This is a genomic window from Plantactinospora sp. DSM 117369, from assembly GCF_053764795.1.
In genome coordinates, this window is record NZ_CM132446.1 from 5,717,855 (window position 1) to 5,775,525 (window position 57,671).

General features: G+C 69.8%; 39 protein-coding genes and 3 pseudogenes (2 of these 42 running past the window's edge). 18 read left to right on the forward strand and 24 right to left on the reverse strand.

Annotated features, from left to right (window positions below; all coding sequences use genetic code 11):
• The 3 genes and pseudogenes from ACSMXO_RS25025 to ACSMXO_RS25035 form a co-directional block, all read right to left on the reverse strand.
• Positions 1 to 542: the 5' portion of a helix-turn-helix transcriptional regulator gene (locus tag ACSMXO_RS25025; protein WP_455414004.1), read on the reverse strand. Its footprint begins 2,335 nt before the window's first position; 542 of the gene's 2,877 nt are visible here — the first part of the coding sequence; it begins with the start codon at positions 540 to 542; the stop codon falls past the left edge of the window.
• A 220-nt stretch (positions 543 to 762) separates the two neighbouring features.
• Positions 763 to 888 (reverse strand): hypothetical protein, encoded by a 126-nt coding sequence (locus ACSMXO_RS25030; RefSeq protein ID WP_455419455.1) that lies wholly within the window; start codon positions 886 to 888, stop codon positions 763 to 765.
• Positions 889 to 1,306: 418 nt separating this feature from the next.
• Positions 1,307 to 1,501, reverse strand: a pseudogene (locus tag ACSMXO_RS25035) (recombinase family protein); the annotation flags it as partial.
• 29 nt (positions 1,502 to 1,530) lie between these two features.
• Between ACSMXO_RS25035 and ACSMXO_RS25040 the strand changes: the two are divergent.
• Both ACSMXO_RS25040 and ACSMXO_RS25045 read left to right on the forward strand, forming a co-directional pair.
• Positions 1,531 to 1,815, forward strand: a pseudogene (locus ACSMXO_RS25040) (hypothetical protein); the annotation flags it as partial.
• A gap of 1,138 nt (positions 1,816 to 2,953) precedes the next feature.
• Complete coding sequence (locus ACSMXO_RS25045; RefSeq protein WP_455414005.1) at positions 2,954 to 3,214, forward strand: transposase; 261 nt, start codon at positions 2,954 to 2,956, stop codon at positions 3,212 to 3,214.
• Here ACSMXO_RS25045 and ACSMXO_RS25050 read toward each other — a convergent pair.
• The 4 genes from ACSMXO_RS25050 to ACSMXO_RS25065 form a co-directional block, all read right to left on the reverse strand.
• Complete coding sequence (locus ACSMXO_RS25050; protein WP_455414006.1) at positions 3,168 to 3,677, reverse strand: hypothetical protein; 510 nt, start codon at positions 3,675 to 3,677, stop codon at positions 3,168 to 3,170. The genes ACSMXO_RS25045 and ACSMXO_RS25050 overlap by 47 nt on opposite strands.
• Complete coding sequence (locus ACSMXO_RS25055) at positions 3,661 to 4,029, reverse strand: hypothetical protein (protein ID WP_455414007.1); 369 nt, start codon at positions 4,027 to 4,029, stop codon at positions 3,661 to 3,663. Before ACSMXO_RS25055 ends, ACSMXO_RS25050 begins: the two co-directional genes overlap by 17 nt.
• Positions 4,010 to 7,216, reverse strand: a complete 3,207-nt coding sequence (locus tag ACSMXO_RS25060) for an RHS repeat-associated core domain-containing protein (RefSeq protein ID WP_455414008.1) — start codon at positions 7,214 to 7,216, stop codon at positions 4,010 to 4,012. Before ACSMXO_RS25060 ends, ACSMXO_RS25055 begins: the two co-directional genes overlap by 20 nt.
• A gap of 525 nt (positions 7,217 to 7,741) precedes the next feature.
• Positions 7,742 to 8,380, reverse strand: a complete 639-nt coding sequence (locus ACSMXO_RS25065; RefSeq protein ID WP_455414009.1) for a hypothetical protein — start codon at positions 8,378 to 8,380, stop codon at positions 7,742 to 7,744.
• Positions 8,381 to 9,213: 833 nt separating this feature from the next.
• On the opposite strand from ACSMXO_RS25065, the gene ACSMXO_RS25070 reads away from it, so the two are divergent.
• The 5 genes from ACSMXO_RS25070 (at position 9,214) to ACSMXO_RS25090 (ending at position 12,361) form a co-directional block, all read left to right on the forward strand.
• Positions 9,214 to 9,705 (forward strand): Chromate resistance protein ChrB, encoded by a 492-nt coding sequence (locus ACSMXO_RS25070; RefSeq protein ID WP_455414010.1) that lies wholly within the window; start codon positions 9,214 to 9,216, stop codon positions 9,703 to 9,705.
• A complete protein-coding gene (locus tag ACSMXO_RS25075) occupies positions 9,702 to 10,133 on the forward strand; it encodes a chromate resistance protein ChrB domain-containing protein (protein ID WP_455414011.1) in 432 nt (143 codons plus the stop codon). Before ACSMXO_RS25070 ends, ACSMXO_RS25075 begins: the two co-directional genes overlap by 4 nt.
• Positions 10,134 to 10,240: 107 nt before the next feature.
• Positions 10,241 to 11,620, forward strand: coding sequence for a chromate efflux transporter (gene chrA / locus ACSMXO_RS25080; RefSeq protein WP_455414012.1), 1,380 nt, complete (start codon positions 10,241 to 10,243; stop codon positions 11,618 to 11,620).
• A 248-nt stretch (positions 11,621 to 11,868) separates the two neighbouring features.
• Complete coding sequence (locus tag ACSMXO_RS25085) at positions 11,869 to 12,075, forward strand: hypothetical protein (RefSeq protein WP_455414013.1); 207 nt, start codon at positions 11,869 to 11,871, stop codon at positions 12,073 to 12,075.
• Position 12,076: 1 nt separating this feature from the next.
• The gene (locus tag ACSMXO_RS25090) at positions 12,077 to 12,361 is read left to right on the forward strand and encodes a hypothetical protein (RefSeq protein WP_455414014.1); all 285 of its coding nucleotides are present in this window, start codon (positions 12,077 to 12,079) and stop codon (positions 12,359 to 12,361) included.
• A gap of 126 nt (positions 12,362 to 12,487) precedes the next feature.
• On the opposite strand, the gene ACSMXO_RS25095 is transcribed toward ACSMXO_RS25090, so the two are convergent.
• The 13 genes from ACSMXO_RS25095 to ACSMXO_RS25155 form a co-directional block, all read right to left on the reverse strand.
• A complete protein-coding gene (locus ACSMXO_RS25095; protein WP_455414015.1) occupies positions 12,488 to 13,201 on the reverse strand; it encodes a DUF2625 family protein in 714 nt (237 codons plus the stop codon).
• Between the two features lie 772 nt (positions 13,202 to 13,973).
• Entirely contained in the window at positions 13,974 to 14,102 is a 129-nt protein-coding gene (locus ACSMXO_RS25100; RefSeq protein ID WP_455414016.1) for a hypothetical protein, read from the reverse strand.
• Positions 14,103 to 14,245: 143 nt separating this feature from the next.
• Complete coding sequence (locus ACSMXO_RS25105) at positions 14,246 to 15,502, reverse strand: cytochrome P450 (RefSeq protein WP_455414017.1); 1,257 nt, start codon at positions 15,500 to 15,502, stop codon at positions 14,246 to 14,248.
• Positions 15,499 to 17,580, reverse strand: coding sequence for a beta-ketoacyl synthase N-terminal-like domain-containing protein (locus tag ACSMXO_RS25110; protein ID WP_455414018.1), 2,082 nt, complete (start codon positions 17,578 to 17,580; stop codon positions 15,499 to 15,501). The genes ACSMXO_RS25105 and ACSMXO_RS25110 overlap by 4 nt, the downstream gene beginning before the upstream one ends.
• Positions 17,577 to 20,972, reverse strand: a complete 3,396-nt coding sequence (locus ACSMXO_RS25115; RefSeq protein WP_455414019.1) for a non-ribosomal peptide synthetase — start codon at positions 20,970 to 20,972, stop codon at positions 17,577 to 17,579. Before ACSMXO_RS25115 ends, ACSMXO_RS25110 begins: the two co-directional genes overlap by 4 nt.
• Positions 20,959 to 24,930, reverse strand: a complete 3,972-nt coding sequence (locus ACSMXO_RS25120) for an amino acid adenylation domain-containing protein (RefSeq protein ID WP_455414020.1) — start codon at positions 24,928 to 24,930, stop codon at positions 20,959 to 20,961. The genes ACSMXO_RS25115 and ACSMXO_RS25120 overlap by 14 nt, the downstream gene beginning before the upstream one ends.
• Complete coding sequence (locus tag ACSMXO_RS25125) at positions 24,927 to 29,690, reverse strand: amino acid adenylation domain-containing protein (RefSeq protein ID WP_455414021.1); 4,764 nt, start codon at positions 29,688 to 29,690, stop codon at positions 24,927 to 24,929. The genes ACSMXO_RS25120 and ACSMXO_RS25125 overlap by 4 nt, the downstream gene beginning before the upstream one ends.
• 37 nt (positions 29,691 to 29,727) lie before the next feature.
• Positions 29,728 to 30,786, reverse strand: a complete 1,059-nt coding sequence (locus tag ACSMXO_RS25130) for a MupA/Atu3671 family FMN-dependent luciferase-like monooxygenase (protein ID WP_346262215.1) — start codon at positions 30,784 to 30,786, stop codon at positions 29,728 to 29,730.
• Positions 30,787 to 30,795: 9 nt separating this feature from the next.
• Positions 30,796 to 34,371, reverse strand: coding sequence for an amino acid adenylation domain-containing protein (locus tag ACSMXO_RS25135; protein ID WP_455414022.1), 3,576 nt, complete (start codon positions 34,369 to 34,371; stop codon positions 30,796 to 30,798).
• Between the two features lie 69 nt (positions 34,372 to 34,440).
• The gene (locus tag ACSMXO_RS25140) at positions 34,441 to 35,769 is read right to left on the reverse strand and encodes an MFS transporter (RefSeq protein WP_346262213.1); all 1,329 of its coding nucleotides are present in this window, start codon (positions 35,767 to 35,769) and stop codon (positions 34,441 to 34,443) included.
• A gap of 178 nt (positions 35,770 to 35,947) precedes the next feature.
• Complete coding sequence (locus ACSMXO_RS25145) at positions 35,948 to 37,237, reverse strand: glycoside hydrolase domain-containing protein (protein WP_455414023.1); 1,290 nt, start codon at positions 37,235 to 37,237, stop codon at positions 35,948 to 35,950.
• Between the two features lie 1,143 nt (positions 37,238 to 38,380).
• Positions 38,381 to 39,919, reverse strand: a complete 1,539-nt coding sequence (locus ACSMXO_RS25150) for a pectate lyase family protein (RefSeq protein ID WP_455414024.1) — start codon at positions 39,917 to 39,919, stop codon at positions 38,381 to 38,383.
• A 101-nt stretch (positions 39,920 to 40,020) separates the two neighbouring features.
• Positions 40,021 to 40,188, reverse strand: a complete 168-nt coding sequence (locus ACSMXO_RS25155; RefSeq protein ID WP_455414025.1) for a hypothetical protein — start codon at positions 40,186 to 40,188, stop codon at positions 40,021 to 40,023.
• A gap of 602 nt (positions 40,189 to 40,790) precedes the next feature.
• Between ACSMXO_RS25155 and ACSMXO_RS25160 the strand changes: the two genes are divergently transcribed.
• From ACSMXO_RS25160 to ACSMXO_RS25200, 9 genes and pseudogenes are all read left to right on the forward strand, one after another.
• Entirely contained in the window at positions 40,791 to 42,095 is a 1,305-nt protein-coding gene (locus tag ACSMXO_RS25160; RefSeq protein ID WP_455414026.1) for an ABC transporter substrate-binding protein, read from the forward strand.
• 31 nt (positions 42,096 to 42,126) lie between these two features.
• Positions 42,127 to 43,080 carry a carbohydrate ABC transporter permease gene (locus ACSMXO_RS25165; protein WP_455414027.1) on the forward strand — a complete coding sequence of 318 codons (954 nt, stop codon included), beginning with the start codon at positions 42,127 to 42,129 and terminating at the stop codon, positions 43,078 to 43,080.
• 9 nt (positions 43,081 to 43,089) lie between these two features.
• Positions 43,090 to 43,992, forward strand: a complete 903-nt coding sequence (locus tag ACSMXO_RS25170) for a carbohydrate ABC transporter permease (protein WP_455414028.1) — start codon at positions 43,090 to 43,092, stop codon at positions 43,990 to 43,992.
• A 29-nt stretch (positions 43,993 to 44,021) separates the two neighbouring features.
• The gene (locus ACSMXO_RS25175) at positions 44,022 to 45,419 is read left to right on the forward strand and encodes a Gfo/Idh/MocA family protein (RefSeq protein ID WP_346262206.1); all 1,398 of its coding nucleotides are present in this window, start codon (positions 44,022 to 44,024) and stop codon (positions 45,417 to 45,419) included.
• Entirely contained in the window at positions 45,416 to 47,047 is a 1,632-nt protein-coding gene (locus ACSMXO_RS25180; RefSeq protein ID WP_455414029.1) for a glycoside hydrolase family 43 protein, read from the forward strand. Before ACSMXO_RS25175 ends, ACSMXO_RS25180 begins: the two co-directional genes overlap by 4 nt.
• 84 nt (positions 47,048 to 47,131) lie before the next feature.
• Complete coding sequence (locus tag ACSMXO_RS25185) at positions 47,132 to 47,977, forward strand: DUF6807 domain-containing protein (RefSeq protein WP_455419307.1); 846 nt, start codon at positions 47,132 to 47,134, stop codon at positions 47,975 to 47,977.
• A gap of 116 nt (positions 47,978 to 48,093) precedes the next feature.
• Complete coding sequence (locus ACSMXO_RS25190) at positions 48,094 to 48,990, forward strand: DUF6807 domain-containing protein (RefSeq protein ID WP_346262203.1); 897 nt, start codon at positions 48,094 to 48,096, stop codon at positions 48,988 to 48,990.
• Positions 48,987 to 50,225: an ROK family transcriptional regulator gene (locus ACSMXO_RS25195; RefSeq protein ID WP_346262202.1), complete on the forward strand. Its 1,239-nt coding sequence runs from the start codon at positions 48,987 to 48,989 to the stop codon at positions 50,223 to 50,225. Before ACSMXO_RS25190 ends, ACSMXO_RS25195 begins: the two co-directional genes overlap by 4 nt.
• A 270-nt stretch (positions 50,226 to 50,495) precedes the next feature.
• Positions 50,496 to 50,990, forward strand: a pseudogene (locus tag ACSMXO_RS25200) (IS256 family transposase).
• Between the two features lie 50 nt (positions 50,991 to 51,040).
• Here ACSMXO_RS25200 and ACSMXO_RS25205 read toward each other — a convergent pair.
• Genes ACSMXO_RS25205 through ACSMXO_RS25215 form a run of 3 tightly spaced genes read right to left on the reverse strand, consistent with a single transcriptional unit; the run spans position 51,041 to position 52,962 of the window.
• Entirely contained in the window at positions 51,041 to 51,556 is a 516-nt protein-coding gene (locus ACSMXO_RS25205) for a hypothetical protein (protein WP_455414030.1), read from the reverse strand.
• A gap of 15 nt (positions 51,557 to 51,571) precedes the next feature.
• Complete coding sequence (locus ACSMXO_RS25210) at positions 51,572 to 52,507, reverse strand: hypothetical protein (protein ID WP_455414031.1); 936 nt, start codon at positions 52,505 to 52,507, stop codon at positions 51,572 to 51,574.
• Positions 52,508 to 52,518: 11 nt separating this feature from the next.
• A complete protein-coding gene (locus ACSMXO_RS25215) occupies positions 52,519 to 52,962 on the reverse strand; it encodes a hypothetical protein (RefSeq protein ID WP_455414032.1) in 444 nt (147 codons plus the stop codon).
• Positions 52,963 to 53,225: 263 nt separating this feature from the next.
• On the opposite strand from ACSMXO_RS25215, the gene ACSMXO_RS25220 reads away from it, so the two are divergent.
• Together ACSMXO_RS25220 and ACSMXO_RS25225 are read left to right on the forward strand one after the other, a co-directional pair.
• Positions 53,226 to 56,306 (forward strand): AfsR/SARP family transcriptional regulator, encoded by a 3,081-nt coding sequence (locus tag ACSMXO_RS25220; RefSeq protein ID WP_455414033.1) that lies wholly within the window; start codon positions 53,226 to 53,228, stop codon positions 56,304 to 56,306.
• Between the two features lie 484 nt (positions 56,307 to 56,790).
• Positions 56,791 to 57,195, forward strand: a complete 405-nt coding sequence (locus ACSMXO_RS25225) for a phage holin family protein (protein ID WP_455414034.1) — start codon at positions 56,791 to 56,793, stop codon at positions 57,193 to 57,195.
• A 24-nt stretch (positions 57,196 to 57,219) separates the two neighbouring features.
• Here the strand turns inward: ACSMXO_RS25225 and ACSMXO_RS25230 are convergent, their stop codons facing one another.
• On the reverse strand, positions 57,220 to 57,671 hold the end of the coding sequence (locus ACSMXO_RS25230) for a cytochrome c-type biogenesis protein CcmH (RefSeq protein ID WP_455414035.1). 481 nt of this gene lie beyond the right edge of the window; only the last 452 of its 933 coding nucleotides appear in the window; the start codon falls outside the window, past its right edge — the gene reads right to left on this strand; its stop codon occupies positions 57,220 to 57,222.

The following is a 57,671-nucleotide window of genomic DNA, read 5'->3' on the forward strand; positions in this document are numbered from 1 at the left end:
ACGTCCTGACGGGCCGGCACCGGACGGGTGGCGCTGACCAGCAGGAGCGGAAGTTCCTCGGCGGCGAGGGCGAGCCGGTGCCACAGCATCAACGACGCCTCGTCCGCCCATTGCAGATCGTCGAGGACCAGCACGGTGGGCGTGTCGGTGGCGAGCTCGTCGACCAGTGACACGAGCGCCTCGGTAGCGGCGTAGGCGACGTCGTCCGCGGCGAACAGCCCTGGTCGGCGGTCTTGCAGGAACTCGGCGATCCGCGCTCGGCGGGGATCCGGCGAGCGCGGTCGCACCTGGAGGCAGTCCAGCATCACCCGCAGTGGAAAGCGGTGCGACAACTGGTCTGCGGTGCCCCACAACAGCTCGCCGGGCCGAAGCCCGGCGCCGGTGAGTCCGGCGGCCACCAGGGTGGACTTGCCGATGCCGGCCTCGCCCTCCACCCAGAGCACCGATCCCCGGCCCTGACGGGTGGCCTCGACGGCCGTGTGCAGTGCCGCCAGTTCCTTCTCCCGGCCGGCCCAGACGGTCGGCAGCTCAACCGGGAACATGACGGCGACACACGTCCGGAATGGAAGCAGGGGCGACAACCACGGGCATATGCTAGCCGACGATCCCCGGGCACATCCACCAACAGCCATTGATGTCCAATGATGTAACACACAATTATTCGGAGTCGTTCCGTGCTAAAGAATCCGGAGCGGCGCCGGGCACCGCTCGGCGAGCGGCGCGTCATGAAACCGATCTTGCTCGTCTACGGGATGCTCGGCGTCACCGCGGCAGGAGGGTCGCGGTGCCCTCCACCACCGCGTTGCCGGTAACCGTGCCGCCGTTGACCCAGGCCAGGTCCTCGATCCGGCGTTGCCGCTGACGGTTCCGCCGTAGCAGCGTCATCATCACCATCCGCCTCCCGAACCGACAAGGGCGCCCTATCCGCCATACACGGCGATCCCGCGCAACCCACTCGGACGCGCGCATCGCAGGGAAAGGTCTGGCAGCCGATGGCCTTGGGCCGGCATTTTACGTTACTCCGCGTGCACATATTGCATCCGGCATCGCTACGGACCGAAATATGATCTCCGAATCGGCGGGACCCGCATGTGAGGTTGCTGTAACGATTCGGACACATTAATCCCCACGACAGCCGTTCATGTTCCGAGCGGCTCGGGTGGGGATCGTTTCTTCTGGCGTGGAATTTGTACCGCCGACGGCTGCCGATCGAGGGTGACGGTGTCGGCGTCGCAGGTGATGGTGATCTGGTTTGCCCGCAGGTACGCAGCGGTAGCTCGCGCGTCGTCGCGGACTTTCGTTGTAGGGCAACTTGCCGACCGGTGTAGCGGGGGTTGGCCAGGATCGCCCCAACGGTAGTAAGCATCCAGCCTTGGCCGCTGCGGTGCGGGTTACGTACCGGATCGGCGCCCGACGGGCACGGCACGCCGATGTCGTTGAGTTCGCGGGCGATGCTGGCCACGCTGCGGCCGTTAAGCCGCTGTTCGAAGATCCACCGCACGTGGTTGATGCTGGTCGACGAGGGTCTGGCTCGCCACTGACCTGTTCGGGTTCGACGACACCGACCGGTACACGACTGTAATCGAGATGCTGAAGGTGCTGCGCACCCCGCACCTGGGGCAGAAACTCGACGCTGATTGGTTCACCTCACAGATCCGCTCGGCGCTGCCACCGGTTGCGACGAGCGAGGTGACCGAACTCGCCCACGGCTGGCAAGAGCTCGAACATCTGGCCCGCGATCGGGACTCGGCCGAGGAGGCCCGCAAAGCAATCGCCGTCTACCTCACACAGGCATGGCGATCGTGGGCCGACGCCGCCCCGACCACGATCCTGCGCATGGGGACCCCGGGTATCTCCCTCGGGATGAGTACCTGCTCCACGCCTCGGGCCAGCTGGGCGATCGTCCTACGGCGGCCAGAGGTTGTTCCCTTGACCTCGATCACTACGACCTGTGAAAGCTGGTCTTCCTCCTGGCAATACCAGAAGTAGTCGGGCTTGTGCGCCCTCAGCCCGCTCATCGCGGTTGCCAGGACTGGATCGTAGGAGACAGCGTCGGCATCGACGACGGACGCCGGCTGTTTGAGGATCAGCTGTTCCACCACATCCGTTGCAAGCGCGATGCCGAAATGCTCGGAAGCATGGTTCGCTGGTGGTACCGCACCTGATCGGTCAGCTTGGACAGTCGGAGACCGGGCCGGTGGTCGGAGAACGTCCAGAGGTACCGAAGAATTGCCCACCGGCTCGCGGTCCGCAGGGCAGTCAGCCCAGCTGCGCCAGCGGCTCCGGCAGTACCGAGACCAGGCAAGGCGCTCGTCGTCTTTCCGAGACCAAGCAAGATCTCAAGAGGGCGCACACCCTGCCGCCTCCGCAGCGAATCCAGCTCTGGCACGGGTCGGACGTCAGCCTCGATCCCGTCGTGGGCGAGTCGCTTCTGTACCGAGACCACAAGGTCCCACGTGGACTGGATGGCGTACTCGCCCGGCTCAACAAGCGTCTCTGGTAGCGCGCGCATGGTCCCCTCGAAAGGCCCAGTCGGATACGCAAGGATCGCACATTGCCACCGGGATGACAGTCCCCCTTGGTAGCCGCCCCTGCTAACTGTGTCGCGCAACGACCGGAATCGGCAGGTCCCGTGCCCGTGCCCGCGTGAGCGCACGTACGAGCGCCTGCTGTCTGCGGGCCCCGCGACCACCTGCCGGCCTTCCAGATGGAGCCATGACTGCCGGCGCGGCCGTTGCGCTCCGGAATGCGATCGTGACTGGCAACGGCGTCGTCGGCCCGTCGTGTCTCGCCCACCTGTGGCGGGCCCGAAGGTAGCTGCGGGCGCTAGCCAGCGCTGTGCGTAGTCGCGTGGTTGCCGTCAAGTGGGTAGAGGTCGGTCAGTCAGAGGGTGTATGACATCGATGTCGGACGGCGTGTCCGTCGGGGTGGCGTGGCTGAGTCGGTGATCAGGGTGTGGAACGGACCCCTCGGCACCCCCTCGGAGCTGACCGACGAGCAGTGGGACATCATCGAGCCGATGTTGCCGCTGCCCCAGTGGCTCGGCCAGCCGGAGAAGAATCCCAGGCGGGCGATCGTGGACGTGATCTTGTACGTGCTGCGCACCGGTTGCTCCTGGCGGCAACTGCCGGTCGACTTCCCGCCCTGGTCGACCGTGTACTGGCACTTCAACCGATCAGATCTTCGGACGAGATCCGCAACCCAGCCACTATAGCCAACCACCTCAGAGCTTCGAACGGGATTGGATAATCGTCGTGCTCAAGATAGACGGTCAGGCAATCATTATCAAAAGCAACATCACCGATGCGCCAAAACTCATTCCCGGACGAGAACCAATGGAGCCATTCCGACGCCATCCAGCCAGACTCCCGCTCGAACGCCAACCGGTCAGGGGCGGCTCGCCACCTAGCGAGCCATTGCTCAGCCTCCTCGTCAGTCAGCTCGGGTGCGAACGCATCGGTCAGCCAACTCGGAAGGCCAGGAAGAACAATCTGCCAATCAGAATCAGCGTGGCTTTTGAGCATTAGAAGGAGGTTCGCGGTCTCGCGGGTGCGCCCAGATTCACTGGACCCAGGAACCAGTTTGACACTACTCCTCATCAGATACTCCTTCCATCCGAAAACAGCCCAGTGGGTTGAAAGTCCCGCACCACAATCCAGCTTATCCGATTCTTCCACTATTAGGCACAATATAGTCAAGCATTAGCTTAATATTATCAGGCTTCAAGCCATATTGATCCGCAAGAGGAGTTCCGTCCCTTCTCCTGTTATCGACCGCAATTGGGCGCGTCGGAAATCTCCTCGACATTCTCTCCGGCACTGCATCCGCCCGCAGGTACTCAAGAAACTCACGCTTGACCTTGAAACTCTTAATCACCGTATCGGGGTGCGCTGCCAAATGCATGTCTCTGAACTCCTCAGCCCTCGCCCGGTCGCCGAAGTTTAGAAACAGCGACTTTGCGTTAACTCCGCGAATCAGAACTGAATCATCTTCATGAATTCTGACACGCTCATTTCCAGCACCTTCCACCCGATACACCGTGACGGTATCGGGGTCGCAGTCGTCGGCGATGCCATTGTTGTTGTGTACGAGGACCGGCTCGTCGCCGGCGATCACATAGTACGTGTGGATGTCGGCGACGGTGAGGTCGCGCATCACCTCGGAGCCGGTGAAGTTGCGGACCGCGGTGACGTATTGGATCTGCCCGTCGGGGGCCTACCAGGGTGGATTCGCCGACGACCAGCTCGGCCGCGTCGATCCAGGCACCGGTGGTGACGTCCCAGAACGGATGGTGTGCGGTGGTCTTCAGGACCGAGGTGGTCGGTCCGCGGGTGCTGCGTTCGCCGTTGCCCTCGTTGATCGGCTTTCTGCCCGCCGCGGTGTCGTCGGCGGGTCGATCGGAGACCGTGACGTCGGTCAGTTCCCGGTCACGGTTGGCGTGCAGCACCGTGACCTCACGGGCACCGTCCTTGCCGGTCTGTGGGTCCGTGGCACGAACCTCGTCACCGATCGCCACCTCGGAGATCCGCCGGGTAGTGCCATCAGCCATCAGCACCAACGTGTCCGGGTCGAAGCTGTGCTTCTTCTGGCAGGACGACAGGTCCGCCGGGTCTTGCCCCGCCTCCGCCGACGAAGGGCCGCTGTCCTGCTCCTCAGCGCGCCGGTTCTCCTTCTTCGGCTCCTTGTTCGTCGGTGCCGGCTTCTGCGGCTTGGCCTGCTTGGTCGGCGCCGTCTCCTTCTTCGGCTCAGCCTTCGGCTTCTGCGGCTTCGCCTGCGCCGACGGCTTCGGCTTCCGCTCGACCTTCGGCTTCGGCTTCGGCTTCTTCTTCGCGGCCGGCTTCTTTTTCTTCTTCGGTGGCTTCGGCTTCTTCGGCACCTTCTTCATCACGTCGTTCAACAGCTTGCGGCCCGCGTTGATCGCATCCGAAGCGCGGCGCATCGCGCTCTGCGCACCGTCGACGATCCGCTTCCACGCCCGATAGCCATCAAAAGCCCTCTCCGCGGCGCGGAAAAGGGATCGGCCCAGCTTGATCGCCTTGATCGGGCCGAGCGCGTTCGACGCCAGATCCGCGCAGTCCCACAGGCTGCCCCCGAGACAACCCTGCAACGCGGTGTAACCGATGATGTCCAGCAGCGTGCCGATACCGACCTGCAACAGGATGTCCAGCAACGACGTCTGGCTCTCCCGCTCGGCCCGCTGGAACTCGGCCTCCTGGGCGGCGATCTGCGCACCCGCGGCCTGCATGTCCCGATCCCGCTGCTCCATCGCGTCGTTGTAGACATCCATCGCGGCCTGGAACTTGCGAACCGCACAGGCGTAGTCGTACTCACCGCACTTACCATCGACGGCGTTACCCGTGATGTCGGTGTTCGACAGCGGATCGCCTTCGGCATACGCGAACCGGTTGGCCGAACCGGAGGTCGGGGTCGGGCTGTTGTTCGCGGTGTCCCGGGTGTCGAACGCAGCGGTCTCCGGGTCGTACCACCGCGACCACATGTTGACCTTGCCGGCGGTCTGATCTGTCCATTCCTGCTGGTAGCCGAGCTTGCCGACCATGCCACCGGCCGCGAGGACCTTGCCCCACGGGTCGTAGGACACCGAGCCCGCCAGCATGGCGCCGGTATCGGTGAACTCACCCACCACATCGGTGTGGGCATCGGTCCACGCGTGCCGCTTCGTGCTCCCCGAGGCAACCGCGACCAGGCTACCGGCCACGTCACGGACGTAGACGGTGCTGCCGTCGGCAGCCACGTCGTTACCAAGACCGGTATAGCTCACCCCGGTCTGTAGCATCCGCCCCAAACCGTCGTAGCTGTAACTCGTCGTCCCCCCGGTCTTCGTGCCTTGCACCTTGACCTGATTGAACGCGTCGGTCTCGGTGATGACCGTCTGCCCGCCGCTGGTAGTCGACAGTAGGGTTCCGCGGGGCGTGTACTGATACGTCGTACCTGAGGAGTCGGACACCAGCTGGTTGCGTTGGTCGTAGGTGAACGTCGTGGTTCCGGCCTGTACGCGGTTGCCGGACTTGTCGTAGGCGTACACCACCGGGGTGGTGCCGTTGTCCCACAGGGTCAGGCGGTTGGCGAGGTCGTACTCGTAGGTGTTGGTCGACGCCCCGTTGAAACCGGTGGTCGTCTTCTTCGTCAGGCTGTCGTTGAGATTCCACTCGTAGTCAATCTTGGCGACCGTGGCGCCGGCCGCATTCCTCAGCTCGTCCGAGGTCAGCTGCTGGAGATCGTTGTAGCCGAAAGTCCGGACGCTACCGGGATAGTTGATCTTCTCGACCCGCGACATGGTGTCGTAGCTGTAGGTCATGTTCACGCCCGCGGCCGCGTTCTCGACCTTCTGTGCACGGCCCGCCGTGTCGTAGCTGTACGACGTCGTGCCGGCGGCGTCGGTCCGCGAGGTCAGCGCACCGTCGCCGTTGTAGGTGTACGACGAGTTACCCGAGACACCGGTGATCGAGGTGACCAGACCCCGATCGTCGTAGGCGATCTGGTTCGTCCCGGCGGAACCGGCGAACGACTCCATCCGGCCGGCCTTGTCATAGGTGTAGGTCTTGTCCGTGGTCACGGCCTGCGCGCCGGTGCCGGAACTCTTGCGCAACCGCCCCATCGAGTCGTACTCGGAGGTGACCGTCACCCCGCCCGGCGAGTCCACCCGCGTCAGACGGCCGCCCTTGTCATACGTCATGGTGAAGGTGCGGTCGGCCGTGTTCGGCGTCGATGTCGTGGCCGGTTCGATCTGTGACTCGGGCAGACCCCAGGTGTTGTAGGTGGTGATGAACTTGTTGCCCCGGCCGTCGGTGAACCGGGTCTGCCGGCCGGTCAGGTCGTAACCGAACTCCGTCGTGATCGTCTGCGACGGGCCGACCGACTCGCGCTGCGTGACCAACCGGTCGAGAGCGTCGTAGCCGAACGTCTTCGTGGCCTTACGGGCATCGGTGAACGCCACCAGGTTGCCGGAGACGTCGAACCGCTGCGACTCGTTGCGCAGCAACACCCCGGCCGCCGAGTAGTCCGTCGCGCTGAATTGCTGACCGGCGAGGTTGTAGGCGGCCGTGGAGTAGGTGCCGTCCGGCGCGGTCGTCCGGACCACCCGGCCTGCACCGTCATAGGTCATCTTCGTGACCTGGCCCGCCCCGTCGGTGATCCGGGTGGGTTCACCGGCACTGTTGTACTCGGCTTTGGTCACGACCTTGTCCGGCGAGATCACGGAGGTCGGCCAAGGACTACGGCAGGATCAGCCCGGGCGGCCTTCCACAGCCACGCCTCCTCAGAAGAGCACGAGTTGATCGTCACGGGCTTCGAGGTCGACGATCCTGATCGGTGATCCCGATTGAGTCTGGGAAATTCCGCTCCGGGGGCGATGAGAGTACATGCAGTTTAGGGAATTCCGGGCGCGTGAGCCGGCGTACTGGGCCCTCGGTGGGCGTTCTGGCGGAGCCGAGCAAACAACCGGTACCTGTGGTGCTCGGGCTGTGAAGGGGCGGTTGTGGAGATAGTCGTCGACCGCAGACCGATAGCCGTAGCTGGGCACTACCAATTTGCCCACAGAGATCGGGGACTGCCGTGGGAGTCGTTGACCGCTGCGTGGCTTGTGGAAGTGTCGGTCAGAAACCAGAAGGCGGCACGGATGTCCGAACCGTGGGCGACCCGGAACTGGAAGCTGCCCAGCCCACCGGGCGGCGGGCAACATCTCCGACACCCGGCGAGCGCGTGACCGAGGATCCTTGCGGCCCTACAGCGGACCGACGCGCCAGCCCTCCAGATCTGTGGGTGCGTTGATGTGATACGTACGCACGCCGAGATCCTCGCAGGTGTATATCCGGGATGGCGGGTACCCGATTTGGATCGTCCTGCGGCCCCAGGTCTGCGCCTCGAAGGTCACGTCATACGCCTGCACCCCGTAGTCCCCCCGGATCCCGGAGCGCGGCGGCACGGTAGCGGTCACCGACACCCCGACCGCCGTCGTCCGCGACCACTGGACGTTCGAGCCGACCGTCAGCTCCAGCTTCTCGAGCAGCGACGCCTTCATGCTCGCGCTGACCGAGACGCTGAACGTCTGCGACTGCTGTGAGGTGAACGTGACGCTCGCCGGGGTGTCCAGGTTGTTCACCGCGATCCTGGTGTCGCTGACATTGAAGGTAGGCGTCGAATTGAACGAGAGATAGTCGTAACTCTCCCAGGCGGGCCGCTCCGGGGACGAAGGAACCCATTCCCAGTCCCGGGCGCCGAGTTCGATACAGAGCCCCGGGGAGGCGGCGGCCGGGGCGGCGTCCACCAGGACGACCAGCCCCGCCGAGGCCGCCACCGTGAGCGTCGACAGTACGGCCGACCGCCACCACTTCCGCCCAGGCGCGTACGTTCGAATCACCACCGCGTACCCCTTCTCGAACAGCCGGCGAAGTCAGGGCATTGAAGCTAACAGGCGGGTGGGCGCCGGCGAAAGCAGTCGATATGGCGGCCCGGACAGGGCGTGGATCCACGATCCGAGGTCAACCGTCCACCCCTGCCGAGCATTCAGTCCGGATCCACTCCTGCCGAGGATTTCGGCAATGCCGGCGCATGCCACGAACGGTCCGGACGTGTGCGAACGGACCGGCCCGCGAGCCGTCCTTGAGGTTCCACCCCGGGACCGGACACCGGGGTTTCAAGCCGCGAGGGCGGTGGGTGGACGGTAGCAGGCACGGGCTTCGTAGAACTCGTCCGCTCGGGGCGGCGATCAGGTCGCCCGTTTCGCGGTCAGGCAGACGTTGCTGCCGGTCGGCCGCTGCGACGTTGGCGCGTATACGAGCGCCTATGGAGCCGAGGTGACGGGTACCTGCCTTACCGCCGCTGTGCCTGGTCGACAGCGCGAGGAACCTTGGGTTGTTCCGCCACCGGTGTGACCAGGAACATTGGGCGCGAACAGAAGCAGGTGCGGGGCAAGCACCGCAGTCACGCAACCTCGCCATGATCACCAGACCGGGGATGACCATCCCGACAGCGGGGCCAGGTGGTGCGTCGGTTACGGCGTCGACCGGTGTCGCATTCGCACGACTGGGTGGACATGGTCAGCTCGGCGCTGGAGTCGTTGCGTTAGGGCCGGCCAGCGTTGTGGATTTCGCTGGATGCAACAGGGTGACCGCCGCATGCACGCCGACCACTGGACCACTCGATGCAACCATGGTTACAGTAATCTCGGTTGCTTCCTGGAGGGTGGTGGTTGTGGTGTCGGTGCCGGGTGAGTGGGTGCTGTTGGCCTACCGGGTGCCGCGCGAGCCGTCCACGCCGCGGATCGCGATCTGGCGCCGGCTCAAGCAGCTCGGCGTGGCGCAGATCGGTGACGGCCTGGTCGGGTTACCGGCCGACGCGCGGACGCGGGAACAGTTGGAGTGGGTCGCCGACGACGTGGTCGCGGCCAGCGGGACGGCGAGTGTGTGGCTGGCCCGGCCGGCATCGGCCGCGGCGGAGCGGGAGCTGGCGGCGCAGATGGCGACGGCCCGGGCGGTCGAGTACGCGAAGATCGCCGCCGAGGCGGACGCCTCGGCGCAGCTGACCGCTCCGGCACGGGCCGCCGCCGTACGTCGGCTGCGTGCAGAGCTGCGGCGTGTTCGCCGTCGGGACTTCTTTCCGCCCCCTGAGCGCGAGGTCGCCCAGCAGGCGCTCGCCACCCTGGCGAGCGAGCCCGTCACTGATCCGGTGCGTGGGGGTGCCTCGTGAGGTGGGCGACCCGGGCCGGGGTGCACATCGACCGGGCCGCCTGCGGGTGGCTGATCCGCCGGCACGTCGACCCGGACGCCGAGTTCGTCTTCGTCGCCGATCCCGCCGAGGTGCCGTCCGACGCGACGCCGTTCGACATGCGCGGGGTGGACCTGTCGCACCACGGGTCGGACTGCACGTTCGAGACGATCCTGCGCCGCTACGAGCTGGCTGATCCGGTGCTGTGGCGGGTCGCGGAGATCGTGCACGAGGCCGACATCGACGACGGGCGGTACGACGCGCCGGAGGCGGCCGGCCTGGACGTCGCACTGCGTGGCCTGTCCATGGTCTGTGACGACGCCCGGGTGCTGGAGCTGACCGGGCCGTTGTTCGACGGCCTGTACGAGTACCACCGCCGCGCCCTGCTGCTGGGGCGCACCCCCGCATAACCTGCCGCACTCTAGGTACCGCGCGCGGCCCACCCGGTCGTGCGCGTACTGAGCCCTGCCCTGCTTGTCGTATTCGACCAGCCGATCCGATTAGTGGAGGTCTCGCCGTGACGACTACCGAGCCCCCGGCCACCCGTGACGTCGTGCCCTTCGGCCAGGCCGTGAAGGCGTGGTTCGCGATCTCACTGCAGACGTTCGGCGGGCCGGCCGGGCAGATAGCCGTGATGCAGCGGCACCTGGTCGATGAGCGCCGCTGGATCGGCCAGCGGCGTTTCCTGCACGCGCTCAACTACTGCATGCTCCTACCCGGACCAGAAGCCCAGCAGCTCGCGATCTACGTCGGCTGGCTGCTCAACGGCATCCGGGGCGGTCTGGTCGCCGGGACCCTGTTCGTACTCCCCGGGCTGGTCGCACTGCTGGCCCTGTCGGCGATCTATGTCGGCTACGGCGACACCCGCACCGTGACCGCCGTGTTCGCCGGCCTCGCGCCGGCCGTGGTCGCGATCGTCGCCCAGGCGGTGTGGCGGGTCGGCAGCCGCGCCCTCACCAACAAGCTGCTGATCGGGTTCGCGATCGCCGCGTTCGTCGCCCTCGCCGCGTTCAGCGTGCCGTTCCCGGTCGTCATTGCCGTCGCCGCCCTGGCTGGCTGGGCCGTACACCGCTGGCGCCCTCACCTCCTCACCACCGGCGGGCACAGCGGCAACGGCAACGATGGACCGGCGCCGTTGATCCCGGACAACGCCCTGCACCACGACAGCCCGTCCGCACGGCGGGCCACCACGATCCTCGCCGTCGGACTCGTCGCCTGGTTCGCCCCGATCGCGCTGGTCGCCGCGACCACCGGCGTCGGCAGCGTCTACACCCAGCAGGGCCTGTTCTTCTCCGGCACCGCGGTGGTCACCTTCGGCGGCGCCTACGCCGTCCTCGCCTACGTCGCCCAACGGGCTGTCGAGGATTACGGCTGGCTCTCCGCCGGCGACATGGTCCGCGGCCTGGCCCTGGCCGAGAGCACCCCCGGCCCGCTGATCATGGTGGTGCAGTTCGTCGCGTTCCTCGGCGCCTACCACCACCCCGGCAGCCTCGACCCCTGGGTCGCCGGGATCGTCGGCTCCCTGCTCACCACCTGGGTCACCTTCGTACCCTGCTTCCTGTTCATCCTCCTCGGCGCCCCCTACGTCGAACGCCTACGCACCAACCACAGCCTCTCCGCCGCGCTCACCGGCATCACCGCCGCCGTCGTCGGCGTCATCGCCAACCTCGGCCTCTACTTCACCGTCCACACCCTGTTCGCCACGAGCCGCCTCGTCACCGGCGGTCCGCTACGCCTGGAACTGCCCGAACCCGCAGCCGTCCGGTGGGTGCCTCTAGCCATCGCCGTCATCGCTGGCGTGCTCATCTTCCGGTTCAGGTGGTCCGTCCTGCGGGTCCTCGGCCTCAGCGCCGTACTCGGACTCGGCGCCGGGTTGGCGGGCCTGCCGGTCGCCTGACCCGATCCGGTATGAGGCGCAGTGGCACCACAAAGTCAACGTGCACCGACAACCGTCGTAGGACGGGTTTCGGGCGCTGAGACCCTCGCGGCAACGCCCGCGCGGGGCAGCTGACCCGCGCCTGACCGCCGGCGAAGCCGACTACAGGGCCGCTCGGCGGAGGGCTACGCGGGCATACGGGCCCGGTCACCGATCTGTACAGCCACGCAGGTTGTCCGCCGCTGGCGGCGCTTCCCGGGATCTGTCCGGTGAAGCGGGCACTGGCGATCACGCTCGGCATCCTCACCGCAATCGGCGGTTTCGTCGACATCGGTGACATCGTCTCCACCTCCGAGGCCGGGCCACGATTCGGCCTGGCACACGTCTGGGTCCTGGTCGTCGGCGTGATCGGCATCTGCGTCTACGCCGAGATGGCCGCGGTCCCGCTGCTGGTCATGACCGGAATGGGAGGTTGAGATGGCTGTCCTGATCGGGTTCGACCTACTGGACCGGCAGATCGTCGACCGGGACGGCATCCCGATCGGCAAGTTCGATGACGTCGAGTTAACCGCGGGTGCGGACGATCGGCTGTGCGTCACCGCGCTGCTCACCGGCCAGCAGGCGCTCGGCGCCCGGTTCGGCGGCGTACTCGGCCGGTGGATCGGCATGATGCTGTCACCCGTACTGATGGCGCTGTCCCCACTCGCCCGCCTGGGGCAGGCCCTTCCAGCGCCAGATACGAATCCCCATCACATGCACTGACTTACCACCGTCGGTGCGCGCCACCACCAGCCGGAGTCGTCACGGTCCGTGGGCGGCCTCCGGCGTCGGGAACTGCCGAGGTGCATGCGTCGCCGAGGATCTCTGCGAGAGTGCTGGCAGCAGCCTTCATCCGACACGGATATCCATCGTTCCGGTGTCTGGTTCTGCAGCAAACCGCGCCGCGAACTCATCCTGCAGCGAGAACAGTTCGGCCATCGGTGCCGGTCCGCGAGTGGTTCCGGCGAGATCCTGGTGCGCTTCTCGGGACCACAGGAACGGGTAGACCGTGATGCCGTGCGACAGAGGCAACGTGCGAGTCTCGTCCTGCCAGCCCGGCCACCGCAGCGACTCGTAGAACTCGGCGGTTCCGCCCTGCGCGATCCATGACAGCCAGGAACCGTGACCGGCGTCGAGGGACTCCCACCGCAACGTGTCCGGGCCGAAGTAGCAAACGTCGCCAGCGCCTCCGGGGCGACCGGACGCTGCCGGATCGGGTCCGTTGACCTCGAACCGTCCACCGAGCACGTCGTAGCCGACCAGCAACGCCGCAGGCGGCTGCTCGTCTCCGGGAAGGCCGTTAGCCTCCGCCAGCGAGGGCAGACCAGAGTCACCACCGCCCCCGAGTATCCGCAGCCAGCCGTCGTCGACCAGCAGACCACCGGTGTGCAACGACAACGCGCCCATTCGCGACCGTGTGGTGACCTGCAAGCGGTACAGACTCTCCCGGCCGGCGTCTGAAGAGATCGGCAGGATGGTGATCCGCTTGTTGGACAATAGTTCCGTCTCGAGCGCCCGCCACGCCGGATCGGAGAACGCCGCAAGCTCCTCTGGGGTGCGCATCCGATCATCATGCCCGCCCGTTTGCGCCCCCAAAATACATCCCGCTTCCCTGATCGAGCGGTCTGGCCCACCAGCTGAGCCGGCGCAATCACATGCCGCGATGCGCGCGGCGACTCGGCCACCAAACAGTCACCCTCAGTGATGGCTGATCCCGGCTCGCCCGGACAGCGATAGTCGTTGAAGTCGATGGCCGGATGGACGGCACGGTCCCGTACTGCCGGGATAAATCGTTCAGCATCGTTATGGACCTGGGTACGTTCGGGCGTACCCGGTTGGGCACGTTGGCTCGTACGCCGACAGCGTGGGGCGGGCTCCCCACGCCCGTGGGGGTGGTCCGGCCGACTGGGACCCGGACGAGGTGTTGGTGTTGTGCTCCCCACGCCCGTGGGGGAGGACGGCGCAAATGAAACGGTTCATTAGATTCACGCCCGACGATACGAGAGGCGGCAGTCATCGGTCAAGTGCCTGCAACGGAACGGCAGGTGGTCCTCCCGTCGTTCCGGTGACAGCCGGCTGCGCACAGCTAGGCGAGAAACGTTGCCCGCAACCGCACCAGCGAACTAAATGACAGAAGGCATCCGGTATGGATGGTTGCAAGTGCGACCGTCGAACTTGGGAAGCGGCAGAGCGCGGAGAGCCGCTCCACGCAGTGGCGAGCCGTCGGTGTGACGCCACTGTGCGCGAGATGCTGAATCGCGTCCACGTCAGTCGTTGCCTGCGGACCATCTGCGTCGCCCCGGCGTCGTGGATGTCCACCTTGGTCAGGCGGCCACTACTGGCCCGCGATGGGGCGGGCGACCTCCCTGAGGCCCTGGTAGGCGTGCATGTCATCGACGTCATCGGCGGTGGATGACCGCAGCAGCAGCCGATCGGTGGCAATGGGCAGGGACAGTGCCTTCATGCGCGACTCTTGGTTCGGCAACGACCGGACCACAGTACCGAACCGAGCCGGTGACCGATCGTAATGGACTCTCTCCGTACTTGCCGGTGGAGGCGCCATCGTCCACTGCCCCGGTCGCCGGGACAGCTGAGTCGACGGTGCCGTCATCGGCGCGCCGTCAGGGCCACCGGAAGGGTGCTCAGCCCGCTGACGAAGTTCGACGGCAGCCGAGCGACCTGGCCGGTCAGCTCGATGGTCCGCACGGTCGTACGCAGTTCGGCGAGGAGGGCGCGGATCTCCGCCCGGGCCAGTTGGGCCCCGATGCAGAAGTGTGGACCGTAGCCGAAGGTGAGGTGCCGGTTCGGCCGGCGGGCGAGGTCGAAGGTGTCCGGGTCGGCGAAGACCTCCTCGTCGCGGTTGGCGGAGACGGTCCAGAGCGTCAGCACGTCGCCGGCGGCCAGGGCGCGACCGTTGAGTTCGGTGTCGCTGGTCACCGTGCGGGCGACGTGTGCGGCGGGGGTGGTCCAACGCAGGATCTCCTCGGTGCCGCTCTCCAGCAGGGCGGGATCGGCGACCAGGCGTACCCACTGGTCGGAGTGTGTGGCCAGCGCCAGCAGGCCGCCGGCGAGGGCGAGCCGGGCCGTCTCGTCGCCACCGATGACCAGGTTGTAGCAGTTCAGCAGCACCTCCTCCTCGGTCAGTGGGCGGCCGTCGACGCTGCTGTTGACCAGCAGGCTGATGATGTCGTCGCCGGGTACGGCGCGACGTTGCGCGGCCAGCCGGGTGTAGTACAACAGGATCTCGCTCTGCGCCATCCTGGCCTCGATGCCGGTCTGCTCGGCGTGTTCGCCGAGCATCGCGGCGCCGGTCAACTCCAGTATCCGGGCACGGTCGGCTGCCGGGACACCGAGCAGTTCGCAGATCGCCCGGAGCGGCACCTGCGCGGCCACCTCGACGACGAAGTCACCGCCGCCCCGCTCGAGCAGCCCACCGAGCAGGTCGCGGGTGGCGACGGTGATGGACTGGGTCACGGCGCCCAGCGAGCGCGCGCCGAACCCGCCGAGCAGCAGGCTACGCAGACCGCTGTGGAAGCGGCCGTCGCTGACCACGAGCATCTTGCCCGCGCCCGGGTCGTGACCGCGCAGCACCGTACCGAGCATGTTGCCGCGCAGCGAGGTGAAGGTACCGCTGTCCCGGACCACCCGTAGCACGTCGGCGTGCCGGGTGACCACCCAGAAGCCCCTGCCGGCGCCGAGCGCGGTGGTCGGGTGCCAGCGCACCGGGTCGTACCGGCGCAGCCACCGCCAGACCTCGGTCAGGTCACGCGTGGCGTGCAGGTACGGGTCCAGCAGGTCGATGCCGTCGACCGGGGTGCTGTCGTCGGTCGGGGTGGAGTCGACCGGGTGATCGGCGGCGGTCAATCCCGCGACTCCATCTCGTCAAGTAGGGCGGCGAGCATGGCGTCTTCGGCGCCGTCCCCGATCGCGCTGAGCCGGGCGGCGAGCTCGCGGAGGCTGAGCGGCTCCAGGAAGAGTTCCATCGGGGCCTCGATGCCGAAGTCGTCGCCGAGCCGGCTGACCAGGTGCACGGCGGTCAACGAGTCACCACCGGCGGCGAAGTACGACTGGTCGAGGTCGTCCGGACCGCTCAGCCCGAGCACGCTGACGAGCAACTCGGCGACGGCCGCCTCGGACACCCGCCGATCCCGGCTGTCCGGCCCCTCGTCCACCCGCTGTGGACCCGCGGGTGCGGACGACGGCGCGGAAGCCGGCACCGGTGCCGGCGCGGTGAGGGTCAGCGCACCGAAGCCCTCCCCCGCGAAGGGGTACGTCGGCAGGTGCACCCGCCGTGCGCCAGCGGCCGGCGCCGGCCACTCGACGGCCTCGCCCCGCACCCATGACTCACCGAGAGCGCGCAGCTCCCCGGCCTCGGCGACCTCCCCGAGCACCGCGCCCTCGAGCTGCCGCCCGTCGGCCAGCGCCGCCAACGCGCTCGCCGCCTCCGCCGTACTGCCGGCCACCACCTGGGCCCGGACGGCGAGCGAGGCCCGACCGGTACGCAGGGTATGTGCCACGTCGGCCAGGGCCGGCGGATCGGGCGTACCCAGCACGGCGGCCAACTCGCGCGCCACGGTGCGGAGCTGCTCGGGCGTACGGGCGGATATCGGGAGCAGTTCGAGACGCTCGGGCGGGGCCGGGCGGACGGGTTCGGGCGGCTCGCCCAGCACCACGTGGACGTTGGTGCCGCCGATGCCCAGCCCGGTCACGCCGGCCAGGCGCTGGTCGCCGTCCGGCCGGTCCCACGGGGTCAGCCGGGTGACCAGCCGGTACGAGGGCACGCGGTCCAGATCCGGATGCGGGCGCAGGACGTTGACCGTCGGCACCATGGTCCGGCGGCTCAGCATCAGCACCACCTTGATCAGGCTCGCCACCCCGGCGGCCGCGTCGAGATGGCCGAGGTTCGACTTGACCGAGCCGATGCCGCACGGTTCGGTGGGTGGCTGGCCGAGGGCACCGGCCACCGCGGCGAGCTCGATCCGGTCGCCCAGCTCGGTGCCGGTGCCGTGCATCTCCAGGTACTGCGCGGCGGCGGGATCCAGCCCGGCCGCCGCCCATGCCTCGACGATCGCCCTGGTCTGCGAACCGACGCTGGGCGCGGTGAAGCCCACCTTCGCCGAACCGTCATTGGTGACCGCCGTACCGAGGACGACGGCGTGGATCGGGTCCGCGTCGGCGAGCGCGTCCGCCAACCGGCGCAGTACGAGCACTCCGACGCCGTTGCCGCTGACCGTGCCGGCCGCCTTCTCGTCAAAGGGCCGGCACCGCCCGTCCGGCGCGAAGATGCCGCCGTCGCGGTACAGGTAGCCGCGCTTGTGCACCGAGTCGACCGCCACCCCGCCCGCGAGGGCGGTGTCGCACTCGCCGAGCAGCAACGCCTGCGCGGCCAGGTGCACCGCGGTCAGCGAGGTCGAACAGGCCGTCTGCACGGTCAGGCTGGGACCCTCCAGCCCGAGCCGGTACGACACCCAGGGCGCCAGGAACTCCCGATCCGTCAGGATCCGGAGCTGCATCGGGCCCAGCTCGGCGGCGAGCCGGCGGTCGGTGTTGGCGGCGAGCATGTGTTCGGTGGGGCTGCCGCCGACGTACACGCCGGTCCGGTCGGGGACGTTCCGGGGGTCGTAACCGGCGTCCTCCAGCGCGCTCCAGGCCGTCTCCAGGAGCAGCCGGTGCTGAGGGTCCAGCGCGGCCGCCTCGGTGCGGTTGAAGCCGAACAGCTCCGCCTCGAAGCGATCCGCCCCGGCCAGGTATCCCTTTGCGGGCACGTAACCCGGATGGCTCAGCTCGTCCCGGTCGACCCCTGCGGCGAGCAGTTCCTCGGCATCGAAGGTGGCGATCGAGCAGGCGCCGGTACGCAGGTTCTCCCAGTACTCGCCGAGGTCGCGAGCGCCGGGGAAGCGTCCACTCATCCCCACGATCGCCACGGCGGGCGCGTCGGTCATGCCAGGCCGCCTTTCTCTGAGTCGTTGCCGGGGCGGACCCGCGCGGTCCGAGCCGCGAGCCGGGCCCGCCGGTCCTGGCCACGGCGCCTCGACGCGTCGCGGTCGGCGCCCGGCGGGGCGGAACCGGCGGCACCGTCCAGGCGTACCGCGAGGGTGGCGATGGTCGGATACCGGAACAGGTCGACCATGGTCAGCTCGCCATCGCGGTCGGCGTCGTCCCGGTCAGCGTCGTGCCCGCGCAGCCCGGTCAGCACCGCCAGCAGCCGGAGGGAGTTGCCGCCCAGCTCGAAAAAGTTGTCGTGCACGCCGATCCGGTCCAGTTCGAGGACGCGGGACCAGATCGCCGCCAGCCGGCGCTCGGTGCCGGTGGTCGGCGCGACGTACTCGTGCCCCAGCTCTGGTCGGCCGGCCGGCGGGGCGGGCAACCGGGCCCGGTCCACCTTTCCGGTCCGGCCGATCGGCAACTGGTCCAGGTGTACGACACTCTCCGGCACCATGTAGCGGGGCAGCCGCTCGGCGAGCCAGCCGCGGAGCTGGCCGCCGCCCGGCGCCGGGTCGCCGGCACCGACCACGTAAGCGACCAGTCGCCGCCGGTCGCCGTCACCATGCACCGTGGCCGCCGCCACCGCGACCTGCGGATGGCTGGCCAGCACCGTCTCGACCTCACCCAGTTCGACCCGGAAGCCACGGATCTTCACCTGGGTGTCCGACCGGCCCAGGTAGCCGAGCACTCCCTCGGAGTCGTAGCGGCCGAGATCCCCGGTCCGGTACATCCGCGAGCCGGGTGGGCCGAACGGATCGGCGACGAAACGCTCGGCGGTGAGTCCCGGCTGGTTGGCGTAACCCCGGGCGAGATTGGCACCGGCCAGGTAGATCTCGCCGACCACGCCGACCGGCACCGGCCGCAGCCGCCCGTCGAGCAGGTACGCGCGCCCGTTGGCCACCGGCCGACCGATCACCACCGGCTCGCCGGGCCGCAACTCGGCGGTGCTGGCGTAGACGGTCGCCTCGCTCGGCCCGTACGCGTCGACCAGCCGGCGGCCCGGCGCCCACCACCGTTCGACGAGTTCGGCCGGGCACGCCTCGCCGCCGATGGCGAGTGTCCGCAGCTCGGGCAACGCACCGGGTGGGCGGGGCAGGGACATCGCGGCCGACGGCGGCAGGAAGGCGTACGTGATCCGGGAGTCGCGCAGGCGCCGGTACAGGGCGTCGCCCAGCCGCTCGTGCCCGCCCGCGATGTGCAGCTCGGCACCGGCGACCCAGGCGAAGAAGAGATCCGAGACGGCGACATCGAAGCTGAACGCGACGTACTGGAGGACCCGGTCCGCTCCGGTGACCGGGAACTGCGGGCGTACCGCGGTGGCCAGGTTGGTGAGCGCCCGGTGCGGCACGGCCACCCCCTTCGGCGTACCGGTCGAGCCGGACGTGTAGAGGAGGTACGCGGTGTTGTCCGGCCCGGGGGTCCGCGCGCTCCGGCGGCCGGTACGCTCCGGTCGGGCCGCCCCGTCGGTCACCACCACGTCCGGCGGTCCACCGGTCACCCCGGCATCCGTGACCGCGCCGACCTGCGGCACGCCCGGGGCCGCCTCGGTCACCGCCATCGCCGGCACGCCCAGGTCCCCGGACCGCTCGGCGGTCCCGGCGGCCTGACGCGCCGCTCCGGTCGGCTCCGACGCCACCAGGACGACTCGGGCACCGGCACCGGCGAGCATCTGCCGGAGCCGGGCCGGCGGCTGCTCCGGGTCGAGCGGGATGTACGCGCCGCCGGCCCGCAGCACGGCGAGCGCCGCCAAGGCCATCTCGGCGGACCGGGGCAGGCACACCCCGACCGGTACCTCGGGCCCCACCCCGGCCGCCACCAACCGGGCCGCCAACCGATCGGCCCGGTCGAGCAGCTCGCGGTAGCTGAGCACCGTGTCGCCGCAGACCAGCGCGGTCGCCTCGGGACGCTCGGCGGCGCGCTCGGCCACCAGGTCGGCGACCAGCCGGTCCGGCGCCGGCGCCGCGGTCCGGTTCCACTCGTGCAGGACCCGGTGCCGCTGCTCGGCATCGAGCAGCTCGACGTCGGCGATCGAGGTGCCCGCCCGGTCGAGCAGGCCGTCCAGCAGCACCTGGAAGCCGCGTGCCCAGTGCCGGACGGTGGCCGGGGTGAACAGGTCGGTGCGGTAGATGAGCTGCCCGACGAGGTCGGCGCCCCAGCGCTCCACGTACATCAGTAGATCGAACTTCGCCACGTCGAGCGGGAGTTCGACGCGTTCGACCCGGGCCCCCGGCAGATCCAGCTCCAGCGCGGTCTCGTCGTCGTAGGCGAACACCACCTGGACGACCGGGTCGTGGCTGGACTGGCGCTCCGGGGCCACCGCGTCGACCACCGCGCTGAACGGCGCGTCCTGGTACGCCCGGGCCGTATCCAGCCGGTCGCGGACCCGGTCGACCAGTTCGGTGAAGACCGGTTCGCCGGACAGGTCGACGCGCAGCGCCAGGGTGTTGGTCAGCATCCCGACCATGCCCTGCACCTCGGGATGGTCGCGGCCGGCGACCGGGACGCCGACGACCAGGTCGGACTGGCCGGATATCCGGTTCAGGAATGCGGTGAAGGCGGCGAACAGCACCGCGAACGAGGTGGTACCCCGGTGCCGGGCGAGCGCCGCCAGCCGCTCCCGGGTCTGGACCGGCAGGACGAACCGGTGTACGCCGCCGGCCGCGCTCTGCACAGCGGGGCGGGGCCGGTCGGCGGGCAGCCCGAGCACGGTGGGCGCGTCCCGCAGCAGGTCCCGCCAGTGGGCCACGGCGGCGGCGTACTCCCCTTCGGCGAGGCGATCCCGCTGCCAGGCGGCGTAGTCGGGGAACTGGATCGGCAGCGGCTCGACGACGGCGGGCCGCCGATCAACGTCGGCGCGGTAGTGGTCGGCCAGTTCGTGCAGCATGACCTGCACCGACCAGCCGTCGCAGACCAGATGGTGGACGGTCAGCAGGATCCGGTGGCTGCCGTCCAGGACGGCGTACACGCGGCAGCGCAGCAGCGGGCCCCGATCGAGATCGAACGGGCGCGCCGCCTCGGCCCGCATCGCCGCGTCGACCTCGGCCACCGGCACGTCCCGGTCGATCCGTACCTCGGCCGTCGCCTCGGCAGCCACCACCTGACGATGTTCGCCGCCGACGGTCCGGAACACGGTACGCAGCGACTCGTGCCGGCGTACCAGCGCGTCGAGGGCGCGGGTGAACGCGTCGACGTCGAACGGGCCGCGTACCGCGAAGGCGGTCGGTACGTGGTACTGCGCGCTACCGGCGTGCATCCGCTCCAGCACCAGCAGGCCGGCCTGCCCGGGCGACACCGGGAACTCGTACTCCACCGGTTCGGCGACCGGGGCGCTCTGCTCAGCGGGCGACATCGTCGGCACTCCCGAGACGGGCGGCATGGTCGGCACTCCGGAGACGGACAGGATTGTCGGCGCTGGTGAGGAACGGGTCGATGGCGGCGACGATCTCGGCGATCGGTCCCGGCTTCAGCACGTCGCGATGGGCGCAGCCGAGTTCGTGCACGCGTACCCGCCCGGCCGTCCGGCGCCAGGCGGCGGCCTTCGCCTCCGAGGTCAACCCGCCGGTGTCGGCGGTAGCTGAGAAGAGCAGCACCTCGCCGTCGTACCGGGACGGCCGGTAGTCGCGGGTCAGCCGCAGGTGCAGGGCACCCACGTCGACCATGGCGGCGAGCTGCTCGTCGGTCGAGCCGCGCAACGGGCCCTCGGCGGCGCGTACTGCCGGGAAGACCTCGGCCCGGTCCAGCCGGCCCACCTCGGCAACCAGCCCCGGTGGCCCGGACTCCAGCAGGATGCGCAGCATCTCCTTCTCCACCACCGCTTCGCCGAGCGGCGGGAGCGGCTCGTCGAACACGGCGCTGGCCGGCACGGCGTCCACCACGGCCACCAGCCCGACCGGTTGACCGGCCGCGCGCAGCCGGGCGGCCAGCTCGTACGCCAGCAGCCCGCCAAACGAGCGCCCCAGCAGCAGGTACGGCCCCTCCGGCTGCACCGCCCGGATCCGTGGCAGGTACTCGTCCGCCATCTCCCCCACGCTCGCCGGTGGCGGGGTGTGCCCGCCGAGCACCGTCGACTGGAGGGCGTGCACCGGGCGCACCGGCGCCAGCACCGGCAGCAGCGCCGTGTACGACCAGCCGAGGCCCATCCCCGGATGCAGGCAGAACAGCGGCGTACGGTCGCCGTCGGCGCGGAGGGTGAGCATCGGCGCCAGCCCGAGGTTGCGGGGGACGGCGTCCAGCCGGGCGGCGAGCGCGGCCGGGGTCGGCGCGTCGAACAGCGCGCTGATCGGGAGGCGGGTGCCGAGCGCGCTCTCGATCGCCGCGACCAGCCGCATCGCCAGCAGGGAGTGGCCGCCGGCCTCGAAGAAGTTGTCGTCCGGCCCGACCGCCGGCACGCCCAGCACCGTGCCGAACAACTCGCACAGGCTCGCCTCGCGGTGCGACGACGGAGTTCCCGCACCTGGTTGTCCGACGTGCACCGTCGGTGCCGGCAGGGCGGCCCGGTCCACCTTGCCGTGCCGGGTCACCGGCACCCGGTCGATCCGCTGGTAGCCGGTCGGCAGCAGGTGTCCGGGCAGCCGTTGCGCCGCGTGCCGGCGTACCGCCGCGAGGTCGCCGTCCGGTCCCAGCACCAGGTACGCGACGAGTTGCCGGCCCCCGTCCGGCCCGGGTTGGGCGGCGGCGACCGCGCGGTGCACGCCGGGGCAGGATTCCAGCACCGCCTCGACCTCACCCGGCTCGATCCGGAAGCCCCGGATCTTCACCTGGTCGTCGGCCCGACCGACGAACTCCAGCTCCCCGTCGACGGTCCAGCGCACCAGGTCGCCGGTGCGGTACATCCGGGCGCCCGGCTCCGGCGAGTACGGCGCGGCGACGAACCGCTCGGCGGTCCGGGCCGGCCCCAGGTAACCGCGCGCCAGGCCGGTACCGGACAGGTACAGCTCGCCGACGGTGCCGACCGGTACCGGGCGCAGCCGGGCGTCCAGCACGTACGCCCGGGTGTTGTCGAGCGGACGGCCGATCGGGACCGGGCCGGTGCAGCGGCGGATCGGGTGCCGGGTGGCGAAGGTGGTGGTCTCGGTCGGGCCGTAGCCGTTCACCAGCCGGAGGTCCGGGCAGGCCCGCCGCACCCGGCGTACCGCGTCGGGGTCGACGACGTCGCCGCCGGTCCACACCTCGCGGAGACCGGCGAGCACGTCCGGGGCGAGCTGCGCCACGGTGCGGAACAGCTCGGCGGTAAGCCAGAGCGCGGTGATCCTGCCGTCGGCCAGCATCCGCCCGAGGGTGTCCGGCTCGACCGGTCCGGGCGGCGCGACCACCACGGTGCCGCCGGTCAGCAGCGGCACCCACGTCTCGTACGTGGCCGCGTCGAAGGTGTCCGGGCTGTGCAGCAGTACCCGCGCGTGCGCGCCACCGGCGAAGCACCGGTCGGCGGCCAGCTCCAGCAGGTTGCGGTGGGTCGCGACCACTCCCTTGGGGACACCGGTCGAGCCGGAGGTAAACATCACGTACGCGGCCGAGTCGGGGTGCGGCACGCTGGGTCCGCCCCGGCCAACCGGGCCGGCGCCCGATCCGGCGGCATCCGCCCCGGCGCCGTCCGGGGTGACCACCCGGATGCCGTCCGGGAGCCAGTCCGGCGCCCGGTCGGCCAGTAGGGTCCGCACCCCGGCGTCGGCCAGCAGCCGGACCAGCCTGGACGCGGGCTGCCCGGGGTCGAACGGGACGTAGTGGCCGCCGGCCATCAGCACCGCGAGCTGGCCGACCACCAGCTCCGCCGACCGGGCCAGCAACAACCCGACCGGTGACTCTGGGCCGACGCCCGCGCCGGCCAGCCGGCCGGCCAGCGCGTCGGCCCTGTCGGCCAGCTCGCGATAGCTCAGGATGCCGGCGTCCGACTCGACCGCCGCCGCGTCGGGGGTACGCGCCACCTGGGCCGCGAACCGCTCCGGCACGCTGCGACCGGACGACGGGCGCGCGGTGTCGTTCCAGGTGACCAGCAGGCGGTGCCGCTCCGCCGCCGGCAGCACGTCGACCTGCTCGATGGCGGTGCCCGGGTCACCGGCCAGCACCTCCAGGGCCCGGACCAACCGCCGTACGACCAGTTCCGCCTCGGCATCGGCGAAGCAGTCAGCGCGGTAGTCGAGCCGCAACGACACCCGCTCGCCGACCAGCAACGCCACCGTCAGCGGGTAGTGGGTGGCGTCCCGCACCTCGACCAGCCGCGGCCCGCCGTCGGAGGACGGGTCGTCCGCACCGCGCGGGAAGTTCTCGAAGGCCAGCACCGTGTCGAAGAGTTCACTCATCCCGGACAGTCGCTGCACCTGCGCCAGCGGTACGTGGTGGTACGGGATCAGCCGGAACTGCTCGTCCTGGAGGCGGGCCAGCAGCTCGCCGACCTGCTGCCCCGGGCTCAGCCGGACCCGGACCGGCACGCTGTTGATCAGCAGCCCCACCATGGTCTCCACTCCGGCCAGGTCCGGTGGCCGGCCGGACACCACCGCGCCGAAGACCACGTCGTCGGTGCCGGTCATCCGGGCGAGCACCGCCGCCCAGGCGGCCTGGGCCAGCGTGTTGACGGTCAGCCCGGCCGCGCGGGCCGGCTGCCGTACCGCCGCGTTCAGGTCGGCGGGCAGCTCGAACTCGATCGTCTCGGGCGGGACCGCGGTGCGGGGCACCGGACCACGGGCGACCAGGGTCGGCTGCCGGATCCCGGCCAGCGCCGCCCGCCAGGCCACGGTCGCCGCCTCGCCGTCGTGGCCGCGCAGCCAGGCCAGGAAGTCCCGGAACCGCGGGGCGGGCGGCAGCTCGGCACCTCGGCCCGCGTACAGCTCGGCGAGTTCCCGGATGACGATCGGCATCGACCAGCCGTCGAGCAGGATGTGGTGCAGCGTCAGGATCAGGTCGGTCCGGTGCGCGCCGAACCGGACCAGGGTGCCGCGCAGCAGCGGCGGTCGGGTCACGTCGAACCGCCGGGCGCGGTCCGTCGCCAGGAGCCGGCGCAGCTCCGCCTCCGCCTCGGCCGGTCCGTGCTCCGACAGGTCGGCCTCGGTCCACGGCAGCGTCACCTGGCGCGGTATCACCTGCACCGGCCGGGCCAGGCCCTGGTGCCGGAAGCACGCCCGCAGGTTCGGGTGCCGGACGAGCAGACCCGTCACCGCGGCCCGCAGCCGCTCCGGGTCCACCGGACCGTCGATCCGGAACCGGGACTGCACCAGGTAGACGTCCGGCCCCGAACCGTGCACCAGCGCGTGGTAGAGCAGGCCCTGCTGACCCGGTGCCAGCGGCAGTACGTCGGCGATACCACCGCCGCTCACCACGACCCACCCCCACCCGGCCCGTCCAGGTCGGCAGCCAGCGCGTCGAGCTGCTCCTGGCTCAGGTCCACCAGTGGAAAGTCGGAGCTGGTCGCGCCGCCGGCCCCCTCGGTCGCGGCATGCTCGGCGAGGACCCGCAGCGCCGCCCGCCAGTGCTCGGCCAGCTCGCGCACCTCCGACTCGGCGAGCACGCCGGTGGCGTACGACCAGGTGGCGACGAGCTGCGGGCCATCCGTACCCACCCGGGTCACCGCGTCCAGCTCCAGGGCATGGGTCAGCGGTACGGCATCCGCACAGACCACGCCGAGCAGCTCGGCGCCGCCGATGGCCGACTCGAACCGGCCGAGGTAGTTGAATCCCACGTCCGGCTGGGGCAGCGCGGTCAGCGTGGCGGCGGTCTCCGGGTTGAGGTAGCGCAGCAGTCCGTACCCCAGCCCCTCGGCCGGTACGGCCCGCAACTGCTCCTTCACCTGTTTCAGCGCCTTGCCGGTGTCGGCCCCGCCCCGCCAGTACGCCTCGGCGGCCGCCTCCCCGGCATCCAGTCGGACCGGGAACCGGCTGGTGAACCAGCCCACCGTGCCGGCGAGGTCGACCCCGTCCACCCGCGCGTCCCGACCGTGCACCTCCCGGTCGACGAGCAGGCCGGTGCCCCGACCACGCCACCGGACGACGGCGGCGAGCAGCGCGGTCAGCAGGACGTCGTCGGGACCGCACCGGAAGGCCGTCGGGACCTGGCCGAGCACCGGTTCGGTCTCGACCGCGGACAGGGTAACCGGCACCGTCGCCCGCCGGCCCGCACCGCCGCGTCCCGGCGCGAGCCGGGCCTCCGGTCCGGAGAGCACGCCCTTCCACCGGGGAAGCTCGTCCACCACCTGGCCGGCCCGATCGTGCAGCAGCTCGGCCCAGCGCCGCAGCGACGTACCCGAGGGCCGACCGGCGGGCGCGGTGCCCGGTGCCGACCCCGCCGGCACCGCTGCCGGGGCTGCCGGTCGCGCCACCGCTGCCGGAGCCGATCCGGCGGGCGACGCGGTCGCGGCGGTGCTCGGGTCCGCGCGCAACAGCTCGGTCAGTTCCTGGCGCAGGATGTGCAGGGACACCGCGTCGACCGCCAGGTGGTGCACGGTCAACAGCAGTCGCCCGGCCCGCTCCGGCCCGCCGTCGAACCAGGCCGCCGCCAGCAGGTGGCCCGCATCCGGCGCCAGCCGGACCCGGGCCGCGGTCTCGCGGATCGCCGTGTCCCGGTCGGCGTCGGTCATGGCGACGGCGTCCACCCGGACCGCCCCGCCGCTGACCTGCGCCGAGCCCGGCGGCGACACCTCCACCTCCCAGTCGTCGGGAGCGTGCCGCAGCAGTCGCAGCCGCAGGGCGTCGTGCCGGTCGGTCAGCGCCCGCAGTGCCGCGTCGACGCGATCGAGGTCCAGCGCCGCCGGGACCGGAAAGTGCACCGAGAGGGCGAACGCGGCATCGTCGGTGGCGTGCTCGCGCCACCAGTGCATGATCGGGGTGAGTGGGAACCGTCCGGTTCCAGACCGCTCCGGCCCGGCGGTCGGGGCGGTCGCGGTGCGGGCGAGCAGCGCCAGCGCGGCCGGCGTCCGGGCGGCGAAGACCTCGCGGAGGGTGACTTCCAGCCCGGCGGCACGCGCCCGGCCGGCCAGCAGGATCGCCATGATGCTGTCCCCGCCGAGCTCGAAGAAGCCGTCGTCCACGCCGACCTCCGGCACGCCCAGCACCTCGGCGAAGAGTGCGCAGAGCAACTCCTCGCGGGCGCTGCCCGGCCGGCGCGACGGGGGCCGTGGCCCGGCGACCGGGGCGGGCAGCGCGGCCCGGTCGAGCTTGCCGTTCACGGTGACGGGCAGGGCGTCCAGCGGCACGAGCGCGCTCGGCACCATCTGTACGGGCAGTTGGGCGAGCGCGTACGCCAGCACCGCGTCCACCCGAAGCTCGGCTCCGGCGCGCGGCACCAGGTACCCGACCAACCGCCGGTCTTCCGGGGTGTCCTCGCGGAGCACCACGACGGCCTGAGCCACCGCCTCGTGCCCGGCCAGTACCGCCTCGATCTCCGCCGGTTCGATCCGGAGCCCGCGCAGCTTCACCTGCTCGTCGGTCCGGCCGAGGAAGTCCAACTGCCCGTCCGCGCGCCACCGCACCAGGTCACCGGTGCGGTACATCCGCGCGCCGCGCCGGCTCGCGAACGGGTCGGCGACGAACCGTTCGGCGGTCTCCCCCGGCCGCCCCAGGTACCCGCGGGCGACACCCGCACCACCGAGGTACAGCTCGCCGGGCACGCCCACCGGCACCGGGTGCAGCCGGGCGTCCAGCACGTACACCCGGGTGTTCACGATCGGGCGGCCGATCGGCGGGGCGCCGGTACCGGCCGACAGCGGCTCGCTGATCGTCGCCGCGACGGTGCTCTCGGTCGGCCCGTACGCGTTGCGGAACCGGCGGTCTGGGCTCGCCCACGCGGTGACCAGGTCGGGCGGGCAGACGTCCGCCCCGACGCAGAGCGTACGCAGCCACGGGTAGTCGCCGGGCGGCACGCTCGCCAGGACGGCCGGTGGGAGCAGCGCGCAGGTGACCCGGCGCTCGTTCAGGACCGCGCCGAGCGCCGCCCCGGCCAGCGGACCCGGGGGCGGGATCACCAGGGTGCCGCCGGAGCCGAAGGCCATGCACAGCTCGGCGACCGAGATGTCGAAGCCCGGCGAGCTGAGCTGGAGAATCCGGCTGTCGGCGGTCAGCGCGAACCGGCGTACCAACGCCTCGGCCAGGCTGGCGATGCCGGCGTGGCTGACGACGACGCCCTTCGGCCGGCCGGTCGAGCCGGAGGTGTAGACCAGGTAGCCGGCCTGACCCGGAACAACCGGGTCGGCCACGGCGGTGGCGGCCGGATCGTCGCCGGTCGTCGCCGGGGCCAGCACCAGCCGGGGTACGCCGGTGTCGGGCAGCGCCGATGCCGAATCGGCGTCGGTGACCACGAGCACCGGTCCGGCGTCGTCGAACAGGAACCGAATCCGGTCGGCCGGGTGGTCCAGGTCGACCGGCAGGTACACGCCGCCAGCCCGCTGGACCGCGACCACGGCGACGACCATCGCGACGGTACGCCCCAACGCCAGCGCCACCACCCGCTCCGCGCCGACGCCGTGCTCCCGGAGCCGGCCGGCCAGCCGATCGGCCCGGTCGAGCAGTGCGGCGTAGCTCAGCGACAGCTCGTCCGACTCGACGGCGACCGCGTCCGGCGTGTCGGCGGCCCGGCGGGCGACCAGGTCGGCGATGGACGCGGCGGGTACGTCGACCGAGGTGTCGTTCGCCGTCACCAGCAGCCGCCGCCGGTCCGGCCCGGCAAGCAGGGCGATGGTGTCGACCGGTGCGTCCGGCTCGGCCAGCAGCCCGGTCAGCAGGACGGGGAAGCACCCGGCCCACCACCGGACCAGCTCGGCCGGGTAGACGTCGGTACGGACCTCCAGGGTGCCGGCGATGCCGTCCTCGGTGTCCCGGGTGATCCCGACGATGTCGTGTTCGCCACCGGTGTGCACGCGCTCCGGATCGGCGATCTCCCGCAGCGCGCGGACGCTCTCCTGCCGGGGCAGGTGCATGAACACCCACTGGAACAGCGGGGATCGGCCATGCGTCCGCTCCGCCTCGACCGCACTCACGATCCGGCCCACCGGTACGTCGGCGTTCGCCAGCAGCCGGGGAAACTCGGTGGTGAACCGGCCGAGCAGGTCGGCGAAGCTCTCCGTGGGCCCGATCCGCCACCGGGTGGGCACCGCGTTCATCACGTACCCGATGACCCGGTCCAGTCCCTTGGCCGACCGGTTGGCCGTCGGCGTGCCGAGGACGAAGTCCGGCCGCCCGGCCAGCCGGTACGCCAGCACCGCGAACGCCGTCATCAGCACGGCGTACGCGGTGGCGCCACGCTCCCGGGCGAACGCGCGCAGCGCCGCCTCGGTCTCGGCGTCGACGTGGAACGGGACCTGCCCGATCCCGGATCCGCTCCCCGGTACGGCGGCCGCGGTGTTGCCGACGGTCAGCGGCCCGGGCAGCTCGGCCAGGTAGTCACGCCAGAATCCGAGCTGCGCGTCGAAGACCCCGGACGCGTCCAGCTCCCGCTGCCAGGCGGCGAAATCGGCGTACTGGATTTCCGGCCGGCCCCGCCGCGGCGCGCTCCCCGCCCGCACCGCCCGGTACGCCTCGACGAACTCGCCGTGCAGGATGTCGAACGACCACCAGTCGGTGGCGATGTGGTGCAGGGCCAGCACCAACGAGGTGCGGGTGTCGTCGACGGTGATGAACTGTCCCCGGATCAGCCGGTCCCGGCCCAGGTCGAAGGGGCGGCGGCTGAACGCCGCCAGCGCCTCGCGCAGGGTCGTCGCGCTGCCGCTCAGGTCGAGCCGCTCCAGGCTGAACCGGCCGGCGGGAAGGATGTCGAGTCGCAGCTCGCCGACGCTGCCCGCGATCTTCGCCCGGAGGATGTCGTGCTGCTCCTGGACGATCGTCAGTGCCCGCTCCAGGTCGGCCACGTCCACCGGGTGGTCGAAGTGGTAGGCGCAGCACAGGTTCAGCGCGGGCGTGCCCGGATAGAGCGACTCGTAGACCCAGAGATCCTCCTGGGCCAGACTGAGCCGTACCGGGCCGGCGGTGTCCCGCGGTGGCACGATGGCCGGGATCTCCCCGAGCCGGCCCGCCTCGACGAGCCGACGCAGCAGCTTGATCCGCTGCTCGCCGGGCAGCGCCGCGAACCGGCCGGCCGTCGAACTGCTCATTCCGGCACCCCGGCACCGAACCCGATGCTTCGCTCGGTCATTGGTCCATCAGCTCCTTGCGCAGGTCGGCCAGTCGGTGCAGGCCGGCGAGGATCGCCGCGCGGTCGAGGCCGAAGTCGACGAAGCAGGCGACCTCGTCACAGCCGAGATCACGCAGGTCGAGCAGGGACCGACGGCAGGTCTCCGGCGAACCGAGCAGGCTCCCCCAGCTCAGGTAGCGCTGTCGGGCGAATTCGACCAGCGAGTCGGTCTGCTGCGCGGTGAGTGCGGCGGCGCGGCCGTCACCCGCCCGGTTCGCAGCGGTCTGCGCCACGTACGACCGGAGATAGGCCCGGAGCGGCCCGCTCACCCGGCGCATCGCCTCGGCGTCGTCCACCCCGACGTACGTGTGCGCCATCAGTGTGACGGTGCCCCGGTCGGTGCTGCCCGGCTGTACGGGCGCGGCCTGGTACGCCTCCCGGTAGCGCCGGATCTTCTCCGCCAACTCCTCCCTGGTCTGCCCGATGGTGGCGCCGAGGACGTTGGTACGCAGCCGACCCGCCGCCAGCCAGGTCTCCGGACTGCCCGAGGTGGTCATCCACAGTGGAAACCGGGGCGACACCGGCCGAGGCTGGGGTCGGACGGCCACCGGTCGGCCGGTGCCGTCGGGGAATTCGACCGCCTCGCCAGCCCAGAGGCGGCGCAGCAGCGGGATGTCAGCCAGGGCCCGCTGTCGCCGGTCGTGGTAGTGGTCGGGAGCCAGAACGAAGTCGGTGGAGTGCCAGCCGGTGGCCACGGAGACGCCGATCCGGCCCCGGGAGAGGTTGTCGACCACCGCCCAGTCCTCCACCACCCGGAGCGGGTGGTGCAGCGGGAGCACGACGCTCCCGGCCCGCACCTCGACCCGTTCGGTGGCGACGGCGATGGCCGCCGCCAGCACCGGTGGACTGGAGAACACCTGCCCGACCTGCTGGAAATGCCGTTCGGGCGTCCACACGGCGGTGAACCCGAGCGCGTCGGCGGCCCGGGCGATGGCCAGGATGTCGTCGTACTTGGCGACGTGGCTGGTGTCGCCGTCGGAGTCGTCGGCGCCGAAGAACATCACGCTGAGCTGCATGGGATCGGCTCACTCCTCACCAGCGGTGGGACCCGCGGGGCGGGCTCGCGGAATCCGGGGCAGGCGCGGGATCCCCGGTTCGGCCCGGGTCGACGCCTCGGCGAGGGCTCGGGCCAGCTCGGCGACGGTCGGCGCGGCGAAGACGGTGGCCGCGGTCGCCGGCAGCCGTTCCACCGTGGAGATCCGCGCGGCAACCCGTACCGCCCGCAGGGAGTTCCCGCCGAGGGTGAAGAAGTTGTCGTGTACGCCGACCCGCCGTACGCCCAGCGCGTCGGCCCAGATCTCGGCCAACCGCCGTTCCAGCCCGGTACGCGGAGCGACGTGACCGCCGGATCCGGGCGCCGGTCGGGGCGGCGTCACCGGTTCGGCTGTCCGGTTTGGCGGCTCCACCAGGGCGTCGAGGGCGGCGAGCCGGGTCTCGGGGGCGTCGGCCATCGCGTCGAGCACCCGTACCAGGGCGTCCACCAGCCACTGGATGGTGGACGCTTCGAACACGTCCGCCTGGTATTCGACGGTCACCGCGATCCCGGCCGGAACACCGCCCGGACCGTAGTCGTCGGTCACGTCCACCAGCAGTTCGAACCGGGCCGCGCCGGTGCGTACCACGTGCACGCTCGTCTCGACGCCGGGCAGCGAGAGGTCCGCCCGGGCGTTGTTCTGCAAGGCCAGCACGACATCGACCAGTGGATGCCGGCCGGGCGACCGGACCGGGTTGAGTTCCGCCACCACCTGCTCGAACGGCACGTCCTGGTGGGCGAAGGCCGCCACGTCGGCGTCCCGGACCCGGGCCAGCAACTCGTCCACCGTCGGGTCGCCGGAGAGGTCCGTACGCAGCACCAACATGTTCACGAAAAAGCCCACGACGTCGTTCGGGGCGACAGCGGTGCGGCCGGCGATCGGAGCGCCGACGGCGATGTCGTCGCCCGCGCCCGCGCGCCGGAGCACCACGGCGAGCGCCGCGTGCAGCACCATGAAGAGCGTGCCCCGGTGCCGCCGGGCCAGTTCGACGAGGCGGGCGTGTCGGGCCGCGTCCACGTCTCGGACGGCGGTCTCCGCCCGGGGCCCGGGTGCGGCGGGACGGTCCGGCCGCCGGGGCAGGGCCAGTCCGCCCGGCAGGTCGGCCAGCACCGACGTCCAGTAGTGGAGCTGCCGGCCGGCGACGCTGTCCGGGTCGGCCGGGTCGCCGAGCCGCTCGCGCTGGTCGAGTGCGACGTCGGCGTACCGGCCGGGGTTGGTCGGCGGCTCGGGTGCCGCGCCGACGCGCCGGGCGGCGTACCCGCGGGACAGGTCGCGCAGCAGTGGCGCCAGTGACCAGCCGTCCGCCGCGATCTGGTGCATCACCAGCAGCAGGGCGTGCCGGTGCGGGTCGGCGGCGTCGGTGAACAGCGCGGCCCGGAACGGGAGTTCGCCGCCCAGCTCGAACCGGTGCCGGGCGGCCCGGTCGACCTGTCCGGCCAGCTCGGCGTCGTCGACGACCCGCAGCACGGCGACGTCGGACCACGCCTGCCCGGCCGGCAGCACCCGCTGCTCCGGTTCGCCGTCCCGGGCGGTGAAGATCGTACGCAGCGCCTCGTGCCGGTCGACCAGGTCGTGCAGCGCGGCCCGCAGCGCCTCGGTGTCGACCTCACCCCGCAGCCGGATGAGGATCGGCATGTTGTACGCGATGCCCGCGTCGACCTGGTCGAGAAACCAGAGCCGCCGCTGCGGGTACGACAGCGGCAGTCCGCCCGGCGCCACCGAGTCCGGCGCCGGCTCCGGCGGTGTCCCGGTGACCACGGACCGGTCCGGTTCGGCCGAGGGCGCCGGCTCCGGCCGGCGGACATCGCCGAGTTGCCGGGCCAGTGCCGCCACGGTGGGAGTCTCGAACACCGCCCGTACGCCGATCCCGTCGCCCAGCACGGCGTGCACCCGGCTCAGCAGCCGGGCCACCCGCAGCGAGTCGCCCCCCAGGTCGAAGAAGTTGTCGTCGACACCGACCGACGGCACGCCGAGCACCTCGGCGAAGAGTTCACACAGCGCCTTCTCCCCCTCGGTACCGGGTGGACGCGACGCCCTGGGGCGTACCGTGTCGGCGGGACCCGGCTCCGGCAGGGCCGCCCGGTCGAGCTTCCCGTTCGCGGTCAGCGGCAGCGTGTCCACCGCGACGAACCCCGACGGCACCATGAAGTCGGGCAGCACGGCGGCGACCTGGGTACGCAGTTCGTCGGTGTCGGGGGCCCACTCCCGCCCGCCGCGCGGCACCACGTACGCCACCAGTTGCCGCTCGCCCTGCCCGTCCGGCGTGGCGACGACGGCGGCCCGCTCGACCGCGGGATGCTGGGCCAGCACCGCCTCGATCTCGGCCGGCTCGACGCGGAAGCCCCGGATCTTGACCTGGGCGTCCGCCCGGCCGACGAACTCCAGCCGGCCGTCCGCGTCCCGGCGGACCAGGTCCCCGGTCCGGTACATGCGCTCGCCCGGTGCCCCGAACGGGTCGGCGACGAACCGCTCCGCGGTCAGCCCGGTACGGCGCAGGTAGCCGTGGGCCAGGCCGACGCCGGCGACGTACAGTTCGCCGACCTCGCCGTCCGGCACCGCCCGCAGCCGCTCGTCGAGCAGGTACGCGTGCTTCGCCGCCAGCGGTCGGCCGATCGGCACCGAGGCCCGCGCCGCGTCCGCCCCGGTGACCGGGTGGGTGGTCACGAAGATCATCGCTTCGACCGGGCCGTAGCCGTTGCCGAGCCGCAGCCGGGGGAAGCGGTCCACCGCCCGGCCGACGTGCGCCGGTGAGAGCACCTCGCCGCCCACCAGCAGTTCGCGGACGCCGGCGAGCGCGGCCGGGTACGCGTCCACCACCACGTTGAACAGGCTGCTGGACAGGTACATCGTGGTGACGCCGTGCTGGGCGACCAGCTCCGCCATCACCACCGGATCCGGGCGCTGCCCGGGGTACAGCACGCAGGTGCCGCCGGAGAGCAGAGCGCCCCACAGCTCCAGCACGAACCCGTCCCAGGAGACCGGGGCGCACTGCAACCACACCGACTCGGGGCTGAACGTCAGGTAGTCCTGTCCGGTGAGGGTGCCGACGATCGCCCGATGTGGCGCCGCGACACCCTTGGGGCGGCCGGTGGAGCCGGAGGTGAACATCACGCAGGCCACGTCCCCGGGCCGGGCCCGACCTGCGCCCCGGGGCAGCAACCGTCCCGACCTCCGGTCCACCGGGACGGTCTGGGCCGGCACCCCGAGCCGGTGCGCCGTCGGGTCGCTGCCGACGAGCACCGCCGCTACGCCGGCATCCCCCGCCATGCCGCGCAGCCGGTCCGCCGGAAAGGCCGGGTCGAGCAGCAGGTATCCGGCGCCGGCCTTCAGGGCGGCGAGGACGGCGACCACCAGGTCGATGCCGCGCTCCAGGTGCACCCCGACCAGGTCGCCGCGCCGTACGCCGGTGTCCACCAGGCGTTGGGCCAGCCGGTCCGCGCGGGCGTCCAGCGCCGCGTAACTCACCGACTCCGGGCCGGACACCAGCGCCGTCGCCGTCGGGGTCCGCGCGACCCGCTCTTCGAACAACTCGTGTACGCAGCGGTCGGCCGCCGCCTCAAGCCCCACTCCCGGTCCCACCTCAGGAGCGCCCGGGGCAACTCGTCGGACATGGGTTCGGCTGGAACAGGTCGGTTCTCATGTCGGTACCTTTCTGAGTTCCTTCTCCTCGGCGACGCTGTCAAGGTCGGGAATCAGTACGTCGATGTCGCGCACAGTCCGGTTGGCCATCCCCCACACCGCGGCGGCGGTCCCGCACACCCCGGCGATCAGCAACATCGCCGCCATGCCGCTGCCCGGCCCGGTGCCGACCACCGGTTGGAGCAGTCCGACCAGTCCACTGCCGGCGGCCGCCTGCGGCTCGAAGACCCGGTCGGCGACCAGGCCCGCGAAGGCCATCGCCAACGGCGCGGAGATCTGGGACACGAACATCACCGCGCCGAACACCCGGCCCTGCCGGTCCGCCGGCACCTTGGTCTGGATCATCGCCTGCATCATGCCGTTGACGATCGGCATGAGCAGCGCGCCGACGAGGATGGCCGCGCACCAGGCGATCACGTCGCGCGCCGCCGCCATCACGATCTGAGAACTCAGGCACATGCCGACGACGCCCAGCATCATGCCCCGGATCCGCGACGTCGGCCCGCCCCACGCGCCGAGCAGCAGTCCACCGGCGATGCCGCCGATCCCGATGCTGCTCATGACGCTCGCCAGGGCGGAGGTGTCGTTGCCGGTCCGGGCCAGGATCATCGGCTGCACGATGGCGTAGCCGAAGACCATCACCAGGTTGACCACGAAGACGACCAGCATCAGGCCGCGCAGGCTGGGCCGGGCGAACAGGTAGCGCAGGCCCTCCAGCGAGTCGGCGGCGAGTTTGCGGCGCGGTCCGGCGGCGGACGCGTCGCGGGGCGGTTCGGTGAGGCGTACCACCTGGACGGAGATGAGCGCGAGCAGGAAGCTGACCAGGTCCACCACCAGGATCACCCCGAGCCCGGAGGTCGCGACCAGCACACCGGCCAGGGCCGGCCCGCAGATCTCCGCAGTGCTCCGGGCCGTGCCCAGCAGGCCGTTGGCGCGCTGGAGCTGGTGCTTGGCCACCAGCAGCGGAACCGCCGAGGACAGCGCCGGATACTGGAACGCGGCGGCCGTGCCGAGGAGCGCGACCGCCAGGTAGATCTGCCAGAGCCGCAGCCCCCCCGAAAAGTAGACGGCCGACAGCGCACCCACCGTGAGCAGCCCACCGATGTCCGCGAGTTGCAGCGCGGTCCGCTTGCGACACCGGTCCACCAGCGCGCCCGCGGTGGGACTCAACAGCACCTGTGGCAGCACCGCGCAGAGGGAGAGCAGGACGACCCGGGTCACCTGCTCCCCGGCGGCCCAGGCGTGGACCACGAAGGCGAACCGGAGCACGGAGTTGCCGATCAGCGTGACGAGCTGCCCGGACCAGATGACTCCGAACCCCCGCATAACCGGTCTCAGCTCCTCCGCCGCCGTTGGTCCCCCCGACCAGGCTGGCATTCGCCAGGCTAACCAGGGGCGTTGCATCGGTCAATATCAACTAATCGATCCGCCTCGCCGCATCCCGACCCGCGTCGGGGTGGCGGTCCCGCCGAGCGAGAACCAGCGCCGACTCGGGACGAGGTACTCAGACCCGGGTGATCCGGACCGCGTCGGCGATGACGTAGCCGGTGCCGGACGTCCAGCGACTCACCCCCACCTTGTCCCCGTCACCAGCCGCCAGCGCGAAGACGCCAAGCGACACCCAACCGCCGCCATTGACCCGCTGGTTCACCCGCACCGTCTGATTACCACCGGTGGTAGCCACAACGAACGGGGTCGAATCGTTGTAGTCCGGATTGGCCGGGTACCAAACGGAAACCTCATAACTGGCGGTCTCCGGAACACTCACCTTGAACCAGGCAACATCGCTGGCCAGAACCGGATCCGCGAACCGGTAGTCACCGCCGTACCGTTGACTCGAATAGGCCGACGTACCCCAGTCCGCACTCGCGGTGAACCGGCCCGCCGTCGCATTGTCCACAATCGCACTCCAGACCGGCGGCGCCCCACCACCACCGTCGACTGCGACGTCGAGATAGTTGCGGTCGATCCGCATCCGCACGCCACCCCAGGTCTCGTAGACATCACCAGCGTACTGATGCAGCCGCTGACGATCGGCGTAATACCCCGCTGGACAGTACGGACCAGCATCGAGATCCGCCGCGTCGTTCCACCACGCGAACCAGAGCTGATCCACCCGCGTGTAGGCCGGGTCGTTGTACGCACCACACAGGTCCGCGACCCCCGACGAACCACTGGAGTACATCCCCGACAGGTAACCGAGCGCGTGCAACCGCTCAGTCCAACCAGACAGGTACGACAGCACCGCAGCCCTACACGACGCGTTCGACGGATAATGCTCGATATCGTTGTAGATCGTGCTGCCGGCGACAATGCCGAGAGCCCGCGCCGCGTCCACCGCACTGGACGCCCGACTGGCCCCCTGGGACCGCGCCGTGGCCGGATCGCTGGACATCTTCGGCGTCCGAGTACCACACGGAGCCTGCCGGTCAAGCTCGATCGGAATCAACCGCCAACCATTGCTGGTCTGGTTGCTCACCCAGGTCGCCGTCAGGTTCGGCTGGGAACACGAGCGACTCGCACCACTGATATAGACCCCGACCGCCCGGTACGGCGAACTCGCCCGCCACGCGTTCATGACCGACTGCGACGGCGCCGCACACGTATCAAAACCCCGACCGGCGAACGTGCCCGGCTGCGGCCCGGCCGCCACCAGCGAGGGCGCCCCGGCGACCGGCCGCGACGCCGGGGCGGCGGGGTTGTCGGCGAGGGTCGCCCGCGCCGGCCCGATGGCCACCGCCGTACCGGCGACCGCCAGCACGAGGCAGGCCAGACCGGCCATGACCCGTCTCATCCAGACCTCCATTGGAGGAATTTTTACTAGCGATGAAGACACCTGGCAGATTCCTACCATGTATCGACGCGCGCCGCTAGCTCGATCTTGAAACCGACGTCCGGAGCTCAAGATGGCGGATGCCCGGAGGTCCAGCTCGGCCATCAGCTCACCGGTCGGCTCGACCACCCGGGACGGCAGCTCGACCAGTCGGTCCGCCTCGGCCAAGGCTCGCCACCGCGCCCCGTCCGGCCAGTCGCCGCCCAGCTCCCGCCACAAACCGCAGCCCACTCACAACAGCGGTGGCCGTCACCCACGGAGACGCCGGCGCGGCGTGCAGCCATCCGGATAGCGAGCCGCGGTCAAGACTCACGGTCGTGCCTGCGCGGATCACCTCGCTGCGGTACTCCACCCGGGCCAACGACGGTTCGAGTCGCTCGGGCACGGGCGGCTTGGGGCCACGGCGAGACAACTCGCGCCGCAGCCCCGCGCCGCAACTTTCCCTTGATGTTGCCCCACACTCCCGGCGAGGCAACGGGGCGCGGCGGCACGGACCCGTGCGGCACGTCGGCGCCCTCACTGAGGTGCGCGGCGGCAGCGAGGCTTTGGGTCTGATGGCATACCCGGAGCTCAAAGGCGATGAGACAAGAGCATGCCAGGAAACCGGCGGTCATGGGCAGGCGTCTGACGTGACGCGTCGTGGGACCCGCGTGATATGGCGAAGGCTGGACTGCTCGAAACCCAATCTCCAGACGATGAAAAGTACCATCCGCCGGAAATGACGCCTGGAACCGCCGCGCCCTGTCCTGGATTTACAGCGCGGTCAGGGCAACCTCCGGGGCGCAGGGCGATGCCCAGCGAGGGCATTCAAGGAGATGAGTGAGTCGTATACGTCGTGCTGTCACATGCAACAGAGACGAACGCGGGATCGGCTACGGGGTGCGAGCCCTACGGCGACGGAGCGCTCGTAGTAATCGCCGGGGTCACGTCCGGCCGAGGGGGACGGGAAAGCCGTCCCGAGGGCGAAGGAGCGCAGGTGATCGGACACCACAGGGATGGGAGGTATGCAAAATGCAGAGCCCAGGCGAGTACACGCGGGCGTGCCGGCCGGTGGGAATCGCCCACCGACCGGCACGCTGTAGGCGCGTTGGTTCGGGTTGGTTGTTAGTTGCCGATGCTGGCCTGCGGGCCGGCGTACGTGCGCAGCATCGCCGGTACGTCCTCGGCGTCGTGCAGGGTGTAGGAGTAGAAGCTGCGCGGGTCGAAGGCGGTTCCCTTCTCCTTGACCTTCCCGTCGCCCCAGCTGCTGTTGACGAGGATGTTGCCGCGCTGGACGAGTTCGCCCGCTTCGACGTAGTAGGGGTCCTTGACGGTGTCGAAGTAGCTGTTCTCGACGACGGCCTTGGTCAGTCCGCGCACGAAGTGGCCGTTCCCGGTGTTCTGCAGGTAGTTGTTGTAGAAGTGGATGTTCGCCAGGTTATCCGCGCTGGGGTTGCGGGTTTTGGTGTTCTGGAACCAGTTGTGGTGGACGGTCATCTGCGCCGTGACGTTGTCGGTCCAGCCGATGCCGAAGGTCTTGTTGTTGGTGTCGAAGTGGTTCCACGACACGGTGATCTTGGTGGTGTCCTTGCGGCTGTCCAGCAGGCCGTCGTTCATCCGGGACAGCCGGTTGTGGTCGATCCAGATACGCTCGGCCGTGTCGATCTGGATCGCGTCGTAGTCGTAGCTGTCGTCACCGGGGTCGTCGTCGGGCATGAGGGTGTCACGGATGGTCAGGTTGCGGATGATCACGTTGCTGACCCCCGCCCGGAGGAAGAAGCCCCCGCCGACGATGTGGCCACTGGTGCCCACCCCGATGATGGTCTTGTTGGAGGCAACCCGCAGTTCGGTGCCCTTCGGGCTGATGTTGATCGTGCCGGCGACCCGGATGACGTAGGGCTCGGTGGCCGTCACGTACTGGTCGAGTTGGGCCTGGTTGGTGACAGTGACGGTCTGGCCGCCGGCGCCGCCGGTTACCCCACGGGCAAAGCCATCCGGAACGTTGGAGTAGGGCACGCCGCCCGGTGGCGGGCTCGTGGGTGGTTCGCTGGTCGGGGGGGTGGTGGGTGTGGTGCCGCTGTTGGTGACGGTGATGTCGTCGAAGGCGGCTGCGGAGTAGCCGGTTTGCAGTCCGATTCGGCCGGTGCTGACGAGTGTGCTGGTGCCCTGTCCGATTGTGTTGCCGTCGATGGTGCCGCGGATGGTGTTGCCGTCTACCTGGATGGACAGTGTGTACCAGGTACCGGTGGTGATGGTGCGGGAGGCGCTGGCCAGGACGGTGGTGGTGCTGCCGTCGACGGCCTGTAGCTGTACTTGGTTTCCGGGTAGCAGGGCTAGTCGGTAGTACTTGGTGGATCCGGTGGCGCGGGCGAGGAGGCTGGCGTGGCCGCCGGAGCCGAGGCTGATCGGTTTGACCCGGGCCTGGACGGTGTATGCGGTCCAGTTGGTGTCGCCGGCGAAGTAGCGGGCGTTGCCGGTGGTGGTGCTGGATTGCCGTACCACCTGGGAGCCGTCGGTGACGACGCTCCAGGTGCCGCCGGACTTTGACCAGCCGGTGGTGTCTCCGTCCTGGAAGTCGTCGCTGAAGACGGTGGCGGCGTTGGCCGGCGTTACCACCACGGTGGCGGTGAGCACCGCTAGTGGCAGCGTCGTCGCCGCTGCCACGAGCGCTGCGAGCCGGTGGCGACGTGAGCGTGGGGGCGTTCTCACGGTGTGTTGTTCCTTCCTGTGGGGGTTATCTGGTGGTGTTGGTGGTGCCGTGGGGTTTAGTGCGGGGTGGGGTTCCAGCCGTCGTCGCCGGCGAGGTAGTGCCGGACCGTGTAGGTGGTGGCCTGTTCGTCGGTGAGCTGGGGCCGGTTGTCGTTGCTGCCGGCGCCTGGGCCGGTGTTGCGGTACTCGAGGAAGCGGGCGCCAGTCCACGGGTTGCCGGACATGTCGGTCCACGGCTGAGCAACGGCGATATGCCGACTGGATCAGCCGCCGTCGTGGCGCTCGACCTGGTGGGGCGCGGTTCCCGGCGCGGCCCTCGACCGTGGATGGCTGTGGGGCACCACTGTAGGGAGGGCACAGATTACAGTCAATGGCTTTCGGTAATCTCGGAGCAGGTTTATTTCATGGATTGACGTAACTGGAAACTCGGTCGTAACCTGTCCGGCAACGTCGGGCCGCGTGCCCGAGCCGTCGACTCGAACGAGGAGGTGCGATTGGCTGTTGCGGGAGCGGTGTCCCGGCACCAACTCCACGACGAACGTGATGGACCGAGTCGTACTCGCTGACGTCCCGGCGCTCACGCGTGTAGTAAGCGGGCGTCGCCAGTGGACAGATCCGTCCGCCGCTGCCAATGGCAGCGGCCCCCGTCAACACCCAGCCCGGGCGTCCCGCTCGACCATTGCCCGTTCGGGCAGGTCGAGCCGCGGCCGCTCGTGGTCTGGCCTTGGAGATCACTACCGACTGTGTGTCGTGACGCCGGTTCGCCGGCATTTTCGTGAAGGGACTGCAACCCCCGATGACCGATCGACCTTCAAGAGTTGCTCCGATGCAGGTGAGCCGCCGGGATCTGATGAGGATGGCCGGTCTTACCGGCCTCGGCTTGGGCCTGGCCGCGTGCGGCCGAGGTTTCGGCGGCGGTGACGACGAGCCCGAAGGTGGTGCCGTCCAGCTGAACATGGTGTGGTGGGGCGACGTCCAACGCGCCGAGAAGACGCAGGCCGCCCTGAACGTCTTCCAGAGCAAGAACCCTGGCGTCACTGTCAAGATCGAGTACCAGGACAGTGGGCCATACAAGGACAAGCTGGCCACCAGGTTCGCGGCGGGCGACCCGCCGGACGTGATGGCGATGCGGATGGACAGCCTGCGCGAGTACGCCGACCGCGGCGCGCTGCTCGACCTGGGGCAGCACGCCAGCGCGGTGGACCTGGCCGGTCTGAGCGAGAGCGCCCGAACGCTGGCCACGGTGGGCGACAAGACGTACGGGGTACCGGCCGGCCTGAACGCGATCGGCTTCGTCGTCAACAAGACCCTCACCGACAAGTACGGCGTGACGATCCCGGACGGCAACACGTGGAGTTGGGCCGACCTGTCCACGTTCGCGCAGGCGATTACCAAGGCCAGTGGCAAGAAGGTGTACGGCACCCACTTCGACCACGCGACCCTGGCAAACCTCATCATGTTCACCCGCCAGCAGGGTGAGGACTTCTACACCGCCGACGGCGCGCTGGGCGCGAGTGAGGCCACCGTCGCCGCCTGGTTCGACCTGGGCAACCAGCTGCGCGCCGTCGGCGGCTTCCCGCCGGCCGGGTTCATCGAGGACGTGGGCTCGTCCGCCGCGCAGTCCTACCTGGCCAAGCGCTCGATCGCGTCGCAGATCATCCCGACGAACAACTTCCTGTCGTACAACGAGGCGGCCGGCGGCGAGCTGGTGTTGCTGCGCATGCCGGGAGAGACGCAGGGCAAGCGGCGTGGGCAGTCCGTCGACTGCCCGCACCTGTGGTCGATCGCGGCCGCCTCCAAGCACAAGGATGAGGCGCTGAAACTGCTCAACTTCCTGGTCAACGATGTCGAGGCGTCCAAGGCCACCGGCACCACCCGTGGAGTGCCGCCCAATTCAAAGATCGCCGAGGAGCTCAAGCCCACGCTCAAACCGGAAGACCGGGTCGCCACCGAGTACCTGGCGGGCCTGCAGAAGGAGAGCCTGCCCCGCTCCTACACGTACCCGCCGGGTTCCAGCAAGATCCAGTCGAGCCTGGAGTCGCTCGCCACGGAGGTCGAGTTCAAGCGGCAGACGCCGCAACAGGCCGCCAAGGCGTTCATCGACGCTGGCCGGAAGGCACTCGGCAAGTGACGAGGGCATCCCTGCTCTGGACCGGTCGACCGTGAGCACGACAACACGCGCAACTGCCGGGTCGGCGGTACCCGCCGACCCGGCCCCGCGAACCGCGCCGCCACCTCGGCCGGCCAGGCGGCGCAAGGACCGGGCCGGTTATCTGTTTCTGCTGCCGTGGTTCATCGGGATGCTCTTCACCGTCATCCCGTTCTTTGCCTCCCTGTACCTGGCGTTCACCGACTACAACCTGCTCAACACTCCAGGGTGGATCGGCCTGGACAACTTCCAGGAGATGCTCAACGACCCGCTGTTGCGCCAGTCGCTGAAGGTCACGTTCATCTACACCTTCGTGTCCGTACCGCTGTCACTGGTCGTGGCGCTGGTCGTGGCGATGATGCTCAACCACGGCATCAAGGGCCTGCCGATCTACCGGGCGATCTTCTACCTGCCGTCGCTGCTCGGCGGCAGTGTCGCGATCGTCCTGCTGTGGAAGTACATCTTCGGCTTCGATGGCATCGTCAACGGCTTCCTGGGCTGGCTTGGCATCGACGGCCCAGGCTGGACGACCGACCCGGACCACGCGCTGACCACGCTGATCATCCTGCACATCTGGACCTTCGGCTCGCCGATGGTCATCTTCCTCGCCGGGCTGCGGCAGATACCCACGATGTACTACGAGGCCGCCGCCATGGACGGAGCCACGAAATGGCGCCAGTTTCGCTCCGTCACGCTGCCGCTGCTGAGTCCGATCATCTTCTTCAACCTGATCCAGTCCCTGATCACGTCATTCCAGACGTTCACCCAGGGGTTCATCATGAGCGGCGGCACCGGCGGACCGGCGGGCTCCACGATGTTCTACAACCTGTACCTGTACCAGCAGGGATTTTCCCAGTTCAACATGGGTTACGCGTCGGCGATGGCCTGGGTACTGCTGATCATCATCGCCGCGTTCACCGCGTTGAACTTCCTCGCCGCCAAGTACTGGGTCTTCTACGAGAACTGAGGTCCAGCGATGTCGCTCGCCACCCAGGCCCCGCCGCCCATCGCGCCGGCACGCCCCGACGACGGTCCCGTCGGACATACCGGCCGCAGCCGCCGGTCCCGGTTCACCCGGCACGTGCTGCTCTGCCTCGTCGGCGCGGTGATGATGTATCCGCTGCTGTGGCTGGTCTCCAGTTCCCTCAAGCCCAACGGCATCATCTTCACCGACCTGTCGCTGTGGCCGGCGCGGTGGGACCTGAGCAACTATCCGGAGGGCTGGACAGCCCTGGAACACCCGTTCAGCCTCTACCTGGTCAACTCGCTGGTGATCGTGGTGCTGAGCATCGTGGGGAACCTGGTGTCCTGCTCGCTGGCCGCGTACGGCTTCGCGCGGCTGAACTTCACCGGACGCAAGCTCTTCTTCGCCCTGATGCTCGGCACCATGATGCTGCCCGGGCATGTGCTGCTGGTCCCGCAGTACATCGTCTTCGCCAAGCTGGACTGGATCAACACCTACTATCCGTTGCTGGTACCCAACTTCCTGGCCACCAACGCGTTCTACATCTTCCTGATGGTGCAGTTCATGCGGGCGCTGCCCCGGGAACTCGACGACGCCGCACGCATCGACGGCTGCGGACCGTTCCGCACCTTCTGGAGCATCATCATGCCGCTCAGTCTGCCCGCGTTCGCGACCACCGCGATCTTCACGTTCATCTCGGTGTGGAACGAGTTCTTCGGCCCACTGATCTACCTGACCGACTCCGAGCTGTACACGGTGCCGCTGGCGCTGCGGCAGTTCATCGACTCCGAGGGCCAGTCCCAGTGGGGACAGATGTTCGCCATGTCGTTCCTGTCCCTCGCCCCGGTCATCGGGTTCTTCATCGCCGGCCAGAAATACCTCATCAAGGGCATCGCCACCACGGGCCTGAAATAGCGCCCGACTTCACACTGAGGATCCCTGTCATGGCACAGCAGCAGCGACCGGCGGAACGCCGGTACGCGTTCGTCGGTACCGGCTCCCGGGCCCGGATGTACCTCGGCGCGTTGCTCGACACGCACGCCGATGTCGGCTATCCGGTGGCGTTCTGCGACACCAACGACGTCCGAATGGCCTACCACGACCGCATCGTGCAACAGGCCCGGCCGGAGCTGCGGGTGCCGCACTACGCGCCGGGTGACTTCGACGCCCTGCTGGCCCGGGAGCGGCCCGACGTGGTGATTGTGACCTCGCCGGACGCCACCCACGCAGGGTACGTCAGCGCGGCACTACGACAGGGCGCGGACGTGGTCGTAGAAAAGCCTATGACCACCGACGTGGCCGGGCTGCAACAGATCGGCGACGCGCTGGCCGCCGGCGCCGGTGAGTTGACCGTCACGTTCAACTACCGGTACTCACCGCGCAACAGCCTCGTGCGCCAGCTCATCGCCGGCGATGCGATCGGAGAGGTGACCTCGGTAACGTTCGAGTGGTGCCTCGACACCGTGCACGGCGCCGACTACTTCCGCCGGTGGCACCGGGACAAGGCCACCTCCGGCGGCCTGCTGGTACACAAGGCAAGCCACCATTTCGACCTGGTCAACTGGTGGCTGGACGACAAGCCGTCAGTGGTCTTCGCCCTCGGCGGGCTACGGTTCTACGGCGCGGACAACGCCCGCCGCCGCGGACTGGCGCCGCGCCCGGACCGATCCCGGGACGCCACCGCGCCGGGGGACCCGTTCGGCTTCGACATCACCGCTGACGACCTGCTGCGCCAGATGTACCGCGACGGCGAACACCTGGACGGTTACATCCGCGATCGGCACGTGTTCTCTGACGGCATCACCATCGAGGACAACCTCAACGTCGTGGTCGGTTACCACTGCGGTGCGTCGATGTCCTACACCCTGCACGCGCACAGCCCGTGGGAGGGCTATCGGGTCGCGATCAACGGCACCGCGGGGCGGATCGAGCTGGACGTCGTCGAACGCGGTCATGTTTCGGCACCCACAAACGGTGCGACGGCCGGCGGGGTCGTGGTCGACCCCAGCGCCGTCGAGATCCACCGCGCCGATCCGGCGCCGATCCGTCCACGCGGCACACGGCTGCTCTTGCAACGGCACTGGGAGACCGCGCAACAGGTGCCGATTCCCGCCGGTACCGGCGGCCACGGCGGTGGTGACGGGATGCTGCTCGACGACGTGTTCCGCGGGCCCACCGACGACCCGCTGCACCGGCGGGCCGGATTCGTCGACGGCGCCGCCAGCGTCCTGGTCGGCGTCGCCGGCAACGAGTCGCTGCGCACCGGACGCGCGGTGCGCCTCGGCGAGTTGGGACTGCCGCTGATCCCCTCGGCGCCCGCCACCGCGGACGGCAGAGCATGACCTCCTACACCGACATCGACCTGGCGGCGGCGGTCAAACCGCCCTGGGTGGCCGATAACGGTGACGGGACCTACCGCAACCCGGTACTGCACGCCGACTGGTCCGACCCCGACGCCATCCGCGTGGGCGACGACTTCTACCTCGTCGCCTCCAGCTTCCACCGCGTACCGGGCCTGCCGATCCTACACAGCCGCGACCTCGTCAACTGGACGATCATCGGCCACGCCCTGCACCGCCTCGAACCGGCTGAGGCGTTCAGTACCCCCCAGCACGGCTGCGGGGTCTGGGCACCCGCAATCCGGCACCACAACGGCCTGTTCTGGATCTTCTACCCCGACCCGGACCGCGGCATCTTCGTCATCACCGCCACCGACCCCGCCGGCCCCTGGACCAGGCCCCACCTGCTCAAGGCCGGCCGCGGTCTGATCGACCCCTGCCCGCTGTGGGACGTCGACGGCTCGGCCTACTTGCTGCACGCGTGGGCCAAGAGCCGGGCCGGCTTCAACAACAAACTCACCTGCCACCGGATGAATCCCGGCGCGACCACCCTGCTCGACGGCGGGCGGCACATCATCGATGGCGACGCGCTGCCTGGCTACCGCACCTTGGAGGGTCCCAAGCTCTACCGCCACGACGGCTGGTACTGGATCTTCGCCCCGGCCGGCGGCGTCGCCACCGGCTGGCAGTCAGCCTTCCGATCCCGCCACATCTACGGCCCCTACGAGGACCGCATCGTCCTAGTCCAGGGCGATACCCCGATCAACGGACCGCACCAGGGCGCCTGGGTGACCACCGCGAGCGGACAGGACTGGTTCCTACACTTCCAGGACAAGGGCGCGTACGGGCGGGTCGTACACCTGCAACCCATGCGATGGGACGCGGACGGATGGCCCGCCATCGGGACACCCGCCGGCGGCGGTCCCGGCCAACCCGTCCTATCCCACGCCAAGCCGGCGACTGCGGCCCTGCCCCCCACGGCACCTGCCGCCAGTGACAACTTCACCGGACCGACCCTGGGACGCCAGTGGGCGTGGGCGGCCAACCCACAGCCCGGGTGGTGGCGCCTTCAGCCGGGAGGGGGACTGTGGCTGGCCTGCGTGCCCGCTGACGCCGCCGGTGACCTCCGCCGACTGCCGAACGTCCTCGGCCAGCGGCTGCCCGCCGACCGGTTCCGCGCCACCACCACCCTGCGCCTAGCTGGCGCCACGATCGGTGCGCGAGCCGGGCTGACCATCCTGGGCAACACCTACGCCTGGATCGGCCTGGAACGCACGCGGCACGGTATCGCGTTGGTTCACCGGACGGCAGCCGAGGACGAACCCGAGCGAGACGCGGCGCTCGCAGTACCGGTCCCCACGCTCGCCGACGGCACCTGCGCGCCGGTCGCGGTCGGCGTCGAGGTCGGCCAGGACGGGCATTGCCAATTCCTCGCCGCCACCCAGTTCGCGCCACCACGCCCAATCGGCCCGCTATTCACCGCGACGGAAGGGCGGTGGATCGGCGCCACCCTCGGGCTGTTCGCGACCGCACCGCAGAGCACGGGCACCGGCGGCGCCGCGGACGTGACTGCGCTCCACGTGACCGCCCCGCCAGCTGGCCGTCCCGAACATCACCCACCGGCCCGGTAGACATGCGCCCAACCTCCACCAGCCACCAGTCCGCCCGGGAGGCAACCGATGCATGACCAGGCCACACTCTCTGACACGATCACCATGACCTTGGGTGGCCACCCAGTCGCCGATTACGTGTGGCATCCCCGCCTACCCATGGCCGTGTCCCCGCGACCCTTCCTACACCCCGTGCGCACCCTCGCCGGCACCGAGGTCACCGAGTCGATGCCCGCCGACCACCTGCACCACCTCGGCGTCAGCGTCGCCGTCGCCGATGTCAGTGGCGCCAACTTCTGGGGCGGACGCACCTTCGTACCCAGCCGTGGACCGGTCCAGCTCCCTAACCACGGCACCCAGCAGCATCACCAGTGGAACACCTGCACCCCCACCACCATCCACCAGGAGCTGCGCTGGATCGGACCCGACGGCACCGACCTGGTACGCGAACGACGCCGCATCGCCGCCCTACCGGTACACGACGACGCATGGGCACTTGACTTCGGCTTCGCACTGACCAACGTGACCAGCGAGCCGCTCGCGTTCGCCAGCCCCGCCACCAACGGCCGCCCCGGCGCCGGATACGGCGGCTTCTTCTGGCGGGCCCGCCACGGCGGCCGGCAAATTCGCGTGCTCGGCCCGGACCGGACGGGCGAACGGCGCCTGCACGGCCAGCGGACCGCATGGCTGGCCCTGACCGGCGGCAGCACCGACCCCTGGACGTTGATTTTCGTCCCTGGGCAACCGCACCCGATCGACCCGTGGTTCGTACGTAGCCGGGACTACGCCGGCGTCGGCTCGGCGCTGGCCTGGTCCCAGCCTCTGCTGGTCAGCCCAGGCGAATGTGTGCGCCGCCGGATCCTGACCGTGGTGGCCGACGGCAGGTTACGCTCCCGAGAAGTCGCCGAGATCACCGACACGGTCGCGGCGATCACGGCCGACGCGGACTAGCTACCATGACCGCCAGCCGTCGAGCTGACCCAGAAATCGCAGCCGTACAGTCCGGACGCGGGATGCGGCGGCGAACGGACCGCGGCGGCCAGGCGATGAGAGGCGGCGAGGTAGCGATGGCAGGTCCCGGCGTACCACACTCGGCGCTCACCGATCAGCCACACGGCACCGCCGTCCTGCGCGTCCAGGGCCGCGACGTCGCCAGCTACGTGTGGAAGCCCGACCTGCCCCTGGCCATGTCACCGCGCCCCTACCTGCACCCCGTGCGGACGCTGGCCGGCATCACAGTCACCGACGCCGCACCCGACTCGCACCGCCACCAGTTCGGCATAAGCATCGCCGCCCCCGACGTCGCCGGACACAACTTCTGGGGTGGACGCACGTTCGTCGCCGGCCACGGCCCCGCCTGGCTGGACAACCACGGCATCCAACACCATCTGCGGTGGCTACGCCACACCACCGACGAACTCGCCCACACCCTGGGGTGGACGGACGCGCACCACACCACGCTGCTGCACGAACGCCGGTCAATCACCTGCCGCCCGGTCGATCAGACCGCCTGGGCGCTGAGCATCCATACCCAGCTCACCAACGTCACCGGCGGGCCGCTGCCCATCCGCAGCCCGATCGTGCACGGCCGCGTCGGCGCCGGCTACGGCGGCTTCTTCTGGCGCGGCCCCGCAGTTGACACCGCCCACATCCTCAGCCCGGCCGGCACTGATGTTCGATCCGTCCACGGCAGCACCGCTGCCTGGGTCGCGGTCACCAGCATGAGCGACGGCAGCCCGTGGACCATGCTGTTCGTACATCCGGACGAGACTACCGCCCAGGACCGCTGGTTCGTCCGCGCCCGCGACTACCTCGGCGTCTGCTCCTCGATAACCTGGGACCGACCGCTGGTCCTCGCCCCGGGAGAAATAACCATCAGACGCCTCATCACCGTCATCGTTGATGGCAGCCTGTCGTTCGCGACGGCCGCTGAGCTTGCCACCGTTGTTCGGCAGGCGACATGATCCCACCCATCCGACCCAGCAGCCCTCAGCGGCGTGAAGAACCGGCCCGGCAGGAAAGCCTGCGCTCCCTCAACCTCGGGTTGGTCTTCCGGCAAATCCTCGCTTCGGCACACCCGATTTCCCGCACCGAGCTCGCCACGGTCACCGGCCTGACCCGGCCAACCATAACCCGAATCGTCGAGGAACTGCTTGCCGGGCAGCTGGTGGCCGAGGCCGGCTATACCCACGACGGACGTGCCGGCCGCCCACGCGTAGGACTCACGGTATCTGACAAAGGACCTGCCGGACTCGGGCTCGACATCCGCGCCGACGGCCTCGCCGCCTGCATCGTCGACCTCACCGGCACCCTTCGCCACCTGGCCTTCACCCCGTCCACCTACGTCGACCCGGCCGCGCCCGCCGTCTTGGCCGACCTGGCCCGTATGGCCGACGCCGCTATCGAGGCCATCGCAGCCGAAGATCTCACCGTCGTGACCGCCACGCTCGCCGTTCCAGGCCCGGTCGATGCCGGCCTGGTCAGATCCGCGCCCGTACTGGGATGGCGGAACGTGGATGCCGGGGCCCTCATGCGCGACGCGACCGGACACCTTGACCTGCCCATCACCGTCGACAACGAAGCCAACCTTGCTGCTCTCGGCGAACTCTACGCCAGCCACAACACGCTCAACAGCTTCGTCTACGTCTCCGGAGGGCTCGGTATCGGCGCCGGCCTCGTCTTCGACGGGCAACTCATGCGCGGCACGCGCGGCTGGAGCGGCGAACTCGGACACGTCACCGTCTACCCCGACGGCAAATCGTGCCCGTGCGGGTCCCGCGGCTGCCTGCAGGCCTACGCCAGCCTCGAAGCCATCCTCGGCGACGAGTCCGCAGCCGGCACCACCCCCGAAAACGCCATCACCACCCGCGCTGAGAGCGGCCAACCCGACACTCTCGCCGCGCTCGACACCGCCGGCACTGCCCTGGGCATCGCTCTGTCCGACATGCTCAACATCCTCGACATCGACACCGTTCTGCTCGGTGGCAGCTTCGCCCTGCTGGCGTCCTGGCTCATTGACAACGCCAAGAACGAGATCAGCCGACGCGTTCTCACCACCGACTGGGCCCCTGTCAGCGTCCGACCCGCGCTCCTCGGCCCCGACGCCGCCGTCATCGGCGCCGCACTGACATCGATCGACCAGATCCGCCAACACCCCGCCGCCTGGCTGCTCCACCAACCAACACCGTCGCCGACCTGACCGCCGATGTGCGCGATGGGACTGCGTAGATTTCCGTGTTTGACCTGGGTGTGGTCCGTTGGACAGGACGTCGATCCTGTCCGGGAAGGACCACGTCATGGCAGACAAGAAAGCGACTGCTGCTCAACTTCGGCAGTCGACACCGGCGGAGCGGGAGTTCGCCTAGCAACTCGTGGAGCGGGCCAAGGCCGACGGGGTATCACTCGTCGGGCCGGGTGGCTCCTCGCGGGGATTACCCGCACCGTCCTGGAATCGGCGCTCGACGCGGAGTTGGATGCCCACCTGGACGAGGCCGGTGCCGACGAGCAGACAGGTCGGCGGGCCAACATCCGTAACGGGCACGGGGCAAAGACGGTGCAGACCGAGGTCGGGCCGGTCCGGATCCAGGTCCCTCGGGCCCAGGTCGGGTCGTTCACGCCGCGGATCGTGCCCAAGCACGTCCGTCGTCTCGACGGGTTCAACGAGGCGATCCTGTCCCTGTAGGCGAAGGGCCTGACGACGGGGGAAATCGCTGGGCACCTGAGCGAGGTGCACGACGCGGACGTGTCCCGCAAGCTGATCAGCAAGGTCACCGACAGCGTCCTGGCCGAGATGGAAGCCTGGCGGCAGCGCCCCCTCGACCGGGTCTACCCGGTGGTGTTCATCGACGCACTGGTGATGAAGATTCGGCAGGGACAGGTCGCGAACCGGCCCGTCTACGTCGTGGTGGGGATCAGCCTCGACGGGGAACGTGACGTGCTCACGACGAGCTTACGACCACGATGAGCTAGCTACACACTCACCTCCAGGTCCGCTGGGCGCACGAATGATCGAGGCTAGCCCATCCGATCGCCCAGCTCCAGTTTAAGATCGGTGATCTGACGCATCTGGTCGTCCATCATCTGCTTCACGGCTTCGCGGACGGCTTGGGTGAAGCCGCTTTCCGACAGCCGATGCAGGGCCCCCTCCTGAATACGCACCGTCCACTGCTGCATGCCGGTCACCGAGATCGAAAACCTGCCGTCGCTGGACTCGCCCCGGGCGGTGATGGCATCCCGGCGCTCCAGGAACTCGACCTGGGCCTCGTTCGTCGGCATCGGCTCGCCGGTGATGTGCGCGTCGTTCACGTCACTGAGAATCGCGTAGTACTCGCGCATCCTGCGCGACCAGAGCACCCGCGCCAATGCGGCGAGCTGGCTCTCCAGGGTGCGCTCGTCGACCGTGCGATAGTAGCCTGGCTCGAAGCGCAACGCGACCTGGTCCCGGTCGAACAGCTCCGCGCTGATGCTCCTGTCCGGAGTGGACGCCGTGACCACCATCATGTCGAGGCGTTCACCCAGCCTCATCGTCATCGTGCAACTCCTGGCTCAGTACGAATTGCCTATCATGTGCCTGATGTTGCCCCTGGTGGCCCCGGCCAGCTCCGGCCTCAACGGGATCAACGCCTTCCGCTCCGCCTGGAGCTTTCCCAGGTTTTTCTGGGTGACGCTGTGGACCTCGTCCTGCTCCTCGATGATGGCCTTCTGGAGCTTCGTCAGCGCCTGGCGCAGCTTCGGAACGATCACCAGAGGGTCGGCTCCTGATATGTTGACTTCCTCCTTTTTCTTCTCCGAGGCCATGGACGCCCCGGTCTGCGCCGCGCCTGAGATCAATTGCAACACCAGCACACCGGGAAGCACCGGGCCACTGGCAAATGCCGTCCCGACCGCGGCGACCGAGGCCACCACCGTCAGCCCCACCGAAGCACTCACACCGAGACTGCAGTCGGACTCCAGCGCGTCGAGCGTCTTGTCCGCGACCTCCATGGCGTCTTTGCGGGCGTTCCGCCACACGTTCTGGTAGGCCTGTACCGCGCCGCGCAGCGTGTAGACCGCGATAAACTGGCTCTGGATCTTCGCGTCGAACGGCTTGATGAAGTTGTTGATGAAGTTCTGTGCGGCACTTCCCGTCCAGCCGTCGACGAGATTCCGCACGTCCATATGCTTCATGTCACCGACCATGGAGATCCGCTCGCCCTCCTGGTTGGCCTTGCTGGGCGGCAGAATTCGTCCGTCGGACAGCTCGCTCATGGCGGCCTTCAGATCTTCGATCATCGTGGTGAACGCGCCACTGTCCGGATCGGGTAGCTGTGCGAACGGCTCGAACAGGCTCGGGATCTGGCTCCAACTCGCCATCTCTGCCTTCTGGATCGGATCCAGTGTGGTGCCGCCACCGTTCTCGTCTGGCTTTACCTTTTGGGACCATTCAACACATTTCTGCCAAATTCGGTACGCCTTGTTGCGCAGCTCGACCTCGTAGCTCATCTCCGTGGCTCCTACAGCGGAAGTTCGATGTTGGGGATGTCGCGCCGCTTGCCGTTGCCGTCCGTCATGTAATCGTCGCGCATCAGGTCCTGCAAGGCCCCGCGTGCCTCCGCGTCAGAGCGGGCGTACTCCTGGGCGGCCAGGCGCAGGGCATCGGCGGTGAGCCGAACGCTTTCCTCGGCCTCCCGCACGCACGCCGCGATGACCTCGGCGAACTCGTCCACGACGGCCGTGTGCTTGTCGCCGCCACCTCCGCCGAAGTTGGGGTGCCGCAGGAACGCCGTACTCACCATGTATTGGGAGTTCTGGAGCTTGCCGAGCACCCGACGGAACGCGGCCTCCACGATCGGCAACTCGCCGTTGGCTGCCCGGACGAACTCCTCGAGCTTCGCGCCGAGTCGTTGGCCGGAGTCATAATCCGTCATCGTCGCCTCCCCCGCGCCGACGGGCATCACGATCGGGAGTTTGTTGGCTCCGCGACGTGCCCGCTCGGCCCTCATCGCATTGGATTGCCGGCATGGGTCCGCCCCAGCGAGAGCGGACCGCCGCACCGACGGATCGACCCGGGACGATCCGGTCCGCCAGCCGCTGCCGGCGCCCCGTCCCGGTACCGGTTGCCGCTGCATCTGCTCCCATAACCCCCAACTCTTTCCGAGATGCCTTAAAGTGCGCTTACGTATCGCTGACAGTGGACGTCAGCGTCGCGACCGGAGGGACGATGGACTTCCGGATTCTCGGACCACTCGAGATCTGGGACGGTGATCGGCTGCTGCCTGTCTCCGCCGTGAAGCAGCGGGCGGTGTTGGCGATCCTGCTGCTCCACGTGGACCATGTCGTCTCGGTCGACCACCTGATCGGCGAGCTGTGGAGCGAGCGGCCGCCGGCCAAACCCCGAGCCACCCTGCATGCGCATGTGCACCGGTTACGGCAGACGCTGCGGCAGGCGCGTACGGCGAGCGGCGTGATACTCGACACCCGACCCGATGGCTACCTGATGAGCCTCCCACCGGATTCCCTGGACCGTGTCCGCTGGCACCGCCTGACGGGCGAGGGACAGGCCGCCCTCGCCGAGGGCGACGCACCGCTCGCCGTGGTGCGGTTTCGAGAGGCCCTTTCGCTGTGGCGTGGACCGGCCCTGACCGGGATCGATACCGCCGGAGTCCGGGCGGAGGCCGGCGGACTCGACGAAGGCCGCTGGGAGGTCCTGGAACGGTGCCTGACCGCGGAACTCGCGTTGGGCCGGCACGCGAGCATTCTGCCCGAGCTGGAGGCGCTCACCGCCACGCACCCGTACCGGGAACGGGTGGCTGGGAAGCTGATGCTCGCGCTGAGCCGGGTCGGCCGCCGCGCCGACGCCTTGGCCGCCTTCGCCCGGACCCGGGAGCGCCTGATCAGCGAACTCGGTGTCGAGCCCGGCGCCGAGTTACAACACCTACACCACGAGATCCTGCGTGGAGAAAGCGGCGACCACCCGATCGACCTGTGGGGACCGACCCAGCCCGGCGACGGACCCGACCCGCCCGAGCCGCGCCGCGACATACCGGGCGCCCACGAGGCCACGCCCCCACCCACACACCCGCTGGTTGACACAACGCTCGCGCCATGCCTGCTGCCAGCCGCGCTACCCCGGCTGGTCGGACGCGCCGACGAGGCGGAGCAGGCTCGACGTCAGCTACTCGACCCGGACGACCGGCCGGCGACGGTCATCCTCACCGGACCGGCCGGGGTGGGAAAGACCAGCTTCGTGGTACGGACCGCGCACGCGGTCGCGGCGGAGTTCCCTGACGGACAGCTCTACGCCGACCTGCGGGGCAACGCGCCGGATCCGGTCCACCAGGAGGACGTACTGGCCGGATTCCTGCGTGCGCTCGGGGTACGCGGCCAGGCCATTCCGACCAGCCACACCGAGCGGGTACATCTCTACCGGACCCTGTTGGCCCGGCGGCGGGTACTGGTCGTACTAGACAACGCCGCCGAGGCGCGACAGATCGATGACCTGCTGCCCAACGGGCCGGGATGCGCGGCGATGGTCACCAGCCGTACGAGTTTGGCCAGGCTGCACGGCGTGCGGATGCCGCTGAGGGTGCTTTCGGCCGAGCAGGCGCTGACGCTGCTCCGCGACACGGTCGGCGTGGGCCGGGTCGCGGCGGAGCCGGATTCCGCACGCGACATCGTCGAGCTGTGCGGCAGCCTGCCCCTAGCGGTGTGGGTGGCCGGAGCGCGGCTCGCGGCGCGACCACACTGGACGCTCGCAGGGATGGCCCGGGCACTCGCCGACGAGCACCGCCGGCTGGACGAGCTGACCGTCGGCGACGTCGCGGTGCGGGCGAGTGTGGAGCTGACGTACCAAATCCTGGAGCCCGAGGCGCAGCGGGCCCTGCGGCTGCTCGGGTTGCTGCGGGCCGGCGACCTCGCGCCCTGGGCTCTGGCAGCGCTGCTGGACACCACCCTGGCCGACGCCGAGCGGTTGCTGGACGATTTCATCGAGGTACACCTGGTGGACGTTGCGGCAACGGGATCGGCTGGCACCCGCTACCGACTCCACGACCTCGTCCGACTGGTCGCCCGCGAGCGGGCGCTCGCGGAGGAGCCGCTGCCGGAGCGAGCCGCGGCGCTCCGTCGGGTACTCGGTGCCAGTCTGGATCTCGCCGAGCGGTGCGACCTGGAGTTGAGCGCCGACTTCTTGGGCGTGGCGCGGCACCTCATCGACCATTGGCGCCTTTCGCCGCAGGAGTCCGACGCGCTCACCGCCGACCCGCTGGCCTGGTTCGACCGGGAACGCGCGTTCCTCATCGCCCTCGTGTCCGACGGGCTGGACGCCCGCACACAGCACGGAGCCGACGCCGACGCGACCGACCTCGCCGGATGCCTGGCCTCGTCACTGACCACACTCTTCCAGGTATGCAACCACTTTGATGACTGGCGTCGGGTACAGGATCGCGCCCTGTCTGCCGCCGTCGCCACCGGCAACCGCCAGGTCGCCCTGAAGCTGCATCGTAGCCTCGGGGAACTTCACACCATCCAGGACCGGTACGCCGAAGCGATGAGCCATTTCCGAGCCGCTCTCGACCACCGCGCACCCCAGAAGCCGGAGTACGAGGCGGCCGTGCTCTCCGGTACCGCGTATCTGCATCGTCTCCTCGGCGACTACGACCCGGCGGCGAGCCTGTTCCGCCGGGCGGCCCAACTCGCCGAGAAGACCGGGAACGTAAACGGGCTCGTCTACGCGCTGGCCGGCATCGGTGTCGTGCACCTCGAACGCCAACAGTTCACCGACGCACGCGAGCACTTCATCCGCGCTTTGCGGCTCAGCGAGGAGGCTGGCTACCGTCCTGGCCAGGCCCAGGCCCTACGCGGTCTCGGCCACGTCGAAAGAGCCGGCGGCGACTACACCGCCGCGGCGGAGGCGTTCGGCCGGGCCATGAGAGTCAGCGGTGGGTTCGGCGACCGGCTCGGGTACACGCACGCGGCGTGTTGGCTCGGTGAGGTCTGGGTCCAGCAGGGCCAGCACCGTCAGGCGCGTCGCCTGCTCGCGCGTTGTCTCTGGGTCTACCGCGAGTTCGGGAACTCGTGGGGTGAGGCCTCAACGCTGTGGGCGCTCGCTAAGGCCCAACTTGCCGTTGGCCGCTCCGCCCTGGCCTGCCTTCGGGCCACGCAGTCCGTCCATATCTGGCAGCGGATAGGGTCGCCCTATTGGCTGACCCGGGCACTCGGCACCTTGGCGGACGCCTTGGAACGCGACGGCCAACCAGAGGCCGCGCTGCGGGCCCGAGTCGAGGCGGCCGGCCTGCGCGAATGACGGGCCACCGCGTCTCTGCCGGCGGAAGCAGGCCCCGCACCGGCCCCGGGTCCCGGCGTGGATACGGCAGCCGTCGTCCCATTCGACCGGCGTATATAGCTGGTGGGCGATTCTGGGTTTGAACGTCGATGAACACCACCGGATAGCCGGTCGTCTCGTCGACACCGCTCTCGTCGAGGTGAGGATCCAGCTCGGCGCCCAGGGCTGGTTCAAGGACGGTGCGGGCGATCCCAGCCAGAGGCCACCCGACCCGACCAGGGACACCCCGTGTCGGCCCGGTGGAGGCCGGGATACGCTTCACCCTTGCTCCCGCGTCACGCGCCGGGGGACGAGCTGGCGGACCTGCTCCAGCGTCAAGATCCGGAACCGGACGAGCGGACGGGACGGCGTCGACCGGATTCCCGAGGGCTGACCGGTCGAACGCTGGCTCGGCTGCGAATGAACACCTGCGGCCGGGGTAGCCCGGGGGCAAGGAGGTGAGCGCGTGTATCAGGCGGACGGGCCGGCCGAGCCGGTTGACCGGACGGCCTCACCCGGTGATCGACTCGTCCGGGACATCCGGGAGTTGGCCGTCCAGGAGGCGGCACGGTTCCGGGGTGACCTGACGGAATCGCTGCGCCGGGCTGGGGTGGGCACCGCGCTGCTGGCCGGAGCGGGCATCGCCGTCGTGCTGGGTCTCGGATCGGCGTCCGCAGCCGCGCTGTCGCTGCTGGAGTCGGATCGGACACCACGGCGGGCAGCGGTGCTGCTGGCCGCCGGATATCTGGGCACCGGTGTGCTCCTCACCGTCGTCGGGCTCACCCGGCTGAGCGCGGCCGGTGGCCGGACAAGCCGCCTCACCGCCGAGCTGCGCAACCTACTGACGGCGGTACGGGCCGCCCGCCGGTAGCGCCTGTCTATGGATCTCGGTGGTTCAGCCGTTACCGAGCAGTCGGCGGATCTCGGCTGCGGCCGGATGGTCCGGCGCCCGGCTGAGGAAGCGGCGCAGCGTGGCGCTCGCGCTGCCCGGGTCGGTCACGCGTTGGGCCAGTCCCAGGATCAGCAGACCGTCCGGACTGTCGGGGCGGTGGGCCAGCACCTCGCCGGCCAGGCGTGCGGCCTCGCCGGGCTGTTCGAGTCGGATCAGCGTGAAGGCCAGCCGCAACCGGATCTCGTCGGCTGGTCGCTGGTCCAGCACGGTCCGATAGACCTCGGCCGCCGTCGCGTAGTGCCCCTGTGTCTCCAACGACCGGGCCAGCGTCAACTGGTCGGCTACGGGGTCGGCGGCACCGGGGCTCGGCGGGGCCGGACGGGGCGCCGCCAGGGCGACGGCGCCGACCAGGGCGAGGACCAGGGCGGCGGCGCCGAGGTTCCAGCGCCGGTCAC

Coding starts and splice junctions, on each gene's coding strand:
- ACSMXO_RS25030 (WP_455419455.1), bottom strand. CDS start 888: ATGATGACGCTGCTACGGCGGAACCGTCAGCGGCAACGCCGGATCGAG.
- ACSMXO_RS25095 (WP_455414015.1), bottom strand. CDS start 13,201: ATGCGCACCCCAGAGGAGCTTGCGGCGTTCTCCGATCCGGCGTGGCGG.
- ACSMXO_RS25090 (WP_455414014.1), top strand. CDS start 12,077: ATGGCTGTCCTGATCGGGTTCGACCTACTGGACCGGCAGATCGTCGAC.
- ACSMXO_RS25110 (WP_455414018.1), bottom strand. CDS start 17,580: ATGACCGACGCGCCCGCCGTGGCGATCGTGGGGATGAGTGGACGCTTC.
- ACSMXO_RS25205 (WP_455414030.1), bottom strand. CDS start 51,556: ATGACGATGAGGCTGGGTGAACGCCTCGACATGATGGTGGTCACGGCG.
- ACSMXO_RS25180 (WP_455414029.1), top strand. CDS start 45,416: ATGACCTCCTACACCGACATCGACCTGGCGGCGGCGGTCAAACCGCCC.
- ACSMXO_RS25100 (WP_455414016.1), bottom strand. CDS start 14,102: ATGAAGGCACTGTCCCTGCCCATTGCCACCGATCGGCTGCTGCTGCGG.
- ACSMXO_RS25130 (WP_346262215.1), bottom strand. CDS start 30,786: ATGCAGCTCAGCGTGATGTTCTTCGGCGCCGACGACTCCGACGGCGAC.
- ACSMXO_RS25125 (WP_455414021.1), bottom strand. CDS start 29,690: ATGAGCAGTTCGACGGCCGGCCGGTTCGCGGCGCTGCCCGGCGAGCAG.
- ACSMXO_RS25220 (WP_455414033.1), top strand. CDS start 53,226: ATGGACTTCCGGATTCTCGGACCACTCGAGATCTGGGACGGTGATCGG.
- ACSMXO_RS25155 (WP_455414025.1), bottom strand. CDS start 40,188: ATGTCCGGCAACCCGTGGACTGGCGCCCGCTTCCTCGAGTACCGCAAC.
- ACSMXO_RS25175 (WP_346262206.1), top strand. CDS start 44,022: ATGGCACAGCAGCAGCGACCGGCGGAACGCCGGTACGCGTTCGTCGGT.
- ACSMXO_RS25170 (WP_455414028.1), top strand. CDS start 43,090: ATGTCGCTCGCCACCCAGGCCCCGCCGCCCATCGCGCCGGCACGCCCC.
- ACSMXO_RS25115 (WP_455414019.1), bottom strand. CDS start 20,972: ATGTCGCCCGCTGAGCAGAGCGCCCCGGTCGCCGAACCGGTGGAGTAC.
- ACSMXO_RS25210 (WP_455414031.1), bottom strand. CDS start 52,507: ATGAGCTACGAGGTCGAGCTGCGCAACAAGGCGTACCGAATTTGGCAG.
- ACSMXO_RS25195 (WP_346262202.1), top strand. CDS start 48,987: ATGATCCCACCCATCCGACCCAGCAGCCCTCAGCGGCGTGAAGAACCG.
- ACSMXO_RS25160 (WP_455414026.1), top strand. CDS start 40,791: ATGCAGGTGAGCCGCCGGGATCTGATGAGGATGGCCGGTCTTACCGGC.
- ACSMXO_RS25140 (WP_346262213.1), bottom strand. CDS start 35,769: ATGCGGGGGTTCGGAGTCATCTGGTCCGGGCAGCTCGTCACGCTGATC.
- ACSMXO_RS25190 (WP_346262203.1), top strand. CDS start 48,094: ATGGCAGGTCCCGGCGTACCACACTCGGCGCTCACCGATCAGCCACAC.
- ACSMXO_RS25145 (WP_455414023.1), bottom strand. CDS start 37,237: ATGAGACGGGTCATGGCCGGTCTGGCCTGCCTCGTGCTGGCGGTCGCC.
- ACSMXO_RS25185 (WP_455419307.1), top strand. CDS start 47,132: ATGACCTTGGGTGGCCACCCAGTCGCCGATTACGTGTGGCATCCCCGC.